This window comes from Propionispira raffinosivorans DSM 20765, assembly GCF_000381065.1.
GTDB classification, from domain to species: domain Bacteria; phylum Bacillota; class Negativicutes; order Selenomonadales; family Selenomonadaceae; genus Propionispira; species Propionispira raffinosivorans.
This window is the reverse complement of record NZ_KB905840.1, coordinates 1-57,671: the sequence shown is the minus strand read 5'-3', so window position 1 is coordinate 57,671 and position 57,671 is coordinate 1. Positions and strand designations below refer to the sequence as shown.

Here is a 57,671-nt window from a genome sequence, read left to right as displayed (position 1 = left end):
TGCCCTATTTCTCTCTACCATGATGATTCCCTGGGAATCTACCATTATACCGAACTATTTTACAATACGTTCCTTGGAATGGCTGGATACCTATCAAGGACTTTCCGTGCCGTTTTTTGCTTCAGCTTTTGGCACGTTTTTATTGCGGCAATATTTCCAAACTTTACCACGAGAAATTTTTGAAGCTGCCCGTATGGATGGCTGTGGGCATTTTCGTTTTTTTATCACGATGGTATTGCCATTATCGCGCCCGGCTCTGGCTACATTAACGGTATATGCTTTTTTAACTACATATAATCAATATCTGTGGCCTTTATTAATAACCAATACCGATAATATGCGAACGGTACAAATTGGTTTAGCCATGCTGCAATGGGATCAAGGAATCTCTTGGAATACGACAATGGCAGGTATCGTGCTTGTATCTTTACCTACCATCCTATTACTGGTCTTAGGGCAAAAACAATTAGTCCGAGGGCTGACTGCAGGGTCTACAAAGGGTTAAATATAAAATATGAGGATGTGACAAAATGACAAAAAGTTTCTTTAAAAAATTAATTACTTTCGCAACACTTATTATGACAGTATTTGCAATCAGTGGCTGCGGCACAAAAACTGAACCTGTCTCTGAAAACAAACCTGTAAAAATCGTTTTTTGGTATGCAGTCGGTGGCAAAGTAGGTGAAGCTACAAAAACACTCGTTGATGAATTCAATTCCTCCCATCCCGATATTCAGGTTGAAGCTGTATTTCAAGGTGATTATGATTCAGCCATTAACAAATTGAAACAATCCATCCCTTCGAAAGGGACACCAAATGTAATGCAGGTATATGATATTGGTACACGTTTTATGATTGACAGCAAAGCTGTCGTACCTGTTCAAAAATGGATTGACCAGGAAAAATTTGATATGTCCACTTATGAACCAAATATATTAGCCTATTATACCGTCGATAATAAATTATATTCAATGCCATTTAATACATCTACGCCAATTTTATATTATAACAAAACAATGTTTAAAGAAGCGGGATTAGATCCAGAAAACCCGCCAAAAACATTTGAAGACGTTACAGCTGCGGCTCAAAAATTGACTAGTAGAGATGCCAATGGTACTGTTACAAGACCAGGGCTTTCAGTAGCTATTTATGGTTGGTTTTTCGAACAATTTTTGGCTGAACAAAATGCTCCTTATACAAACAATGGGAATGGCCGTGACAGCCTGACAACTGCTGTTTCTTTTAATTCACCACAAGGCGAAAAAACACTAACTTGGTGGTCCGGTATGGTCAAAGATGGTACGGCTTCCAATATGGGTCGAAAGACAGCGGATACATTAAAAGCCTTCATTGCCGGTCAGACAGCCATGACGATTGATTCTACTGGCAATCTCGGCGATATCATGGATGGTGTTAATGGAAAATTTGATGTAGGTACAGGGTTTATGCCACATCCAGCTGATGCAAAAGATGGTGGCGTTATCATTGGCGGCGCTTCGCTTTGGATGCTTGCCGGTCATGCAGACCCTGAAGAAAAAGCCTCCTGGGAATTCATTAAATTCATGACAGCAGCCAAACAACAAGCTTTTTGGCATATAAAAACAGGCTACTTCCCAGTAACAAAAGCAGCATATGATGACCCTGACCTAAAAAAATATGAAGAAAAGTATCCACAATTTAAAGTTGCGATTGAACAACTTCACAATACGCCAATTAATCGTAATACGCAGGGTGGCTTGCTTGGTGTATTTACGCAGTCACGTCAAGAAATTGAAAGCGCGATCGAACAAGTATTAAACGGACAGAGTACACCACATGATGCACTTCAGAAAGCAACTGATACGGTAAACGGTGCAATCGAACGATATAATCAAACAACCAAGTAGAAAGGAATTGCCCATGGCTACAATAAAACTACAACAAATAAGCAAAGCATTTACAGACCATATTGCCGTAGCGCCATTTGACTTAACAATCGAAGATGGTGAATTTCTCGTACTGGTTGGTCCCTCCGGCTGTGGCAAAACAACTACGCTGCGAATATTAGCGGGCTTAGAGACACCAAGTGCCGGACAGCTATTCCTTGATGAAAAAGATATTACAAATTGCGAACCTAAAGATCGTGATATTGCGATGGTTTTTCAAAATTATGCTTTATATCCACATATGAATGTATATGATAATATGTCCTACGCCTTAAAACTGCGTAAATTATCAAAGTCACAAATTGCAGCTGCCGTTGAAAAAGCAGCTGCAATGTTAGGACTGAAAGATTTGCTTAAACGATATCCCCGTGAACTGTCTGGCGGTCAGCAGCAACGGGTAGCATTAGGTCGGGCTATTGTGCGGCAGCCTAAGGTATTCCTTATGGATGAACCACTCAGTAATCTCGATGCCAAGCTCCGTGTTCAAACACGTGCTGAACTGATTGCTTTACACAATAAACTCAAGACCACCATCGTCTACGTAACCCATGATCAAGTCGAAGCGATGACGATGGGGACTCGAATCGTCATTATGAAAGATGGTTTTGTTCAGCAAATAGGGAAACCGATCGACTTATATAATCGACCCGTCAATCGGTTTGTTGCCGAATTCATCGGTGCGCCACCCATGCAATTTTTAAGTGGCTCTATTGTTAAAAATGAAGAAAATCTTATTTTCCAAGGCGATGGTTTTGCACTAAACCTACAAGGTCGAGGTGAAGCAGCGTCAGAAATTTATCTTGGTATACGTCCTGAAAATCTGCACCTATGCACCGAAAAAACTCCCAATTCTTTTTCAGCCCAAGTATTGATTGTAGAAAATATCGGTTCCGAAGCCATTATTCATTGTGACGTGGGACATGAAAAAATAGCTATAAAAATCCCAGTACCACAAACTTTGCCGGAAATCGGCGAAATTCTGTTTGTGATACCGGGTAAAGGTGATTTGCATATTTTTGCCAAAGGCAGCGAAAAGTCTATGGCTATTGTACAACTATCGCTTTAACCAACAATCTGGATAATCGCTAAAAATCCCATGAATGTTTAGCTTCTTGACAAAGTTAAATTCTTCCAAAGTATTCACTGTATAACTATTAACGCCGATTCCAGCATCATGTGCTATCTTGATCCATTTTGCATCAAGATAATGCCAATGTGAATGCAGGTAATCGGCGTTTGTTTGTTTAATGAAACTAAGAACATCTACGGGGTAGCAGGAAAATAATACGCCTGTTTTAAAACGATTATCTAACTCTTTAATTTTACATAAAGAAGGATGATAAAACGAAGATATGTTGATTCTGCCATAAAGATCAAACTCCTTCGGTGCAATTGTTTTCATGATATGAATTAATTTTTCTTCAATGCCTTCATAAAAGACTGGACCATTTTTAATTTCAACATTTAAATACAAAGGCGTTTTTACATACCACGTAAAAAACTCAATGAATGTTACAATTTTGATTTCTAAAAAAGGCTCACCAAACCAAGAGCCAAAATCAAATTGCTTGAGCTCTTGCAATGTAAAGTCACGAATCCAACCGCTTCCATTACTGGTGCGATCAATCGTATGGTCATGACAAATAACAATTTCTCCGTCTTTGGTCATCTGTACATCAAGTTCTATACCATCAACCTTTAGCTCTAATGCTTTTTGAAACGCAGCCATCGTATTTTCTGGTGTATAACCGCGAGCACCGCGGTGGGCATAAATCATCATGATAGCTTCTCCCTTACTACTATTTTTTTACTACAACATTAATTCACAGGCTTAATCTCCGTGTCATAGTCACGACCCTGTATCATCCTTTTACGACCAGCATCAAACTTTGCGTTAATGATACTTTTCGTCGGATCAAATTCACTGGTCTTTATGTCAACAAGATCCAATACCGTATGAATCATATCATCCGTCATATAAGGTTTGTTAACAGCGGCTTGAATCTGTCGCCATTTTTCCGGGTATTTCGCTTTAAACAGATCCGATGCCCAAATAATCATCGGTACTTCCAGCATATAACGATTCGGGTTTTCTTCCACATGACCCGCAAAATTACTGTTATCATAAATCGTTTCACCATGATCCGGCAGATAAATAACCAGTGCCTCCTGCTCTCTAAACTTATCGATAATACCACTTACAATATAATCATTATAGTAAATTGCATTCGCATATTGCGCTAAAACAATTTTCTGTTCTTCGGTCGCTTCGCGCGTAATATCATCTTTCGTAAATTTAGCAAAGCTATAAGGGAAACGACTATAATACAAACTATGTCCCCCCATAAGATGAATCACATAAAAATTCTTGGCCGCTTGTTCTTGCATAGCACCGTCGATCATCGGAAATAATTCGCCATCTAAACTGCCAAAATCTTCATGAGAATCACGCAGGCGCGTAAATTCATGTTTCGTGCTCCGTTTAGCATAAAGCTGGGCTACATTCCCCCAAATACCTGCACTTTCCTGATTGGACAGCCAAAATGTCTTGTAACCAGCGTTATTCATGACGTCAATCAAATTGTTGTACTCATACCATTCCTTATCTGATTCATAGTCAGCAAAGGTAAATAAATCGCGAAGTACAGACACCGTTGTTGAATGTGGACTGATGCAATCGGTAAATACACTGATTTCATTTTTGCGTTTTAGTTCATCTAAATTGGGTGTGTTTGGCAAATTATAACCATATAAATGCATGTGCTGACGGTTTGTTGCCTCTCCTAAAATAAATACAACCTGCGGAATTTCACTTTTATTATCCGTAATGCTGCTCTTTACATTCAGTTTCGAAGACAGTTCCTGATAAGCTTCAATATTATTAATTGCCGTCTGCATGGATGTATAAGTACGCTGCACTGGCAAGTCCAAGGAACCATTTTCAAGCAAGCCTGCATAAGCTGTACAAATACGCAGCGTTGCAAGGCTGCTTACGATTAATAATAAAAACACCAGTCGATTTTGTTTGCGCCGACTTATTTTTATCCGAGCCAATATACGATATCGCTGCACAAAGACTAAAAATAAAATCATACCAACAACTGCTGCTACACCTTGAAAGCCAATATACATTTTCCAAAACTCAACTGCTTCATGCGAGTTCGTTTCTAAAACAGCATTGATAATTCCGGCACCAATTAATGCTTTATAATTATACATAGCAAACATTTCGATAAGAAACGGTAGACCACTGATGAAAAGCAAAATTCCCTTCAGCACATTTTTTATTTTAACGGTAGGAAAAATTTGCATCACCATAGTCACTGCCGTCACAGCCATAAAAAGGCTAAATCCATACCCAATCACAAGTTCTATTTCTTTCGCACGCCAAAGGGACCAAGCCATTGTCGTATAATTCAATAAAAACAACAAACCCATAAACCCAAAATTATTTTGAAAAAGTTTTTGCACCCAGCCAGCTACACGCAAAAGCTTCCATTTTTTTTGATTTGTCCTCACGAACTCAACCTCATTCTGCTCTTTTTATATGTTAAAAAGACTATTTTTTAAACAAGTTTAGCATTATCACTATAGCCCATTCTTTTAAACTTTTCAATATTTTTCAGAAAATTTCCGACAACTTTTTAGGGCGCACTAGAAAAAAGACTACCTTACGTTGTAAGGCAGTCCTAAGCATTTTTTTATTTTCGTTCGGTCAGAGCAAATAAAGATTCATCTGCCGATTCATCAATATTTTGTTTGTTAATACCAAAAGCATAATAGCAAATCGTGATGATAATACAAAAAGCCGCGCCCACCAACAAGGATAGCTGCGTTTCTTCATTAAAGCACATCCCAATAAGAACCAAACATAAAAAAACAATTACAACATAATTACTGATTGGGAAAAATAGGGATTTAAACGGATGATCTTTCATTTTCTCTGCCCATTTTTTCCGAAATTTAATTTGACTAATGCATAACACAACCCAGGGAATCATTCCCGGCAAAATACTGGCACTATAAATATAAACAAAAAGCTTCGAATGAGGATAGATATAATTTAACAAGACACCCACTAGCAAACAGGCAATCGTCACCTTAATTGCATTCGCCGGAACACCATTTTTTGAAATTTTCCCTAAAAATTTGGGAGCCTGTCCATTTTCCGCTAACGTATAAAGCATTCGACCTGCACTATAGATTCCACTGTTACAGCCCGACATGGCAGCTGTAAGCACCACAAAATTAATAATTCCAGCCGCTGCCGCAATACCTATTTTGGCAAAGGTCAAAACAAACGGACTACCTAATGTGCTAATTTGATCCCATGGATAAATTGTTGTAATAACAAAAATTGCTCCAATATAAAAAATCAAAATACGCCAAATAATATTTTTTGTTGCCTTTCTAAGGGTATTTTTCGGGTCTTGTGCTTCGCCAGCTGTAATACCAACCAATTCAACCCCTTGGTAAGAAGCAGTTACCAGACAAAGCGCAAAGACAAACCCTTGCCAGCCACCGGCAAAAAAGCCACCGTTATTATACAAATTACCTAGGCCAACGGCCTGTCCGCCATTGCCAAAACCAAAAAATATCATACCAAAGCCAATCAACAGCATCGCTAAAATAGTCACAACTTTAATCAATGCAAACCAAAATTCACATTCACCATAATATTTTACAGAAGCTAAGTTAGCGGCAGCGACAATGCCCACACCAATCAAGGCCGGTAGCCAAGCTGGCAGATCTGTAAACCAATAATTCATATAAATACCAATGGCCGTAACTTCTGACATCCCGACAGTTACCCATAAAAACCAATAACACCAAGCAGTTAGATAACCAGCCCACGGACTGATATACTTATTCGCATAGGTTGCAAAAGAACCCGTAACTGGTTCTAAAAAAAGCATTTCTCCCATAATACGCATGACAAAAAACATCACAGCTCCAGCTAAAGCATACGCAAGCAGCACGGATGGCCCCGCCCATTTAATCGTACTTGCTGATCCCATGAATAACCCTACGCCGATCGTACCGCCTAAAGCAATCAATTCAATATGGCGTGCTTTCAGCCCACGGCTTAATTCTTTCTCTTCCACCAAACGTTCCCCTCTCAAATCATAATTAAATAAACCATTAAAACAATATGTGTCTTGTTACCATAGACTATTCTACTCTTTTATACACATTCTTGCAAAAAAATTATTGAATTTATTGAAACATATAAAGAATTACAATAAAAAATTATTATCGTGTCTTTTCTCAATGGACCATCGCAAAGAACTACAAGCAAACAATAAATTCTAAATCATATAATTACCCTTGTAAAACAAGTAACTATATGTATCGACCTCATTTGTTTGAGAACAGTTCCCCATTACAAGCCATTACCTTCATCAAAATGTACTCTCATAAAAAACATTTGTTTGAAAATATTTTTGTTCTTTGTCTGAATACATTACAAGACGCAAATCAATGTTTTCAATACTTTTATTTCAATAAAATGAGGGGTATCACATAAACGATATATTGATCGCTTATGTGATACCCCTCATTTTTTGATACCTGCAAATTTAACTATTATTTTGCGTAGACATTAAGCGCCTGTAAAAAATCTTCTACTAAATCATCTGCATTTTCAATTCCCACTGAAATACGCAGCAAGCCAAAAGTAATGCCGATTTTCTTTCGATCTTCTTCCGGAACATCATAATGTGAAGACATCACAGGATGAGATAGTGTTGTACGATACCCGCCCAAAGTCATTGCATAATGTGCCAAATTTAAATTTTGCATAAATTGGTTCATTTTTTCTTTATCATCGGGCAATACAATACTGAGCATACCGCCGTAACCATTTTTAAACATTTTTTTCGCTAATTTATGTTGTGCGTGAGATGTTAATGCTGGATAATTCACCTTAAGAACATAAGGTGATGCCTCTAAGGCCACGGCGAGCTTTTCAGCATTCGCCATTTGCTTTTCTAAACGAAGCGACATCGTTCGCATACCGCGTTGAACCAACCACGAAGTAAATGCATCCGCTGTAGAACCAATTAAAACCTGTAACTCATACGCCTTGTCAATTAACTTCTTGGAACCAGTCACAGCACCACAGACTGCATCGCTATGCCCATTCGCAAACTTTGTCAAACTGTTCACTACAAGATCCGCGCCATAATCGAGTGGTTTTAAGCCAACGGAGGTCATAAAGGTATTATCTACCACAAAAATCGCATTATTTTCATGGGCCAGATTCGCGATTTTCTCAACATCAACAACTGAAATCATTGGATTTGAAATAGTTTCTGCATAGAAAATTTTTGTATTTGGCTGTATAGCCGCTTCCACAGCAGTAAGATTCGTAAAATCGACATAACTGACAGCAATATTATATTTATTTAAAACCTTACTGAAAATATCAATACTTTCCCCATATAATGTCTGATCGGAAAGAATATGATCCCCTGCTTGTACAATTGACAGCACAGCTGTCGAAATAGCCGCCATACCCGAACTGCATACAATTGAAGCCTCACCGCCCTCTAGATAGGTCATCAGCTCTACTAAAGCACTGCGATTTGGATTTCTGTTCCGATTATAGCAAAACCCTTTTTCATCATAACGATCTTGCAAATCGTCCAAATCATCGACATTAAACGCTGTTGTTAAATAAATCGGTGCCGTTTCCGGATTTGTCGCTTTTTCGCGAATATAGGCACCTTGTCGTAAAAGTTCCGTTTCATACGAAAATTCCTTATCTGCTTCTTTAAACATATGCGCTCCTCCTTTTTCACTGTTCTTACTAAGCTAGTTAAACGATTGCCAACGGTTGCCCCATCGATAACACCTTGCTAAGAAATGTTTTGGTACGCGTTTGACATGGATGATCAAATAATTCATTCGGTTGATTTTCTTCGACAATATAGCCGCCATCCATAAAAATCAAACGATCACCTACTTCACGTGCAAATCCCATTTCATGCGTAACAACAACCATCGTCATACCATCTTTGGCTAATTGTTTCATTACATCTAAAACTTCGCCCACCATTTCAGGATCAAGTGCCGAAGTTGGCTCATCAAAAAGCATAATATCCGGTTCCATTGCCAGTGCCCGGGCGATTGCGATGCGCTGTTTTTGTCCACCCGATAACGAATCAGGATAAACATCTGCTTTATTTTCTAGATCGACTTTCTTTAAAAGATCCATGGCTCGTTTATAAACAATATCCCGTGGCAGTTTACTCACCTTGAGCGGTGACAGCATGATGTTTTCTAAAACACTCATGTGCGGAAATAAATTAAAGTCTTGAAAAACCATACCTACTTTTTCACGTATTTTATTGATATCCGTTGCATTATCGGTAATATCGACATCTTCTATATAAATATGACCATCGGAGATAGATTCCAAACGATTAATACATCGCAAAAAAGTTGATTTCCCCGCACCGGAAGGACCAATAACAACAACGACTTCCTGCGGTTTAATTGTTAAATTAATATCTTTTAAGATTTCATTTTCACCAAAGACTTTTTTCAAATGCTTCACTTTAATCATTTTACGCTTAGTCTCCTCTCAAATCTGCTTAAAAAGTAACTTGTCGAAACCGTTAACAGTAAATAAATAACGGCTGTTGTAACATAAGATTCCCATACCCGATAATATTGTGCATTCATTGCCTGTGCCCAGTACATAAGTTCAGGGGTTGCAATCGTCGAAACGAGGGAAGAATCTTTGATCAAACTGATAAACTCATTGCCTAACGGCGGTAAAATACGGCGGATTGCCTGTGGCAAAATAATATAACGCATCGCCTGCACATGCGTCATGCCCAAAGACCTTGAAGCTTCCGTCTGCCCCTTATGAATCGACTGAATGCCAGCCCGAACCGTTTCTGCAATATAGGCTGAAGCATTCAATGACAAAGCCAAAATACCAGCCGCAATTCCATTCGACTGTCCCATAAAATAAGGTACAACCCCAAAATAAATAATCAAAATTTGTACAAGCAGCGGCGTTCCGCGAAAAAAGCCAATATAACACGTAAAGAAAAACGACACGAGTTTATTTTCTACTAACTTGCCTAACGCAATAAACAAACCTAATATTGTGCCAAAAAAGATGCCTGCCAAAGATAACCCTATTGTCAATAATGTTCCCATTAAAAAGAAATGCGAGTATTCAGCAATAATATCAAATCTAAAATCTACCATTGAACTCTCCCCTTTGCTTGGAAGCCTGTACCCGCATAGCTTCCTGAAAATTTATTTACGCTAAGATTATTTTTCCTGCGCTTTTAGTTCTTCCATGTTCGGTTCAACTTTAAACCATTTTTTGTAGAGTTCTGCATATTTCCCATTTTCATATAATGTATGCAGTGCTTTATCAAACGCTGCCTTTACCGCACTGTCTTTCTGATACATTATACCGAAGTATTCTGGTGAAAATGTTTTTTCATCTTGAATAATACGAACTTTTTCATTGCTATTACTGCTGACAAAAGCTTTATTACTCGTATCATCGCCGACTACAGCATCTGCATCACCGTGAATCATATCCATATACGTCAGTCCGCTTTTTTCTTTTTTAATCTTTTCATTATTTTTTCCCATCAATTTTTCAACAGCTTCCTGCCCAGTGGAACCACTTTGTACAGCAACAATTTTTTCTTTTAAATCTTCGCCGGTTTGAACGGAACTGTCTTGTTTTACTACAATTGACTGCCTTGATACAAAATAAGGATGCGAAAAATCGTAGGTCTGTTTACGTTCATCCGTAATTGTAATCCCAGATATCCCCACATCAGCTGTTTTATTTTTTAACTCAGCAAACATCGCATCCCAGCCAACATTTTTAATTTCATATTCATAGCCAGCTTCTTCTGCTAACGCTTTGGCTAAATCGACATCAAACCCAACCAATTCGCCCTTATCAAGATATTCAAAAGGGTTCCAATTTGCATACGTTATAATGGTAATTTTTTGTTTTTTCGCCTCACCGGAACTTTTTACTGAATCACTACCCCCGCAGCCCGTCAGCAGCAAAACCATCATCGATAACAAAGATATAACAATCACCAATTTTTTCATAAGTAAACACTCTCTTTCTCTTTCGATTTTCCAATATAAACACCGTCAATTTTCATTTGTATTTAGATATAAAAAAAAACAAAGGTCCTCTACTTGTTAGTAAAAACACCTTTGTTTTCATTGGAATCCTATATGTGATTTTTCTTCATTATAAACTCTATACCGAGCATAAAGTCAATACGCGCTTTACTCTAAACAGCATAATTTAATCAACAAAACTATCTGCTTGTTGCCGATAAGAATCCGCTAAACACCTAAATTTCTTTATATTTACCAAATCATCCCCAGGGAAACCTTTTTGATAAAACTCCGCCAATCTATTTAAGGCATCTTTAGACGGATTGACTTCTGCCACTCGCAACAAGCGACCAAGTTTAAAAGCATAGGCCTGCGTTAGTTCCCTTTTATAAGGAAAGTTTAAAAACTCTTCGGAAAATATTTCATACAAGTCAAAAATTGCCTGCTCACAATCAGCATCATAGGCCTGCCGAAAATATTTTTCAGCTTGCTCCAAGTCAACAACCACTCCATTTTTACCCAGCTTGTAAAACAGACCAAGTTCATACATGGCATGACCATCTGTTGCGCTGATCTTTTGAAAATAAGAAAATCCTTTCCCCATATCTATCGCCGTGCCAAAACCATAGGTATAACACATTCCTAAACGATATGCGGCTTTTTTCTCATCACTCATCAAGTCATTTTCAATAACCTCGCGAAACAATCTAGCTTCATCCACCGGATTTGCTGCACAGCCTTGCTGCATTTTCATACAATATGCCAAGGTATACATAGCTGATATATTCCCTAGCTTTGCTGCTTTTACATACTGCAAAACAGCGTTTCTATAATCTTTTAAGCCAAATAAGTACTCTCCATACTGAAAAATATCTGCTGATGTCTCCGGTTTTTTTGCCTGCCAATATAATGTCTGACGGAGGGCCGCCTCATGGGATCGATCTGTATATACACTCATCTTTATTTCACCTGCCATTTTACTAAAACCCTTTGCTTGCGCAGGGCCCCGAACTACACATACCACACCCTTGCTGTAATTCATGGATATTTTTCCCGTCTAAATAGGCATTACAGCGAAACCGGTCAAAGCTTTGTTCAAGTAGAGCACCACTCGGACACTTTTCCACACACACTTTGCATTGCCCCGTCTTATAATACAAACAATAAGATTGTGTCGGTCGCTCCGTTGGACGAATCGTCGCATCAATAATGATACTGCCGAATCTTCCAGCGGTGCCGCTGCGAGTTATCACCAGATGGTTCAACCCAAATGTTCCGATTCCGGCAATAACTGCAGATGCTTTATGTGACCAACTTGTTGTCAGTTCAATCGTATCATAGTTACCAATCGGTGGTTCGGTTGCCGACTCAACACCATATGTCTGTAAATCCAATTTCAATTGCTCACCAATTTCAGACAAAACTCGATTAGCTAAGGTATAATTTTCTGACCATTCTTTTACAATCTTTTGTCTTCCTTTGATTTTTCTTATCACAGCCAGCGAATGAGGAATAAAATAAACCACTACCGTTTGCGCATGAGGCAGTATTTCTCTTGGATGATAATGCTTTGCTTGTAAAATTTGGCTCAACTTATCATATAAAGGATCATTCGCCGCTGCATAACCTATAATCGGCTCACGAAAAAAATCTTGATGGGGCAAAAGAATTTCTTTAATAATACGTTCAATTCTAATCTCTATCGCTTCCATTGCCACTGCCCCCTCTATTCATACGACTTATTCAAATACGGCTAATGCTTGTTTGAAATCAGCAATCAAATCTTCACTGTCTTCAATTCCTACCGAAACTCGCATAAGTCCATAGGAAATACCCATTTTTTTCAGTTCTTCTTTTGGTACATGATGATGCGAAGAATGTAACGGATGCGAAAGTGTCGTGCGAATTCCCCCTAGAGTCGGTGCATAATGTGCCAAATGGAGCCGATTCATAAAAGCATTTATTTTTTCTTCATCATTTGGCATTTCAAAACTAAGCATCCCCGTCATGCTTTTTGCATTTTTAAAAAGTCGCGCCGCTAGCTCTGCTTGTGGATGAGAAATTAACGATGGATGATTCGTCGCAAGTACAGCGGGATGACTTTCTAAGAATTCCGCCAGCAAGGCAGCATTTTCCATTTGTTTACGCACCCGCAAATCCAACGTATGAATTCCTCGATAAACAAGCCAAGCACTGAAAGGACACCCCGATGTCCCTGTAAGCATGCGAATTGTATGGATTTTTTGAAAAACTGCCTCATCTTTCAGCGTAATAGATCCTGCCAAAGCATCACTATGCCCATTTATATACTTCGTTAAACTATGAATGACAATATCGGCACCGAGCACTAACGGCTTAACTGCAATCGGTGTTGTAAACGTATTATCAATCATCAGTAAGGCCCCAGCCTGATGGGCAAGTTTTGCTAAAGCTTCAATATCGGCTAAATGATCGGTTGGATTACTAACAACTTCCGTATAAATCATTTTTGTTTGTGGCCGAATCGCTGCGGCAACGGCAGCCAAATCACCAAAATCAACATAATCAACCGCAATTCCATAGTCTCTTAAAAGTAAATTAATGGCATCAAAGGTTTCACCATAAATATTCGTATTCGCTAAAAAATGATCACCAGGTTTTAAAAGTGAAAAAAATGTTGTTGTAATAGCGCCCATTCCTGAAGAAAAAATCAAAGTATATTTTCCTTTTTCCAGATAAGAAATTACTTCACCGAGTGCATTTCGATTCGGGTTGCGAGTTCTAATATACGTGTAACCTTTTTCATCATATGTGTTTTGTACATCCTCTAAATCCCCCATAGTGAATGCTGTCGTTAAAAAAATAGGGAAAGATTCTGCTTTAAGTTCATTTCCCTTTATCGTTTCGCCTTCATACAAAAGACCTGTTGCTTCACTGAATTGCATTTTTTTATCCATCAAGAATCCCTCCATATCAAATAACCAAAGACACATACTCTTGAGCCATTCAATGTAAAATGACTCAAACCTGAATATCCGCCTTTGGACGATGTCATTGTATAGTCTATATTTGATATAGAGTCAACCCTTCATTTGGCATTATTCCCTTAAATCATTGAGAAAAATCTGCACCTCATAAGGACAAGCATGATATTCGACTAGATTATCCTCATATTCATTGGCTATGATATAACTCGGCTTTGCATAATTCTTAAAATATTCAGCAACAAAATCAGGATTCCAATCATCCGTACGGATTTTCCCGCGAAAGCACATATATTCTCCCGCCGGCAATTCCATAAGCCATGGTGCATCTACCAATGGTTTTTCTTTTAAATAAATAAAATATTTATTTGGAACAAATTTTTTATTTATTAAATTATGAAAATCAGCTATATAGCCGTATTGTCGTCTATGTTTCAAATTTTCACGACTTTTCAATTTCGCCAGTCGTGTTTCAACACTTTCAACCGTATCATCCGGCAAATAATCTACATACATCAAATAACGAGTTGCAAAAGAAGACACATAGGGTATATTATCAAAATGATGCCGGTCCAAATACTTGAAATAATCGATATACCAACGAATATCATCATAGGTATCTTCGATCTCCGCTAATTCTCGGGCAAGTCTTTCTTTTTGAATTTCGAGGTAGGACAGTATTTTATCCGTTTTTCCATCTTTTAAAATCTCGTCAATTTCCGTTAAGGAAAGGCCTAATTTTCTTAAATATTTGATCCGATCAATATAATGAAATTGTTTGAAAGAATAGTATCGGTAACCCGTTTCATAATCGATATGCTGGGGTTCCAATAATTTTAAATTCGAATAATTACGCAGCGACTGCACTGAAATACCCATAATTCTTGCGGTATCTCCAATCGAATATAATTCTTTCATATCAAATACCCTCCCTAATTGACTTCACACTTTAAATTTACAAAAAAAACGATACTCTCAGACTCCCGTCCGAAAAGCATCGTTGCTACTTTCATTATACTATGATATTTCATATAGATATAGACAAAAACAGGCTTTTTTTATTTTTATACAAAACATATGCTTTTATTCCATCATATCTCACAAACAGTATGAACAAAATAGAAAAATTGGATTGTTTCTATGCCTCAACATAAACAATCCAATTATCTTTCTTATTTACAAAATTTTTTTAAGCAATTTGTTAACTAAAACCGACAAGACAAAATTCTTTATACAGAACAATCAATTGTATGTGTCGTTGTTGGTATAATAGAACTTTTTGCATCTGGCAAAGAATTCAGCATAGATGCCATACTATCTTGCTTTTGTTGATAATACTTGTCAATAATTGAATCAATCGTTGTACCATCATCCTTTACTTTTTCGCCAAACATTCTTGCCACAGTTTTATCTGCAAGTTGTTCAATTTCATCCACCGCTGAAGAATTAATCGTTTTCGCCGCTTCACCTAGAGCATCTTGTGAGTCTTTGATATCTTTCGTATAGGTATCCACTTGCTTACTCAAAGCATCTTCTTTTTTATCGCGAAGCGCCTGTGTTTCATCAGATACTGGACCATAAAGAGCAAATTCTGTATCTTGTTTTTTCATAGATTCTAAGTCTTTTTTTGCACTTACCAGATAGCGCTGTGAACTCTTTAGTTTTATATTTAAACCAAATACCTGTTTAAATGAATTTCCAAATTTCGTGTAGGCATCCTCATCTCTTGCCGCGGCACTTATCGTTGCCGTATCCCGTTCACTGGCAACCTGCGTTTGACCGGTTCCACTTTTTTGTAAATACGGCTGAAATACACTTGCCGTACTCGTTTTACTAATATTCATACCCGCTTCCTCCGCCATGATATTTATATCTCTTACATCCTACATAAATTATTCTCCACACACAAAAAAAATCCTGTGAAACCTCCTAAACTTAAAATCATACCGTACAATCTAAATTATGTGGCACAGAACTTCCGCCCCTGCCCGAATCATGAGCAGTTGCCGTACTCGGCAGTAAGCTGAGCATGGCGTTTTGACCTGCCTGATGTTTTTTATAATATTTAGCGATAATTGCATCAATCGTTACCCCATCATCTACGACTTTTTCCCCAAACATTCTCGCCACGTCTTTATCCGCCAACTCTGAAATCTCCGCGACGGCCCCAGCATCTATATTTTTCACAGCTGTCCTTAATGAATCTTCCGTGTCTTTGATATCTTTTGTATACGTATCAACTTGTTTTGTCAAGACATCTTCTCTTTTCGTTCGCAGAGCCTTTGTTTCATCCAATACAGGACCATATAAGGACATTTCATGATCCTGCTTCTTCATTGATTCCAGATCTTTTTGCGTACTTTTTAAGTAACGCTGCGAACTCTTTAATTTGATATCCAGTCCATACACTTGTTTATAAGGCATGCCAAAGTCATTCGAAGCTTCATTTTCGCTGTCATTCACTGCAACAACTGCGGCATCAGCCTTTTGCCGACTCGTTTGCAGCGTCTGTTGAAATATACGTGCCGTGCTTGTTTTGGTAATATACATAATATCGTCCTCCTCCATGATATTGACTAGAGATGTATATCAATCCATTGATACACAGATAATTCTAGTTTTTGTACCCTGCATAAATTATTCTTCACACACACAAAAAATCCTGCGAATGTTCCATAATTTTTCAGTCATTCAGGGACACTCGTAAAAAATGACAAGCAAGCCTGCAGTATTATGATGGCAATAAACATCACTTTTCACCTTCTTTTGAAAACATGTATGTTAAAACAAAAATAGGCCATCTTTTATATAGAATTCAATTCCAGATAAAAGATGGCCTACACTTCTTACTATTTATATTATTTTTCGTCTTTAATGGCCGATTCAAGCGTATGCCAGGATAAAACAGCACACTTCACCCTTGCCGGCATATTCGAAATGTTTTTTAAAGCAATAGCTTCATCTAAAATTTCCAAATCATCATCATCCGTAATTTCACGTTTAATCATGCCTAAAAATGTATCAATGAATTCTTGGGCTTTTTCAACATTCTGTCCACGAATCAGATCAATCATCATTGAAGTAGATGCCTGTGATATGGCACAACCAATTCCGGTAAAGGCTGCATCTTCAATCACACCATTACAAACTTTCAGTTCCAAAGAAATTTCATCGCCACAGCTTGGATTTCGTCCCTTTAGCACAATCGTCGGTTCCACTAAATGTTTTTTATTACGACCCGATTTATTATGCTCGGCAATCATTTCTGTATAGACACCACTAAGATCCATAACCTAATACTCCTCTCACGCGGCTTAGGCTGTCAATCAGCTTATCTACATCCTCACGTGTATTATAAAAATAAAGACTCGCCCTGCATGTTGCATTCACACCTAAATACTGCATCAATGGATGCGCACAATGATGACCGGCACGAATCGCAACACCATCCGCATCTAAGATCGTCGATACATCATGTGGATGTATATCGGCAACATTAAAAGCAATAACGCCTGTTTTAACCGATAAATCGTCACTGCCATAAAGTGTAATATAGGGAAGTGCCTTCAATTTTGGAATGGCATACTGAATCAAATCCGCTTCAATCGCTTCTATTTTGTCAAAGCCAATTTTCCCAATATATTCAATAGCTGCTGCGAGACCTGCCGCCCCCCCGACATTTTGCGTACCAGCTTCAAATTTAGCCGGAAGCGGTGCAAAGGTCGTCTCTTGCTCCCATACATAATCAATCATATCACCACCGCATAAAAATGGCGGCATTTTATCAAGAAGTGCTTCTTTTCCATAAAGTACGCCAATCCCCATTGGTGAAAGCATCTTATGACCGGAAAAAACAAGAAAATCAATATCTAACGCTTGTACATCAACTTTAAAATGTGGTACACTTTGTGCCCCATCCACAATCACTATAGCGCCTACACTGTGCGCTTTTTTCACAATATCAGCGATCGGATTTATAATCCCCAAAACATTTGAGACTTGCGTTACCGCAACAATTTTTGTTTTATCAGTAATTTTCGCATCAAGTTCTTGTTGCGTAATCCGTCCGACTGAATCCAGATATATATATTTTAAAGTAGCACCTTTGGCTTTCGCCACCTGCTGCCATGGCACAAGATTACTATGATGTTCGGCAATCGAAATTACAATCTCATCGCCAGATTCAATAAAATTCATTCCATAACTATAGGCTAATAAATTTAAAGATTCTGTCGCATTTTTCGTAAAAATAACTTCATACGAGTTTGCCGCACCAATAAATTTTTGTACCGTTTCACGAGCACCTTCATAGATTTCTGTAGCCTTAACGCTTAAATCATAAGCCCCACGATGCGGGTTGGCATTAAATGTCGTGTAATAGTCATCAACCGCTTGAATTACCGAAAGAGGTTTTTGCGTTGTTGCCCCATTATCTAAGTAAACCAGCGATTTGCCATTCATTGGTTTTTGTAAAATCGGAAAATCTTTTATATATTCATTCGGCATGGCTCAACCGCCTCCTAATATAAGTCGAAATTTGTGTTTTGATTTCAGACACGGGGATTTTATCAAGCGCTGGCTGAAAAGAAGCTTCTACAACTAATTTTTCTGCATCACTCAAACTAAGTCCCCGGCTCATGAGATAAAATAATTTATCTTCATCCATTTTCCCGATACTGACGGCATGATGACCTTCAACATCTGATTCACCCGAAAGCATAAGTGGCACGGAACGATTTCGCACGTTAGGACTGAGCAAAACAATTTCTTCCGCTTCATTGCCAATTGCACCACGAGAACCTTTGAGAAAATCTAATGTTCCTCTAAATGTTTTTTGACTTTTATCCATCAATGCACCATGAATTTCCATGTTCCCGATTGATTTTTTACCTTTATGTGAAACTACATAATTCATATCCAATTTGCGTTCTTTATCACCAAAGTAAATCGCCTGTACCTGCACCGTGCTGTTATCACCTGCTAAGTTCGTCCTACAGCTTGTAATTGCCTGTGCTGCACCAAGCTCAACCGTTGTAATATCCACCTGTGCATCCGATTCAACAAATACATTGATGGCATCTAGATGAATATCCTGCTCGGATAACATTTGTACTTTTATCAAATGAACGCTGGCACCTTGTTCGGCATAAACTTTGGTAATCCCATTATGAAATCCTCTGGATTCATCCGCTGCTTGATAGCCAATGACGATTGTGGCTTCACTGTTTTTGCGAGCAAGAATCATATGCTGATCAACAAGCGTCTTATCTTGATCATCAAGTTCATATTGAAGCAAAATCGGATCTTTCACCTGATCGTTTGCTGCTATTTCAATGTAAAAGCCGCTGTTTTGATTGACTTGCACAAATTCTTGCAATTCTTCATTTAGCCCTGCATTCAATTCGTCTAAAACCGGATATTCTTGATTGTTCTGATCCAGATTTATAATTGAAACAGCCGGATTGCTTGTTTTAAGCGGCTGCTTTTTATAGGTCCCGATTGCTGGGATTTCATTTTCCAGCTTGGTTCCATTAACCCCCAACCAGTTCCAAGTCCGTACTGGAATAGGATTTACAATTGTATTATATTTTTCCATACTATCATCCCCTATCCCATCGTACCTTCAAGTTCAAGATTAACTAAGTTATTCATTTCCACCGCATATTCGAGTGGCAGTTCTTTCGCAATCGGTTCCACAAAACCTCTGACAATCATTGCTTTTGCTTCTTCTTCGCTAATGCCACGACTCATCAAGTAAAAAATCGCCTCATCACTGATACGACCAATTTTCGCTTCATGACCGATATCTACATCATCATTTAAAATGTCCATAACTGGGAGTGTATCCGACCGGGAAAGATCATCCAGCATCAACGATTCACAATTAACCGAGGATTTCGAATGATGCGCATTCGGAGCAACTTTAATAGCACCACGATATACAACAACCCCACCATCTTTGGAAATAGAACGTGTACTAATATTAGAAGAGGTATACGGTGCCGCATGAATCACAGCCGCGCCTGTATCCAAGGTCTGCCCTTTCGCAGCAAACGTAACACCCGTAAATTCTGCCCGAGCATGCTCGCCACGCAAAATACTACGCGGATACAGCATTGAAATTTTCGATCCGAATGATCCCGAAACCCATTCAATTAAACCATCTTTATCCACTAAGGCACGTTTGGTATTGAGATTCAACATATTACGTGACCAGTTTTCAATTGTTGAATACCGGAGACGTGCCCCTTCTTTTACATATAATTCTACACAACCAGCATGTAGATTCGTTACATTATATTTCGGTGCCGAACAACCTTCAATAAAGTGAAGGCTCGCCTCTTTATCGACAATAATCAACGTATGTTCAAACTGCCCGGCTCCTGGTGAATTTAAACGAAAATACGATTGCAGCGGAATATCAACATGCACGCCAGGTGGTACATAAACAAAAGATCCTCCTGACCATACTGCACCATGCAATGCGACAAATTTATGATCTTTTGGTGTCACCAACTGCATAAAATATTCTTTGACCATGGATTCATAGTCGCGAAGCGCACTTTCCATATCTGTGTAAACTACACCCTGCTTCACCAAATCTTCTTTAATGCTATGGTAAACAACTTCTGAATCATATTGCGCACCGACTCCAGCGAGTGATTCTTTCTCTGCTTGTGGAATACCCAAACGATCAAACGTATTTTTAATATCTTCTGGAACTTCTTTCCAATCGCCCTTCATTGTCGTGTCAGGGCGAACGTAGGTAACAATATGATCCATATCTAGTTCATCAAGGGCTGGTCCCCAACTAGGAAGTGCTGTATTATTATAAACTTCAAGTGACCGAAGCCTGAAATCCAGCATCCAATCCGGATCATTTTTTTCTTTTGAAATTGCTCGGACGATGTCTTCCGTCAAGCCTTGGTTTGCTTTATAACTATAGCGATCTTCATTTTTTATATCATAAAGACTGCGTTCAATATCTTCGACAAATGTTTTTTTCTTCTCCATAAACTTGGATCACCTCACTTATATCAATTCTAAATCAAAAAATCCTGTTTATACCTTCATTATTTCAAATGAAGGAAACCATTTTCACTAATTTCATCAATAAGTGTCGCATCACCATGTTTAATAATCTTCCCATCCATTAAGATATGTACATGATCCACTTTTAGATGTTCTAATATCTTTGTGTTATGTGTAATAATCAAACAGGAATTTTCTTTGGTATGAAAATGTTTTACACCAGCCGATACGATCTGCACTGCATCGACATCGAGCCCGGAATCCGTTTCATCTAGCATTGCCAGTTTTGGATTAATCATCATCATTTGCAAAATTTCATTGCGTTTTTTTTCACCGCCGGAAAAGCCAACATTCATATAACGAGATGCATAAGACTCATCCATTTTTAGCGTTGCCATCGTTTTTTCTAATGATTTTTTAAAAGCCATTATTTTTATATTTTCGCCATCAATCGATTTTTTTGCTGTCCGAAGTAAGTTTTCCACCGTAATACCAGGAATTTCTTCTGGATTTTGAAACGATAAAAAAAGACCCCTTCTCGCACGTTCATACGTTTTAAGTGTTGTAAGGTCTTCTCCTTCAAAAGCAATTGATCCCGCGATTATTTCATATTTGGGATGTCCCATAATCAAATTCATTAATGTAGATTTTCCTGAACCATTCGGACCTAAGATGACATGAATTTCACCTTTATTTACTTGAAGATCTAACCCCTTCAAGATTTCTTTTCCGTCAATGGCTGCATGTAACCCACGTATTTCTAAAAATTTTTCTGCCATTTTTACACCTCTTATTCTAGCAATCATCTGCAATTTATATTAAAAGTAAACTATCCTTATCGAAATACTAGGAATTAAATTTATTGTATTGCTTTTTTTATCCGCTGTCAAGATATGCAATAAATCAAAATCACAGATTTATGAGTTTTATCATTAATATCATTTATACTTGTTTTTCTTATCAAATACGCTGTCATGATCTTGAGCAACGCTCAACCCTTATAATATAAGGGTTAGTCAAATTTCTATAGCAGACATTGATAAATCTGATATTAAAGTATCCTTTTTTCTCTTCTCATAATAATTTTATTTAGCGTTAATTATTATTAAATAAAAGTTAATATCCGTTCCGTATCTTCTTAAATCTAAGACAAGGCGAAATATTCGCTTAAGCATTCCATCCATTTTAACCTATAACTTTAAATGCAATGCAAATTTATTAGGCTCAGCATACGGAACGAACTACATCAAAATCACAAGCTCCCTCAAGACTTTAGTCAATCCACAAAATGTCACCCGTATCAGCCTTATTTTAAAGCCAGAGAACGTTTATCTATGGCACGGTCTGTCGCCAGAATACCATCTAAATGGTCATATTCATGCTGAATCAATTCAGCTAAATCACCTTCTAATAAAGTGCTTTGCTGTTTACCAAAAAAATCTGTATATTCAAGCTGGCAGCGTTTGAACCGCTGTACCTTGACCAATAAATTAGGAAAGCTCATGCAATCATCCCATAACTCTATCATCTCCGTATCGGGAAAGCACAGACTTGGATTCACTAAAAGTTTAGGTTCACCTATATTCAAATAAATAAGCCGCTTCATTATTCCAATTTGTGGCGCCGCGACAGCCCGCCCCGCTTTATATGTATGGCGAAAGTCCATTAAAGTATCATGAAGATCTTTCATAACCACTTCCAGCATAGACCATTCTTTGAGCAAAACAGGTTTTGATATATCGTAAAGACATGAATTACCTAATTTAAGTATTTCTTTCACTGCCATTAAAATTAACCTCCTATATATATTGTATAAAAAGCAGACAACTTTATTCAGTTATCTGCTTTTTATTTTCTATTTTATACGAATTAAGCCCGAGGCTTTAAGTATTTATAAATTGTATAACGAGAAATGTTTAATTTTTCAGCAATAATTGGAATGCCCTTCGTAAAGTCAAAAGCACCACGTTCCATAAGCAATTCAATCATTTTTAGACGATCGCCTCGATTAAACATAACCACTGGCTTTCCCACTATTTTCAAACATTCATCAAAAATATCCTGCAATAAATTACTCGATGAAGAAATGGCTTCTTCAATCGGCTGCCCGACCGCCGTAAATTCTTCCAAGGATGCTTTTGCCATAGCCAAATGCGTGTAATCATAATTGATGCCTAATGCATAATGATAATCGTCGCCGCGTAAATGAAACGTTGAACTTTTAAGCAAACGTCCATCTTTCGTTTTGCCTAAACAATTAACCAAATCTTTGCCCTCAAAAAAATCATCAACCTCTTTAACTCCCAAAATCGTCAGACTCTCACCCTGTTTACGCTGTGTTACTTGTCCATGATAGATGGAAACAATCGATGATTTTTTATTGTTCATATCATGAATGAGTGTCTCACAAGAATTTCCGAACATGTTTGCCAACCCAGCCGCAACTCGGTTCAAAAATTCTAAGGCTTCTTTTTTTTCCAAAACTGCCACCGCCTTCTCTATATAAAATACCATTTGCGGCAGTTTTTTTCAATTCAATTATTTACTCGAAGGCTTCCCACTGCCGGTTCAGATGTATACGTATTGGCAATACGATTTTTGAAAAAGCTTAAAATAAGCGATATTACAACAATCGACAATGCGGAAAACAAAGTATCCGTTAAACTCACAGCAAATGTTCCTAATCCGATAATAACACTGTCAAAAACCAAATTAAGCCGCCCTGGATTCCAGCCAAAACGCTTTTGCAGATAAACAGTTACGACACCCGTTCCAGCAATTGAGCTTCTGCCCGAAAACAAAATAGCAAGTCCGATTCCCATTAAACAGCCGCCAAATAAAGCACCACTCCACGGTGAAATCACCAGTTCCGGCAAAAAGCGTTCGATACCAGTAAAGCAAGAAACGATTCCAACTGAAAAAGCCGTTGCCACCGTGAAGTTCCATCCCATACCACGAATCGATAAAATATAAAATGGTAAATTCACCATAAAAAATACATAATCAAACGGAACCGATAATATGTAGGATAAATTCAATGCAAGCCCCGTTGTTCCACCCGTCGTAATATGCGCATGTTTAAAAATCAAAATGCTTAGACTTATCAATAAGCACCCTAAAATAAGTTTTATGCCTCGTTTCATTGTCTGCACTTCCTTTGTTTGTTAATGTATCTATCATAAGTCGAATCATTTTCATTGTCAACAAAGTTTGTTCTTTGTAAACAAAATGTTTATGTATAAAAAAGATATCTATTATAATTTGCATTAAATATTCTATATGGCAAAACTTTAAAAATATTAACACAACATTAATCATTTCTTAACGCAAACAAGCTATATAAACTCTATTCTAGAGTTGAGAAGATGTTCTCAGTGAAGAGGGGGATACTATGAAAAAGTACTATGTCATAGATACCAATGTTTTGCTGCATTCACCGAATGCTTTATATGCATTTAGTGAACACAATGTCGTCATTCCTGAAGTTGTTATCGAGGAATTAGATCGCTTTAAAAAAGAATCCACGGAACGTGGTGCAAACAGCCGTCATATTAGCCGCATCATTGATCGGCTGCGTCTGCAGGGAAATTTACTCGAAGGCGTCTCACTGAATGATAACGGTGGTATTTTGATTCTGGAAGCAAACCATACAGCTACACAAATGCCGTCACATTGGGACAAATCAAATGCCGACAATCGTATCCTGCAAGTCTGCAAAGGTTTAGCAGAAAGCGGCAATCAAACGATTTTAGTCAGCCGTGATACAAATATGCGAGTAAAAGCCTCCATTTTAAATATTCAAGCTGAAGACTTTCGTAACGACAAAGTTTCCAGTATTGATCAACAATATACTGGACGTGTCGTTGCCTATACTTCGAGTGATATCATCAATGACTTCCACAAAGACGATGCGCAAACAATTGATCCAGCAAATTTGTATATTTTTGATGAATCAGCCAGCGTCTTAACTTCAGCCACGTTCGTCACCAACCAATTTCTCTTGATAAAATCAACCGACAAAGAGCGGCATACCGCTCTAGGACGTTTTGATGGGAAAAAAATCGTTCATTTGCGCTATCAAAAAACCAATCCATTTGGCGTTACACCAAAAAATGTTGGGCAGATCTTTATGCAAGAATGTCTCATGATGAACTCTACCGAAGCTCCGCTTGTTATCTTAAAAGGAATCTCTGGAACTGCCAAAACGTTTTATTCCTTAGCCGTGGGGCTCCACAATTACATGGACTGCCAGCCAAAAGTATATCAGCATATCCTGATTTGCCGCCCCAATGCCATGCTTGATGAAGGGATTGGTTTCCTGCCTGGTACGGAAGCCGAAAAAATTGAACCTTATATGCGTGCCATTAAAGATAATTTATTTACCTTAATGTCAGGCAGCAACTCTACGGAAGAAAAAGATGTCCTGCAAACCGAAGATACAGTCAATATGTTATTTGAAAAACGAATCATCCAAACCGAAGCACTGGCTTACCAACGCGGTCGTTCCTTGCAAAAATACTGGGTAATTTTTGATGAAATGCAAAACTCTACCCCACGCCAGGCAAAAGCCGTTTTAACCAGACCGGGGCTTGGCACAAAAATAATTTTACTTGGGGATCCAGCACAAATCGATAATCCATTGTTGGACAGCCAATCAAATGGTCTCAGTTATGCGAGTGAAAAAATGATGGGTTCCAAACTCTGCTTTCAAGTGACGATGCTGCCAGAAGAATGTGAACGATCACCGCTTGCCGCCGAAGCTGCTATGCGGTTATAAAATAAAAGAGCACCGGGCGCAAAAATGCACGGTGCTCTTTTATTTTTCATTCATCGTCAATAACAAATCCGTTAATCTTCTTCATCATAGGCATGCAGCGCTATTGGTAAAGCCGCAACAACTTTATTGCCAACGGCTGGAAGTGGCAGCAAAACTGCACTTTTTATTTCGTCTCTTGTTGCGCCTAATTCTTTTGCATGTTTTACGTGAAATGGCAGACCCGTCAATAGTCCAACCGTACTAAGTACTGCAATATACGCAATTTCTTCTGTTTTTGCATCCAAGGTACTGGCATCATCTAATTTTTTGACCGCATCCAGCCAAACCTGAGCGTGCTTTGGGGCTTCTTTTAAAAAAGTTTCAAATGTCGTACTTACTTGCTTCATAACAATTCCTCCCCTATTTCCCTTGATACAATCAATCACTTTTTATGGCAATATGTAAAACATAAAAGACCAAAAATGAATATGCTATCATTTTATGGATCGTTCGCAACTTTTTATTTTGCGGCATGCATCGAATTTTATGTCCTATATACAATAAAAATAATAACAACAAAAGTGCCAAAATCCCAAAAGCAATACTAAGATTAAAATTATGTACCCCACGAAACCACACAAAATAAACGTGCAAGATTCCGGCATAAATTGCTACCGTACCGACCAAAGGATGCAACAAGCGAACATCTTTCATTAGATTCTTATATAGCCGGTTCATCGTTTGCGAAAGAGCAATTTTATTGCGTGTGATTTGAAGATAAATTTCCCGCAATACGTAATTCATAAAAGCAATTATGGCGATGATAATTGTTATAGTACCAAATTCTTTACCAATTCCTTTGATCGCACGAAAGGACAAATTCGTCCCTAAATACCCCATATGATCCATGCCAATGACCAAAAAAGCTAAAATCAATAAGCTTATATTTAACCCAATTAAATTTTCACTCAAATGAGCTACTCTATTTTCAATTGGTTTGTACATACGACCACACTCCTTTTTTCTAAAACCGACCCGTTATTTTTTTATATTGCCTAATTTATTTGTAGTCTTATCTATATATGGCATTAAACATTTTATATGGCAATCGGATGTAATTTCTTTAATGCGTTCTATATACATAAGTAATTTCTGTATTTTATCTTTAACTCCTTTGATTCATTAAGAATAATATTTTTCAGCCACCATTAAAGGGCAAAATATCATGCTGAAATATTGACCCTTAATGCATATCCGAGCGATAAACAGGTTCTGCTTTTCGAGTGCGTTTATGTCTTTGATGGGCTTTCCATGATACGAAAAAGACCAGCACAAAAATGAACAGACTCCAGAGTGTTGCTTTGCTTAGTAAGCCTGCGAAAGCGATCATTAAAATTGAAATCGCAAATTTCAATTTTACATTATCTAAAATACGAAACCCTGCCGCTAAACCAATCATGGCATTTGCCAAGAAAAAAACATTAGCACAGGCAACCAAACTATCCAATGTTAAAACATCCCCAGCAAGCAAACTCAGTGTAATCATATGAATTCCCGTAAGTGTAAAAATAGCATTGACCGGACTTCCATAGCGATTCGTTTGTGCCAAATAAGCTGGCAGCCTGCCATTTTCAGCTCGTTTTGCATTCATTCTGGTAACAGCACCAACAATCATAAGATATGTAGAAATACAAAGTCCTGCCGCTACAATACTTAAAAACGGCACAGCTAGACTACCAAATAAAGGCTGCATAATAGCGATTATTGTATGTTCACCTAAAAAACTCTGCAGTGATAAGGCCACCAGAAGGTAGACACCACTTATAATGATAACACTGATCGTCATGGCTTTACGTAATGTTCTTTCAGGATTCTTGATGTCCTCGATATAATTACCAATAACCTCCCAGCCAACAATAGCCCAAAACAAAAGTAACAAGCTATAACCAAAATCATGCAAGGAGACCATCGTCTGTGGTAATTGAATATCGGCTGCCGTCACTAAAGTATATAAACTACCGGCCGCTAATGAGACAACCGTACAAGCCGTAACGAGTAAATTAAACCGGGCAAAGGATTTAACGCCGCTTACAAGTAAGCCAATACAAATAAAAACTAAAATACATACAATAAATTCGCTATTTAGCATCTTAAGAAAGCTGAAGTTTTTTAAAAATCCAGCTGCCGTCAACAAAACCGCCATCGGACCGAAGAAAACAGCCGTCGTAAGAAAATTAGAGCAAAGTTCTTGCCAGAAAGGCCCCAGCATTTTCCCCACCGCCAAAGCAACCCCTTCATTCCCTGGACTTTTCAAACTTAAATAGATAAATACATAGGCAAATACACTGCCTAATACCATAATCACCAACCAAGCCACAATTGCCCAGTCACCAATCTTAGCATAAATAATCGGTGGCAATAATAAAATGGCTGACCCAATAATCGGACCAATAATAAGGCCGCAAAGTGAAAAAAGACCAATCCCCTTACTTTTATTCATTAAATTCTCCTTCTTAGCGAAATTTATTCCTATTAGAATACCACCCACCTGCTGATTTGTAAAACAATTCACATAAAAAAATTTTCTATTACAAAGCGGTTGTACAATAGTTTCTTTACCTTGGTACAAAATAGGTCAATATCATACAAGAAATCCCTATTGTTTTATAGTATGATTACGAAAGACGAACAAAGGAGCGATGTCGATGGTACCTGAAACAAGGACTGTTTGTTTTGATGCCGATTTAAATATTGAAGCCTATAGTTTTAAAGGAATCAGGCAAAAATTTCCTACACATTTCCATGAATATTATGTAATCGGTTTTATTGAAAATGGTCGCCGGGAATTATTTTGTAAAAACAAACATTATATAGTAGAACGCGACACTTTAATTATTTTTAATCCACAAGACAGCCATATGTGTCAGCAGCTGGATAATGAGCCATTAGATTATCGCTGTATTAACATTTCTGTAGACAATATGCAAAAAATCGTCCGGGAAATAACGCAGAAAACATATCTGCCCTACTTTACAGAACCAGTATTATGCGACAGCGAATTGGTCTCTGCCTTACATGATTTGCATGAAATGCTTATGCAACAGGAAAAAGACTTCAAAAAAGATGAATTGTTTTTGCTGATCATGGAAGAATTAATTTTTGAACACGCCGATACGATCTTTGATCAAAATTCAATAGAACCTTCCGCTGAAATAAAAATCATTTGTGATTTTTTACAAGCGAATTACAGTGAAAACATAAAATTAAATGATCTGAGTCAGTTAGCTAACATAAGCAAATACCACTTATTACGATCGTTCACAAAACAAAAAGGCATATCGCCTTACTGTTATTTAGAAGCGATTCGTATCAGCGCAGCAAAAAAGCTGCTAGAACAACAATGTTCACCACTAAACGTCGCCTTGCAAACAGGTTTCTCAGACCAAAGTCATTTTTCAAATTTCTTCAAAAGAATCATTGGGCTCACACCAAAACAATATATGAATATTTTTATAACGGAGACAAAACATAAAAAATGAGGAGAATTTTGTATGTCAATAGAAGAAAATAAATGTGTAATGATTATCGATTCAACCCTGCCGCTTGGCTTGATTGCCAACACTTCAGCAATTCTTGGTATTACTCTTGGCCATAAACTCAATAGCATTATCGGAGAAGATCTCATTGACGCTTCTCAGACAAAACATCTTGGTATAACCAATATTCCCATCCCAATTTTAAACGGGAGCATGACAACAATACATGAAGTACTAGAAAAAATCAAGAATAATAACTGGAATGATCTAGTCATCGTTGATTTTTCTAACACGGCCCAAACTTGCAAAGATTATCAAATTTATAAAGAAAAAGTTAAATCCATTCCCTCTGCCATGTTTCAGTACTTAGGTATCGGCCTCTATGGTTCGAGCCGCAAAATAAACAAATTGACTGGCAATATGCCCTTACTGCGATAAAAAAGCCCTCTACCTTTGACTTTGTTGTGATTTTATACTAAACTGTAATTGATAACAATACTCATCTATTTAACATTTGAATTTTCTTACAATTTGCTATATCCTATAAGTGGAAGTCTAAAATTAAAACAAAGTAGTTAAAGGAGTGATTTACATGGAATATCGTATTGAAAAGGACTCGCTCGGAGAAATTAAGGTTCCAGCAGATAAATTATGGGGTGCTCAAACACAGCGTTCTTTCGAAAACTTTCAAATTGGCACCGAAAAAATCCCCCAGGAAATGGTGAAAGTCTTCGCTTTATTAAAACGTGCCTCTGCGGCCGTAAACAAAAATTTAGAAACACTAGATTCTGGCAGAGCCGATGCAATTATTGAAGCCTGTGACGAAGTATTAGCTGGTAAACTTGACGGGAATTTTCCACTAGCTGTATGGCAGACAGGCAGCGGCACACAGTTTAATATGAATATGAATGAAGTTCTGGCTCATCGGGCTGCACAAATTTTAGCCGAACAAGGCAAAGAAATTGCCGTCCATCCAAATGATCATGTAAATTGCTCTCAAAGCTCAAATGATATATTTCCCACGGCCTTACACGTGGTTGGTCTCACCCTCATTAAAAAACAGCTTTTTCCCGCACTGGACGATCTAGCTGCAACGCTTGAAAAAAAGTCAAAAGATTTTATGGATGTTGTCAAAACCGGACGCACACATCTTATGGATGCTACCCCGCTCACATTAGGGCAGGAAATTAGCGGCTGGGCACGAATGATACGCCGCAATCAGGAAATGTTGACTGCTGGTATCAATTTTCTGCGTGATCTCGCTATGGGAGGCACTGCCGTCGGAACAGGAATCAATACCCATCCCTTGTTCGCCGTAAAAATTGCCGAAGAAATCAGTAAATTGACTAATGAACATTTCCAAACCGCACCCAATAAGTTCCAAGCATTATCGAGCCGAGATGAAATTGCTGCTGTCCATGGCTTGCTCAAAGCATTAGCCGCTGATCTTATGAAAATAGCCAATGATGTACGGTGGCTTGCCAGCGGACCTCGTTGCGGACTCGGTGAAATCACGATTCCTGCCAACGAACCAGGCAGTTCAATCATGCCATCAAAAGTAAATCCAACCCAGGCTGAAGCCTTAACCATGGTGGTCACACAAGTCTTTGGCAATGATACTACCGTTTCATTTGCGGCCAGTCAGGGAAATTTCCAGTTGAATGTATTTATGCCAGTTATGGCTTATAACTTAATTCAAAGCATCCGCTTACTGAGTGGCAGTATGAATTCTTTTAATCATAACTGTCTGGTTGGTATTGAACCAAACCGCGAAAAAATTGAATTCAACTTAAGTCAATCCCTTATTTTAGTTACTGGTTTGGTACCATTAATTGGCTACGATAAAGCCGCTGAAATTGCCCATCGAGCTGAAAAAGAGGGCATTACCCTAAAAGAAGCTGCTTTAGCAACTGGCTATGTAGATGCAGCCATCTATAATCATTACATGGACCCCGCCCGCCTCACAAAACCACAATCACAAGGTTAACCAAAAAGACATATCAAACAAAGGATTTTCCAACCTTTGATTGATATGTCTTTTTTTATAAAATACAGTGATGTTCCTCGACTTATCTAGAAAATATTTTGAGGATTTACGGCATTTTCTTTAGCAGTTACGATATCCGCCTGAATTCGATATATACCTACACCATTTCCATCGAGTGAAGATTTATATTTTTCCATTAGATTTCCCGTTAACGGCTGACTATAATAGTTTGGCATATATTTGTCTATCATTTTTTGCATAATAACTGCCGATTCTGCAAAATCAATTAATTTTTCTGCTTTGCCAAAAATCATGACACTCATATAAGCTGTATCAGCATGACACGGTACTGGATCGATTACAGTACCGTGTTCTGCATAAATCGTAAAACACACTGGCGGGTTCTGAGCAAGAAGGACATTTTTCTTGCCTGATCCCATCCCATGAAAATAGATGGCGTTTTTATGCCAGATATAATTAACCGGTACTGCATAAGGAAAAGATTCACCCGTTAAAGCAAGTATGCCAATGCGGGATGATAAAAGAAAATCTTCAATTTGTTGTTGATCACTGCAAATTCGCTGCGTATACCGAACCGCCTCCATCAAAGAACACCCTCTCTATCCATTTTTGCCAATTGCGTGAGAAAATCAAACATCCATTGATTATCCTGTTTAATATATTCTGCATGAGCTTCCAATTCTTCTTTCGACTGCACATAGGGGCCTGGTCTCATTTCATTTTTACAATGCGCCACCAGTGCCTGAATTATTTCAACTGTATTTTCCAGATGGAACTGAAACCCAAAAATTTTTTTCTTATAGATAAAAGCTTGGTTTTTACAAGCTTCATTTTCAGCAATACAGATTGCCTCCTCCGGCAAAAGACTGAAGGTATCTCCATGCCACTCAAAAACAATGGGCTCTGGTGGAAAAAAGGAAAACAAGGGAGATTTTCTTGCCGCTTCACTTAGCTGGACCGGAAACCAGCCAATTTCCAGCTGCGCATTTTTGGTAACTTTCCCGCCAATCACATCGGCAATGAGTTGTGCGCCCAGACATAAACCAATAATAACTTTATCTTGCTGAATGGATTTTTTAATAAACTCTTTTTCAGCTGCCAGCCAAGGATATTGTTCTTCCTCATAAATATTCATGGGCCCGCCCATAATAACCAGCCAGTCAAACTCGCTCTGTTTCGGTAAAATTTCATTTTTATATAAATGAGTACTCGTTACGGTATACTGATTTTTTTCAGCCCAGACCAAAATACTACCAGGATTTTCAAATGGAACATGCTGTAAATAATGGAGTCGCATCGTTTTCAATCCCTTCTTAACGGCTCATAAAGCTCAAATTTTACTTTTCAAGGCAGAAATTTTATGTTGATCAAATAAACCTTGTACTTTTTGGCATAAGCTAAGAACGCGCTTACCATCTTCTTCCTCTGGTGTCCCATGATGATAATTTTCCAGTGAACAAATTCCAAAAATTACATCCAAAGATCTTATTTCGGCACTTAATAAAGGAGGAATGATCATAAAAGTTTCAATGGAGTCCATAAGGCAGATATAATTATGATTTCGTGGCTCTACACCATGCAGATTCGATAAAGCAATTAAATAATTTTCCAAGGCAATAGCTGCCACATTGAACACCACACTATTCGCTTGACCTTCCTGTAAGAAATTCTCCGCTCGATGATGGAAACCCTGCGCCGTATGATAGGCTTCGACAAAACTATCGATAGCTGCTTCATTTTGTATGCTATTAATCATAATTTTCAGCCTCTTTTTTTAGGAATGCTGCCAGAACTGATCACCATCAGAAACTGGCAGCATTGTCTACTATTTATTCTATTTACAATGCCGCTGCACTGCTAAAATGTGATTCAGCTTACCATACATTGAGTAACCATTCTTTGTTTTTCTTATGTTCCATATCCTCAAATATCGTATTGGCCATGGTTTCAGCCAACCAAGTAGCACCAGCATAACCTACAACGGGGTGACGATATAGACCAGCACGATCATAAGTTGGGAAGCCGACACGTACCATCGGGATATTATAATCAATTGAAATAAACCGCCCTTTGGAGTGTCCTAAAATAAGATCTAGTTCAATTTCTTTATTTTTGATCCGACTTTCCAATTCCCATAAATCAGCATTGGTTATGACCTCCATCTCGAAATCGACTTTTTCTTCAAAAGCTTTAAGACGAGCATCTTTCTTATAAGTTGAATTGTCATCCCCTAAAAGCAGTAATACCGGTTTCATTTCTAGATCCAAACAAAATTCCGCCAAACCAATCACTAAATCTGGATGGCCATAAATAGCCACTTTTTTATCGGCAAAAAACATGTGTACCAAGTCCGTTAAGGCATCAATAGCAATACCGCGTTCCCGCACTAAAGAAAGCGGAATTTCTTTACCTGTCATTTTTTTTAGATTTTGTAAAAATGTGTCCGTATTACGGATACCAATCGGTGTTGGTCCAATCACCGCCGGAACGTTAAATTCACTTTCTAGGTATTCCGCTGCAGCGCCGCCCTCATACCGATTTAGCGCAATCGTCCCCATAGCATTCGCCGTTCCAATGATATCTTCAACCGGTGTGCTGCCATGTGAGACGGCATCACCATTTGGCATTAATGGTGAATCAAAACTCTCGATTTCAAACAGAACCGTAGCGGCAATATCCATTTCAGCCAAAAGATGCTTCAGTGCCGTTACATCTCCCGGATTAACCCAACCCGTAAACAAATTAATTTTCCCATTGGGTTGATCTTTTTTCGCCAAAGTTCTGACAAAAGCATCTAAAGCCACATCATAGCCAGTAACCTGACTTCCTTTAAAGCTTGGCGTATGAACACTAATCAAATGAACTTCACGACCAGCATATTTTTCTTTGAGTAGTCCAGCATTTAATTTACGAACAACCCCATCAACATCATCACCAATTACTTCCGTTGAACAAGTCGTGATGATTGGAATCACCTTCACATCCGGGTATCGCATCAAAAGAACATCTACGGCTTCTTCAACACGATGAACCGCCCCGAATACAGCACCATCTTCATGGACGGACGAAGAGGCTATATCAAAATTATCTTTAAAATGCTGAGCAAATAACAGCCGAACAAACATTACGCAGCCTTGACCACCATGAACAATCGCAATACAATCTTTGATTCCGATGCTGGCATATTGAGCACCGCAAGGCTGACAGGTAAAGATCGGGTTGATAATGCCGGCACGCTCTTTTTCTTTCACTTCACAAGACATCATAAAAATCGACTCCCTTTTTGATTTTCTTTGCCGCTGTAACAGCGCACCGTATTTATTTAACTAGTTTAATACCGTTGATCGGTAAGTTCTTTATTTAATGAACCCGTAATTGTCAAATAATCTATGCGATCTTTCAGGTCCTGCATAAGAAGTTTAATATCCTTTTTATCCATTGCACCAAGCCATGGATAGGTTTCTTTAAAATCTTTGGCTAAAACCATCGCATCGACCCAATAACATTTATCCGCAGGCGTTGCACAATCAACCGGTTCCTCACATAAAAGCTGCATTGTTTTCGTTAATACACCCTCATTTTGTTTTTCACGATCCCAGGCCCGTGAATGAAACTGCCATAAACACCATTTCATTATATAATCCACAAGCTGCTCAACCTTGTCTTTTCTTGAATCATCCATTCTCCAGCACCTCCTTATACTACCTTCACAAGTTTATGGCTTGGTTCGGGATATGTTTTATCACGTAATTTTGTCACGCAATCATAATCTCCAGTATAAGGTTGTTCTTCCGGTGGAGTGATTGCCGTTTTATCGATATTCACATCTGAAATCAGCTGTCTGGTTGAAAAACCGCTGCCATCTACTTCTGTCTGGCTGATATCAATGCTGGCCAGTTGATGAATCGGCGAATAAAGTGCATTGTAAATATCTCTGGCAAAGCGAACCCAGCCTTCAAACCCTTTGTAAGGTCCATTGTGATAAGCATGGGCATTTAGATATTGTATTCCTAATTTTTTAGCAACTTCACCTGGGCGAACACCCGTGAAAATAATATCTGGTTTTAGCGTCTTCATCGCTTCGATTCCTTCTAGTTCATTCGGATCATCAATCGCCAGTGCACCTTCACTGCAACGAGCAATACCTTTTTCAAAATCCCCCTGATGCCCGAATTTCGAATAAACCGAAACAACATCTAGCCCCATTTCTTCTTCAATTACGTGTGCCCAATGCCAAAGTTTTGATCCCCCCGGCCACAAGCATACTTTTTTACCTTTTAAGCGTTTCGCATACCAGTCCAGTTCCGGTTTCCAACGAGCTATTTCTTCATCGATGATGGCCTGCGCTTCTTTTTCAAGCCCAAAGAACATGGCCACCTTCATGAGCGACTCAGCGAGTGGTTTAAAGCCAAATCCATCAATATCAAGGCGTGGAATTCCATATCTGACTTTGAGTTCATTACAGATATATTCGGAAGATCGCGCACATTCCAATACATTAAGCTGCGCCCTGTGCATACCTCTTAGTTCATCATACGAACCATTACCCGTAAAAGTTGACAAAACCTGGATACCCATCCGCTTAAAATAATCCACCATCACTTCGCAATCACCTTGGATATTATAATCACCCACATAGTTAATCACATAGTCACTGGTTATTTTCGGTTCAACCGTACCAACTTTTTGGTTGATCCACGCAATATTGATTTTATGATGGCCGCCGGATTGACTCGGTCCGCCAAAACCCGGTGAATTACAAACGAAGATATCAACATCGCCCAATTCATCCGTCACTTCCTGGGCAACGGCTTCAATATCATCACCGATTAAAGCCGTTGCGCACGTTTGATAAATCGTCATGCGTTTGATATCAGGAAAGGCTTTAAAGGCTTCCAGCATATTTTGTTTTAACTGTTTTTCAGCCCCAAATATAATATGTTTTTCTTTTACATCCGTCGCATAGGTATATTTCAGTTGAAAATTATCATTATCACTGATATACCGTTTTGTCTGCCATGTATCATAAGTACACCCAACCGGACCATGGCTCATATGGATGACATCTTTCATCGGTGCACCGATAACGTGCTTGGCCCCACAATATGCACAGCCGCGTTCGGAAATCGTTCCCGGTATTGTATTTAAATAACCAAGCGGCAAACAAGATGTCAAATCTTCCCCCGGCCCCTTGACAACGGCATGTTTTGCTCTTTCAGGAATACATTCACTGCATTTAAATGTATGATATGGCATGATTTTTCCCCCTCACAAAGATTCATTCATTTACTGAGCAGTCCCTTAAATTGCTGCGTCACCATGTTCATTCGTTCTGACACGCACAGCATCCAATAATGGCAGAATAAATATTTTCCCATCGCCCACGTTATGCTGGGTTTTATTAACTTTAATAATGGCTTGAACGATTGTTTGAACCTGCTCATCATGAGCCAAAATCGTAAACATTCGGCAGGGAAATAATCCCCGGCCATCTAAAAACTCAGTTGCTACCTGTTCTGCCTTGGGATCTTCCGGATTCGTCTTCGCCAGCAATTGTTTTTTACGGTCAGCAATGATTTCTATATTTTCCACCACTTTACCGCGGCCTATCGCTTTTAAGGCAGTAAACCCCGCCACACCAGCCTCAACTAAAGCTTTTTTTGTAGGACCAACTTTATTCATTCGAATCACAGCTATGATTTCTTTCATAACGCCACTCCCTTATAACCCAGCCAAGCCGCTGGAAACCGTATAAACTTCATCGATTGCACTGATAAAGATTTTCCCATCACCAAATGATCCATTTTCACCGACTTTTGCATGACGTAAAATAACATCCAGTATTTTATCTTTTTCGGCCTCTTCAATAACTACCATAATAAGGCTTTTCGGAATCTCATCATAAACAATATCGCCAAATTTAATACCATTTTGTTTCCCGCGCCCCACAACATCAACAACAGTGGCGGCATTAAACCCCGCTCGTGAAAGTTCCTGAAGAACACTGTCTTTTTTATCTGGTCTGATAATTGCACGAACCATAATCATAAATAACTGCCCCCTTACGTTTTAGTATTTAATCAGCAAGACCATATTTCACAACCATCGCTTCTAGTTCATCCATACTTAATGGTTTCGGAATAACAAAATTGTCATTTTCAATAATTTTGCGGGCTAATTCACCATATTCATGAGCCTGATTACAATCAGCATCATACTCAACCACTGTTTTTTTATTAAATTCTGCTTTCTGTACAATATTATCGCGTGGTACAAAATGGAGCAGTTGAGTGCCAATAGCGGCAGTAAATTCTTCTAAAAATTCTCTTTCCCGATCTACTTTACGGCTATTGCAAATAATCCCGCCAAGCCTAACTCCGCTTTGTTTTGCATATTTCAAGAGCCCTTTACAAATATTATTTGCTGCATACACAGCCATCATTTCTCCTGAGGCAACAATATATACTTCCTGTGCCTTTCCTTCCCGAATCGGCATCGCAAAACCGCCGCAGACAACGTCACCCAGAACATCAAAAAACACAAAATCTAAATCCGATGTATATGCACCATTTTTTTCCATGAGATCAATAGAAGTGATAACACCGCGTCCTGCACAGCCAACACCAGGTTCCGGTCCACCAGATTCCACGCAGCGGATGCCGCCAAAGCCTGCTTTAACTACCCGGTCCACTGTAATTTTTTCTTCGCCTTCATCACGCAAAATATCCATCAGTGTTTTTTGATTCATGCCCCCAAGAATTAACCGCGTTGAATCCGCTTTAGGATCACAACCATGAATAAATACTTTTTTGTCATAAAAATGCATCATTGCTGCTGCCGTATTTTGTTGCGTAGTGGATTTACCAATACCGCCTTTACCATAAATCGCAATTTTTCTTGTCATTTTATACACTCCTCATATTTACATACTTTTTATCCATTGCTAAAAAAACAAACTCTTTGTATAAAAAGTGCTGCTCCCACGATTGCCAAAATCCGCCCGCCTCTTTTTACATTGTTCTTGAAAAAAGAAAATCAACCTGTTATAATCGAGAATGGGTAAATTAAATAGACCTAGTACCACTGGGAATAAAAGATTTGCCTGCGCTTCATGGATATTCGTGGTATCCATGAAGCTTTTTATTTTTTCGAATTTTATTCGTTTGACCACCTCCTTGCGATATACTCTTAAAATCAAATGAGTTTGCCTTTATCGAACAATAGCTAGCGTCTTGAATATAAAAATGGGTAAAGTTAATAGACCTAGCACCACTGGGATAGAAAAACGATAAAGCTGGCAAAGTTCCCTGGATATTCGTGGTATCCATGAAACAATTTTATTCAATTGTCAAAATAAAATAAAAAAAATCAACCAACCGAATTGAAAAACGGTCAATTGATACCTCTTTGTACCTATATTTAATTTTGGATTTACATATAACATATACCAAAAAAGATAGAGAGTCAACATATTTTTCACGAAATACGGACAATTGTGTAATTATAGTGAATTGTTAATACAATTCAAAAAAAACATTATTAAATTCGGAAAATCATTTTTCAACTTAATATAAGCAGATAAAATAAAAGAAAACCTGTTATTTCATTGAACATCTGTAAAATGAATGCCAAGTTTTCCCTATTTTTATCTGTTTTTTTACTTATTACGAGCCCATTTTGCAATCGCCCGAATATCATCCGGCGTTGTCCGGCAACAGCCGCCAATTGCCCGAGCCCCCGCCTTATACCATTGTTTTGTATAATCAGCAAAAGAAGTTTCCGCCGAAGCCCCATGCCAGTCTTTTGTTGTTGCATCATATTGTTCACCTGAATTTGGATAAACAAGAATCGGTTTATTGGTTTGTGAACGAATGATTTCTATAAGCGATTTTACATATTGCGGCGCCGTGCAATTGATGCCGATCGCCGCTACTTGATTCTGCTGATCAAGCCAGGCTGCACAATCCAGTATTTTTTCGCCACTACTAATATGTTCTTCATCTTTGGCACTAAAACTAATCCATGCCGACATATCTTTATACGCTTGCAGTACGGCAACAATCGCTTTTGCCTCCGCTAAACACGGCAAGGTTTCACAAGCTAAAATATCCGGCTGTGCCTCAATCAAAGCTTTTAAACGCGGTGCGTGAAAATCACATAATTCACATTCCCCAATCTTATAATGACCTCGATATTCAGACCCATCTGCTAAAAAAGCTCCATAAGGCCCTACAGATGCGGCAACCACAGGTTTGGGACGATTCGTCCTGTTTTCAGGGTGCGCCCAAAATTCATCACGCTCTTTTTTAGCAATCTCGACCGACAAACGGATTAATGACAAAGCTTCTTCTTTTTTCATTCCACGACGCATAAAACCTTCAATTGTGGCCTGATAACTTGCTGTAATCGCCACATCGGCACCCGCCGTAAAATAATCAGCATGGACTTTCCCAATCATCTCCGGCTGCTCCATTAAAATTTTAGCAGACCAAAGTTCATCATTAATATCGCAGCCCCGCCGCTCAAGTTCCGTTGAAAAAGCTCCATCTAAAATAACCAATGGAAACTCTTTTAATATAGATTGAATTGCATTATCCATTTTTCCTAACCTCCAGCTTGCATTTTCTCTGTTCTTCTATTATACGTAAAGAGGCGAACTTACTGCAACCTATTCAACTGGCGGTTTTTTACCAAACCATTTCACATAGATCTTTTCATATTCTCCGTTTTGTTTGATCTCTGCCAAACCCTTATCAATTTTAGCCAAGAGTTCCGTATTGTTTTTTGCCACAGCAATCCCTAGATCTTCACTATTAATTGGTGTATCAACCGTTTTGGTTTCTTTGCTTTTATCTTGTAATGTGTAATATTCATTTACCGGAATATCATTAATAACGGCATCTACACCACCCGCCTTTAATTCCAAAAAGGCATCTGCAATGGTATTGAATTCACGGATTTTTACATTTTCTATCTTACGTGCGGCTTCAGCTCCAGTCGAACCAATCGAGACCGCCACATTTTTCCCTGCTAAATCAGCTACCGACTTAATATCAGTATTATTCGCACGAACCACAATTCCCAGACCTGCTTTATAATAGGATTGTGAAAACCCCACTTTTTGCGATCGATCCGCATCGATTGTCATATCAGAAATGGCAATGTCCAAATTACCAGTCTGTAATGCCGGGATTAAACCATCAAAATTCAAATTATTAATTTCCACGTCAAACCCGGCTTGTTTGGCAACCGCTTTAATCAAATCAATATCAAAGCCAATATAATCCTTCGTCTTTTCATCTTGAAAACCAAATGGTGCATAAGAAGCATCCGTTCCGACTTTAAGGGTTTTACCTGCGGTAGGCTCTTGTTTGCCGCACCCCGCTAATCCTATAATGAAAAGGAATAATAACAAAATTACACTTACAACTTTTTTTGACACTAAAAAACCTCCCAGTCTCGTTTGCAATAAATATAGGCTAAAAAAGGTCAAAGTCCACCCTATCCAGAGTAACTTTGACCTTCAGATGTCTGATCAGCCTTTGCTGTGTAATATAATACCATTATATTTTTTATAATGCAATATTTTATTCCCATTTTACTTTGCTATAAATCCACAACCATTAGACAATCTGCTATGAAACTGAATATAGTTTTTCTTAAAAATACATCTATGCTGCTTTTTTAAGATACGACTGTGCATTCCATCAAACAATAAAAGCTAAAAGCTAAATTTTATCTTTGCAGACTTGTTTTCTTACTTTAGCATACCATAATTTATTTTGAAATTCACGGACTTGCTTGGACGAAATACAAAAAAGGGGGTATAATAGGAAATAAATACTACATGGTTTTTTCTTAATATTCTATACATAATTGATGACAAAGTGCACCAAAATAATAGATGTAGACTTAAGAAAAAGGGGCGTATGATGATGAATCCATTGAATGCTTTAAATGTAAAACAAAAATTACTTCTTTTGATTGCCGTATTCAGCATTGGTCTAATAGGAGTTGGGGTTGTAGGATTTTATTCGTTACAGCAAGTAAATCAAAATATGAATTCACTGTATACGAATGAATTAACTGGTATTGATTTAGCACATTCTAACAAATTTATCACCGGTCGAATCGAATCCAATATGGCAAGTTTAATGGCGACCACAAATATCACCGAAAAAAAGACATTTTATAATGATATCAACCAAAAAGTCAATGATTTTGATGAAAATCTTGACAAGTATGAAAAATTATCATTAAATTCAGAAGAAACAAATAATTTAGATGAACTTCGTAAAGCACTGCCAGCCTATCGCGCAGCGCGCAAAGAAACCATTGAATTATCCATGCAAAATAAAAATGCCGAAGCCAACCTCTTATATAAAACAAAAGTTGCTCCGCTATCAAGAGAATTTGTTCATAAAATGGAAGTCATGACCGATTTAGCAAAAAAAGCCGCTGATCAAATGAATCAGACTGCTCAAGCGAGCTTTACAACTACCATCTCTATATTTTCCGGTATTATTGTGATTTCAATTTTGGCCGGACTCACTTTGGGATTCATTATTGTTACACAAATTAGTACAAGACTGAATGATGCTGTCCATTTTTTAGCTAAAATTGCCGATGGTGATTTTTCTCAAGATGTCCCCCAGCACAGTCTGCTTGATCACAGTGAATTTGGCACCTTATCCAAAGCGGTCGACAAAATGAATAAAAGCAACCGCAATTTAATTCAACAACTTACAACTACCTCAGCGAACCTCGCCGATTCCTCACAAGGTTTATCAGCAAGTGCTGAACAATCAGCGCAAGCATCCAATCAAGTGGCCCAGTCCATAACCACCGTTGCCCTGGGAGCCAATAAACAACTGGAACTAGCCAATATAACGAGTACAGTCGTCAATGAAATGACAAAAGGTATTCAGCAGGTTACAAACAATACCATGATTGTCGCAGAATCTGCCCAAAAAACATCATTAACCGCAGATGAAGGCGGAAAAGCAATCCAGACTGCAGTACACCAAATGCAGGTCATTGAAGAAAAGACGCACCATACCGCTACTGTTGTCAGTGAATTAGAAGAAAAGTCCAAACAAATTGGTAAGATTGTGGAAGTCATCTCCAATATAGCCGGACAAACAAATCTGCTGGCTTTAAATGCAGCCATTGAAGCAGCCCGTGCTGGAGATGCCGGTCGCGGCTTTTCCGTTGTTGCTGAAGAGGTCCGAAAGCTTGCTGAGCAATCCAGTCAATCGACAAAAGAAATCATCGATTTAATCACAGAAATTCAAGCTAAAACAAATAATGCTGTAACGTTCATGACAGACAGCAAAAAGGAAGTAAATGCCGGAACTGCCGTTGTAAATATCGCCGGACAAAGTTTTACTGGCATCGTGCAAATGGTACAGCAGATCTCTGAACAGATCCATGAAATTTCCGCTGCCAGTGAGCAGTTAGCCAGTGGCAGCCAAAGTGTTATCGATTCAGCAGAGAAAATTGCACAGGAAAGCAAGCGTAGTGCCGAACAAACGCAGACCATCTCCGCTGCAACCGAAGAGCAATCTGCCTCGATGGAAGAAATCGCTGCCTCGAGTCAAAAGTTAAACAGTATGGCTCTCGACCTGCAGACAACGATTCACAATTTCAAAGTTTAGAAAATTTTTAAATCAGGCAATTTTTTTATTCATGTCCACAAATACAATATCATTTGAAAATAAAATACTATTTTTGTGGACATATGCGACACCGTATATTATTCTATAGATAGTACTTGTGTATGAGATTTCATAGGCGAAATCTCCGTTCGATTCGATAAAGCATCGTCTCTTGCGGGAATTTTTACTATGAAATTTTTTTGTCTAAATTCACTTGATGCAGGATAATATTTGGCTTTTACACAAATAAAAAATAGCGTATAATTTTATTTTCGTGTAAAATAAGAATATCGTGCCTATGTTTTACATCTTTTGTCGAAAAGAGACCTTTACACATCCCTTTTCCAGAAAAGATGTAATCTCAATATAGAAGCTACAGTTGCAGCAAAATGAAAATCAGGCAAAAGATAAACGGTAAAACTTTTAGTTTAAAGAGAATGGAGTGTATTCGGTGAGTATTAACGAAGAAGAACTTTCCCTCCCTATGGGAAAAGAAGCAGAGGCTGCGCAGCCACAACAACTTAAAAGAAGTCTTAAGACGCGTCATATGAATATGATTGCCATCGGCGGGGCCCTGGGAACAGGCTTATTTTTGGCAAGTGGTGCTTCCATCAGCACAGCAGGTCCAGGCGGTGCTTTAACTGCATACGCCGTAATCGGTATTATGGTATATTTTATTATGACAAGTTTAGGCGAAATGGCAACGTATTTGCCGGTATCAGGCTCATTCGGCACCTATGCTTCGCGGTTTGTCGACCCCGCTTTAGGCTTTGCAATTGGCTGGAATTATTGGCTTAACTGGGCCATTACATTAGCGGTAGAAATCGTTGCGGGTGCATTGGTCATGAAATTTTGGTTTCCCGATACGCCCGCAATTATCTGGAGTGCTGCTTTTTTAATTATTTTATTTGTATTGAATTATTTATCAACCCGCGCCTATGGCGAAAGTGAATATTGGTTTGCCAGTATTAAAGTTGCGATGGTTGTGGTTTTTCTAATTATCGGTACCTTGTTGATTTTTGGTGTAATCGGTGGACCATCGCCTGGTTTTTCCAACTGGACAAATGGTGATGCACCATTTGTTGGCGGTGCTGGTTCCATTGTCGGCATCTTCATGATTGCTGCCTTTTCTTTCCAAGGAACTGAATTAGTCGGCATTGCTGCCGGCGAGAGTGAAGACCCTGAAAAAAATGTTCCGAAAGCAATTAATAATGTTTTTTGGCGCATCTTGCTATTTTATATTGGTACCATGATTGTCATCGGTTTTCTATTACCGTATACGGATGCTAACCTTTTAAAAACAGATGTTGAAAGCGTTGCGGTAAGTCCATTTACCCTGGCACTTGATCGTGCCGGCTTCAATGCTGCTGCATCATTAATGAATTTTGTTATTTTAACCTCCGTATTATCCTGCGGAAATTCCGGACTTTATGCTTCAACACGCATGTTATATGCAATGGCAAAAGAAGGCAAAGCACCAGCTATGTTTACCAAAGTCAATCGTCGCGGAGTACCGACAAATGCGTTATTCCTTACAACGATCTTCGGTTTATTAGCATTTCTTACCTCTTTACTCGGGGAAGGAACAGCTTATACCTGGCTGCTCAATCTATCAGGCATGACTGGATTTGTCGTTTGGGTAGGCATCGCCATTTGCCATTATCGCTTCCGCCGTGCCTTTGTTGCACAGGGAAAAGATTTAAGTACTTTAAAATATCGTGCTACACTATTCCCTTTCGGTTCATTTTTCGCTTTAGCATTATGCCTGGTCGTAATGCTTGGACAAAATTATGGTGCCTTTATGGGAAGTTCCGTCGACTGGAACGGTGCCTTAGCAACTTATATTGGTATTCCTATTATATTGATTTTCTATTTCTGGTATAAAATTAAACATAAAACAAAATTAATTCCATTAAAAGAAATTGATCTTGACCCAACAAACTTAAGCGATCACTAATCCTATTGATAAAGATTATATAACATAACAAAAGCCGATGAAACTAGCAGTCCCCCTGCAGGTTTCATCGGCTTTTTTCATTTTCTACTATTTAGACTTTAAACTTAACAATGAGATCTTGCAGTTCTGTAGCCAAATGAGCTAAGCTCTGACTGGCTGCGGCAATTTCCTGCATTGATGCGGATTGTTCTTCGGTTGCCGCAGATACGGACTGTGCTTCCGCTGAACTGTTTTTACTGATTGCGTCGATTTCTTCTATTGAGTGCAGCATATCCTTACTACCATCCGCCATAGTATCAATCGACCCAGAAATAGCTGCTATCTCATCCGATAGATGATGGATAACTTGAACTATATTTTTAAATGTTTCATCGGCTGAATTCACAGCTTCGATACCACTAATAATACTTGCTTTTCCATCTTTACTAACCATAACGGCTTTTTCCATATCTATTTGATTGCGCTTCACCAGTTCAGCAATTTGTTGCGATGATTTATGCGATTCTTCCGCTAGTTTCCGTACTTCCTCAGCGACAACCGCAAAACCGCGACCTTGCTCGCCAGCTCTGGCTGCTTCAATCGCAGCATTAAGTGCCAGTAAATTGGTTTGTCCAGCAATATTGGCGATCACATCAACGATATTGCTGATTTCTTGTGATCCTTGGGCTAATTCTTCCACGGCTTGCTGGATTTGTTCTGACCCCGTGCTGATCTGCTGCATCTGTTCCACTGCATTCGCAATTGCACTGCGCCCTAAATCAACATCATCATTCGCTTTATGTGTAACTTCCCCCACACCTTTGGCCTTCAAGGCAATTTCCGCTGCCGTCTGGGCAACACCATTCGCTATTCCATTTACCGTTTTAGCTGCATTGGATTGTTTTTCTACGCCTTCGGCGATACCAGTAATAGAAACAGCCACCTGATTGGATGCTTCGGCTGACTGACCCGCACTTTCCTTGAGCATTTCACTGGATGAGGCAACTTGTTGTGATTCATTTTGGATCTTTTTAATCAGTGTGCGCAAGGTCGTCCTCATATCACGGAACCCTGTCGCCAGCTGCCCAAATTCATCTTCACCCTGAACACTAATTGGCTTATCTTGAAAATCTCCATCATTTAAGAGTTTGCATTCATCACGCATCAAGCGGATTGGTTCCGCAATTTTTTTTGCAAATAAATAAATAAATGCACTAGCAATGATAATAAAAAAGATTGATATACCAATCATATATGTGGATAATTTCTTAATCGGAGCAGCAACTTCAGCTTCTGGAGCCGTAATGACCATAACCCACCTTTGTCCATAAAGTTCAATCGGTGTCAATTCAGCTATATCTGCACGACCAAATAAATCCGTATAAGAAACAACTTCGGCGGTCCCTTTTTCCACGACCGTTTTAAATGCTGCCATCAAATTTTTATCCAATTCCATTTTATCAGCTTTGATAGCTGGATTAATCTGCTTTTCTGTCAAATTCAAAGTGTTAATCAGTTCAGGGTTTTTGTTATTTGCAATAACTACCCCTTCTGTTTCAGCGATATATCCATATCCTGAAGTCTGGAATTCGACTTGATCCAATACTTTTGACAATTTTTCCAGCGTAATGCTCCCCATCATCATACCAACAAATTTACCATTTTCAAAAGCTGGTGCTGTCAAAACCAAAATAAGTTTACCAGTATCTGCCGAAACTACCGGCGATGGTACATAGGCTTTTTTTGTTTCTTTTACTTTTTTGAAGTATTCCCGATCAGCCCGATTAAAATGCTTACCATCGGCACGAACACAGTTCCCATTCAAATCTGAATAATATAAGGAGTCAAAACCCAATCGTTTTTGTGATTCTGCCAAATATGCTATTTTAGCGTTATCATCTGCGCCCCGTAGGACTTTATCCGTTCCCAGCTCTTCCAACCGAATAACGCGTTCATCGATTCCCTGTTCCACTTCTGTTGCAGCTTTTTGTCCCATTGCCTTTACTGTTTCATTATTTGCCCTATTTAACGAAGTATTCGCCATATAATAGCTGATACCCGATAAAATAAGAAAGCTTAAAATAAAGATCGGCATTAGCATGACTAAAAATTTTGTCTGCACATTTTTAAAATTCAAATTTACCACAACCCTATTCTTTTTCTTTTTATAATAAAAACCACAAATTTGAAAATGCTTGCGGCAAGACAATCTGCCCTCTACTTTTAGCAAAATCAATTGCAGTTCTATTTTTTGCAATTATCGAAACGATAACTATAGATTATAATTATATCATATGAAAAATACACTGCACAGTAGCCAAAGTGCTTATTTTTACCAGTTTACAAAAATGTAAACTATTTCTATTTTATACTACACCTCCAAAACATATTTATTGTAGAGTCAAAAAAACAAGCTGAAAACACTCTCATAAGAGTTATTTCAGCTTGTTTTTTCTAAATACTATTATTATTTTGTGTTCGTAGTTTTGCCTTCATCTACTGATACAACATAATCTTTATTCAACCCAAAACCTTCTAATATTTTAGTCAATGTTCCATCCGCTTTCATATCATTGAGCGTTTTATTGACTTCCGCTAAGAAATCTTTGTCTTCAAAGCGTAAAGCCGCCCCTATTTTACCAGCTGCTTCTGCATCATATGGACTTAATACACGAAGATCCAAGCTGGAATTTTGCTTAAGTGTATAAGAAGCTACAATACCATCCGTTACACAGGCATCAATCTTACCAGTATTAACTGCCATCATAAGTTCAGCCTGGCTGTTAAATATTTTTAAATCTTTTGCTTTACCAGCATCCAGCCATTTTTGAGCAACTTCCAGGAATGCTGTTCCTTTTTGTCCACCAAGAACTTTATCTTTTAAATCATCTTTTGTTTGAATCGTGGAGTCTTTTTTCACAACAACGGCTTCGCCCTCTTTATACCAAACATCTGTAAACAAGGCTTTATCCAAGCGTTCTTTTTTGATATACATCGCATCGGTTACCATATCAATCGTTTTATTGTTTAACTCCAACAAGAGGTTTTCAAACGGAATCTGTTTCATTTCTACTTTTTCAATTCCCAGTCGTTTCGCAACTTCTTTAATAATCACCGCATCGACACCAGAAAATTGATTTGTACTTGCATCCATATAAGCAAACGGAGCATCATTGGATGATCCCACAACCAATACCCCTTTTTCTCTTAACGCCGTCAAGGTTTTACTGGTTCCGGAATCAGTTTTCGTCGCTGGAGCACTTGATTTTGCCGCCTCGTCAGAAGATCCACATCCGGATACAAGCATAGCGAATACAAACATACACACTGTCAAAAAGGTAAATTTTTTACACAAATTATTCATAGTTTATCAACCTCTCTTTAATAAAGATAAATTATAACGGAAACCTTGAAATATACCCTATTTTCGAGTTATTACAATAAAATTCAACGACGATTTGTTTTTAATTTATATTCAATGAATTTTACAAGATGTGACAATGGTATACTAATCACCAAATATGCCAAAGCCAAATACGTATAAGATTCTATTGTAAAAAATGTTTGTGAGGCAAAGCTCTGTGTCCTAAGCAGCAATTCATTCACTGCAACATATGCCAGCAGCGAAGTATCTTTTACCATCATAACCAAATAATTACCTAATGATGGAATAATGCTTCGCAAGGCCTGCGGAATCACAATACGAAACAATGCCTGATATTTTCCGAAGCCCAATACAAGGGCAGCTTCCGTTTGTCCACTATCCACGGCAATAATAGCCCCGCGAATGACTTCTGACATATAACAGCCATAGTTGACACCCAGTCCCAAGATCCCTGCAGTCAACGGTGCTATCTGCATATCTATTTTATAGCCAAATAAACTTGCCAGTAAATTAATTAATAATGGTACTACATAGTAGATATAAACCAACTGTACCAAAAGTGGCGTGCCACGAATTATTTCTAAAAAAACATATAAAATGCCTTTGATGATTTTCAGACTAGAAAGTCTGCCGATAGCAATAATCATCCCAATGATTGTTGCCAATAAAAAGCCTAAAACAGTTGCTTGAATAACAACGCCAAAACCATGCATAAGGGAAGGAACTAATAGTTCAGCGGCTTGGCCAAAATGAAGCTGCATTAAAGTGTTCATATAATCTGGACCTCCTTATAAAACTCTTGCCAAAAACGCCTGCGTACGCTCATGTTTAGGGTTATTAAATATTTTTTCTGGTGGACCTTCTTCGACAATATAACCTTTATCCATAAAAATAACACGGTCGGCCACATCTCTCGCAAATCCCATTTCATGTGTCACAACTACCATGGTCATTCCATCTGCAGCCAGTTGTTTCATAACTTCCAGAACATCACCCACCAGTTCAGGATCTAAAGCAGACGTTGGTTCATCAAACAAAAGCATATTCGGCTGCATCGCCAGGGCCCGAGCAATCGCTACCCGCTGCTGCTGTCCACCTGATAACGTGGCTGGATAAACATCGGCCTTATCAGCTAGTCCGACTTTTTCCAGCAAACTCATAGCCAGTTCCTTTGCCGCTTCTTTTTTCATATGATTGATATGAATCGGTGCATACGTAATATTTTTCAATACCGTAAACATAGGAAAGAGATTAAACCGCTGGAAAACCATGCCCACTTCCCGGCGAAGCTTCTTACTATCTAAATCCGCATCCAAAATGATTCCATTATAATAAACCTTCCCACTCGTTGGTACTTCTAATAAATTCAAGCACCGCAAAAACGTGCTTTTCCCTGAGCCCGACGGTCCAATAATGCAAACGACTTCACCTTTTTCAATATTCATGCTGATACTCTTTAATACGTCTAAATCACCAAATTTTTTCCCTAACTTATATATATTAAACATAATTACCTCCAGCATCTTTCCGTGTTATTTAACACCCTATTTCAACGGTTGGAATATGTACTGTAACGGAAATCACTACTAAAAAAGCACAAAAAGCAAAGATCTTTTATTAGCATCTTTGCTTTTTTGATCTGCTTTATTTACTTATTGATTCCAACCATCGATAATAAAAAAAACAGCGCTCACAAGTATTCTAAAATACTCGTGAGCGCCATTACTCAACAAATTTATTATTTCCTTCATTCTACCATTCAATAATCCTCTCGTCAATGTTAATAATGCACAAAGATCATTTATTTTTTTAGTAAATATTTTGATATTGAATTTAGGTTTTTTTGTTTTCAAAAATCAACACCTAAACATTGTTTCCAGTAAATGTTTGCCCGTTTTTGTTTTAAAAATTTTCTCTTCAATGCTTTGAATCGCCTGTTGCGAAATCCCGTCTTCATATATATTTACCAAAAAATCCGCTTCTACCAGAATTTGATAATCGAGCCCATCAATATCCTTATAGGTGTGATGATGCCCTATCAAATAGCAGACTCGCTCAATCACCGCTTCGGTATAACCTACAGAAAGTAACATAGGCTTAGCAATGGCCGGACCTTCTTTTTCCTGATAAGATCCCGCACTGCTCTGATATTTTTCTTCACTCACTTTAATGCCAATATCATGAACAATCGCTGTTATTTCTAAAAGAAACTGCACATTTTCCGGCAGGTTTTCTGATTTTCCAATAAGTTTTGCAAAGTCATAGACTTTCATAAAATGTTGAACCCGTCTTGCATCCCCAGCATAATAGTCAATCATTTTATGAATTAATTTAACCTGCATGACATCTGCTAAAGCTCTATCCATAAGGTTTCCTCCTTTTTTCCTACAGTCCAGCTATCGAATATAGTTTACCCTAGGCAGATGCTTCTAGCAATAAAAATTTCACTATTTATATTGTTCAATCTGTTTGCATACGCAGTTCGCGGCATTTTCCAACTCGCCCATATCAAACAATAACTGTAATATTCCATAACGATTACGCAATTCTTTGGCGTAAACAATACTATTTTTGAGCAATTCAGGCGTCACACCAATCTCTTTTGGCAGATACGGTGCCTGAATTTTTTTCATGGCGGCAATGATTTTTTCCGGTGTAGGCAAGGCATTCGCCAATTTTATAAAGTCTTCTCGATGCTGTTGCAATACGGCTAATCGTTTAGCTACTGCGGCATCACTATTTTTGTGCACATTTTCTTCTAACGACAAAACCCCAGGAGCAGATATTCCATAAGCTTTTTTGATGAATTTTATCCAAACCTTCTCATCAAATGAAGGCTGTGGAAAAACTTTGCCACTTGCCACTATTTTTTTTGCATATTGATAAAGTAATAATGCAATAACCGTACCGACACCGACTTTTGTTCCATGCAGCGGATCCTCTTGACCACTTTGTAAAAACATCATCTCCCAGTAATGCGCTAAATGATGTTCGCTGCCCGATGCCGGTCTTGAATTACCTACATAACTCATCCCTACTCCGGCGAGTACCAGCCCTTCCATAATAGCCCCCATCGCTTTTTTATTGCGTGAAGGGATCCCATCAATGGATGTTTCCAGGGTTTTTAAGGCATCCTGCATAATACCATCAACAAACTCACAATAATATTCTCCCGTAATCAAATGAGATAATTTCCATTCCGTAAGGCAGATATATTTGCCAAAAACATCACCAACACCAGCCGTAATCATCCGCATAGGTGCTTTTGACAAAACATCCACATCACCAAGAATTGCTTTAGCATGACCCATTTTTTCATAGGTTATTTTTAAATTATGAATTAACATTGGTGTAACATCCGAAGCATAACCGTCCATCGATGGTGCGGTACCAACAATAAAATAATCAATCTTCATTTTATGAGAAATAAACCGGCAGGAATCATTGATCGTTCCTGAACCCACGGCTATAATCAAATCGGTTTCCGCTGCTATATCAGCAATAAGATTTCCTAACGTAATTTCATCCGGTATAATTTCAGCGGCTTCTAATCTGATTTTGTCAAAAAAGATTCCGTCTTTTTCTAAAACGCCATACACCATTTCTCCGGCTGCTTTTTCGGTGTTTTTATCAACAACTACGGACACATGCTGATAACCGTTTTCTTTGATATACGCTGTTAAACCGTCAATGGCAGCAAGACCAATCGCAACATGCTTAATAGCGCAACGATGTGTCCTGCCGCAGGAACATTCTATTTCTTTATTCAAATAACGATTCCAATCCATTTTATATGCCTCCATCTATTTTTAGTTCTTCGAAAAAGACTATGATAAAAATCGGTAATTTGGGGTAATTCATTTTACAAAAACACTACCCGTAAAATCGGATTTTTCTATATAGCAATCATCCGTAATGGGCTATCGGGTTTAGTGATCTTACGGAGAAAGCAGTGCCACTAGATGTCTTTATTATAGCATATTGGGAAAAAATGCCGCGAGCTCTTATAAAAAACAACACATACAATTAGCATGTGTTGTTCAAAGAAATTTTTTATTTTTTATAATAGGTTTCTCTCAGCGGTAGAGACGTCCTGAATTTCCCATCGTAGCGATAATACGCATGAGAGCAGGCTGGCGAGGTCGGAATGAGACAAAGTTCGCCAACACCTTTGGCTCCAAATGCATAAGGAAGTTTTTCACCTGGCGCTTGTACCAGATGAACTTCAACCGGCGGTGCCTCCGTTGCCCGCATCAATCCGAGTGTCCCAAATTTCAACAGTGGATATCCACCTTGAACCGGAAAATCCTCGGTAAGAGCAAATCCCAGACCCATTATGATTCCGCCCTCAATCTGACCTTCAACCGATTGAATATTGACTGGTGTTCCGACATCATATGCTGCAACTACTTTTTCAACTTTTCCCTGTGAATCTAAAATGACCACCTGTGCCCCGTAGCTATAACTTACATGACTGACCGGAAAATCCTTTGGTGACCCCATCGGGTCGGTAATCGCAGAAAATTCATCATAAAATTCCTGTCCGTTTAAATCTGCTACACTCTTGCCACCAGCCAAAGCTGCTTTAAGCTTTTGCGCGGCACGGCGTGTAGCTTCACCCGTCACGACTGTCTGCCTGGAGGCTGTACTAGTTCCTGAATTGGGTGTTCTGTTGGTATCGGGACGTTCATGCACGATCAGAGCTGGATCTAAACCAGTTTCCTGGCATACCATATGCGTACACATTGTCGCAATCCCCTGCCCCATACAAGCTGCCGAAGTTCGAATGTGAACAAGTCCCTTTTCAATCGAGAGCAGGCAGCGTCCAATATCCTTAAGTCCCACACCAGTCCCACTGTTTTTAAAAGCGCAAGCAATTCCCGCATAAGGATTCGCTTCGTAAACAGCCTTAACTGCCTCTAAACATTCCACAATCGCACAATTTGGATCTGCGATCTGTCCATTTGGCAAAACCTGCCCCGGACGGATTGCATTTTTATAACGCATTTCCCAAGGAGAAAGTCCTGCCATTTCAGCTAAAAGGTTGATATTATTTTCCGTGGCAAAACAACTTTGGGTTACGCCAAAACCGCGATAAGCTCCACCAATTACATTATTCGTATAAACCGACATCCCTAAAATATCTATATTTTGATAATTATAAGGACCAGCCGCATGGGTACAGGCGCGTTGGAGTACTGGACCACCCAACGATGCATAGGCACCCGTATCCGCAATCAAAATCGCTTTCATTGCCGTAAGAATTCCCTGTTCATCACAGGCTGTCGTAAATTCCATTTCCATTGCATGACGTTTGGTATGATAATTTAAACTTTCCTGTCGCGAAAACTTCACTTTCACCGGTTTTTTCGTATACCAAGCCATCAATGCGGCATGATGCTGCACACTCATATCTTCTTTGCCGCAAAATCCGCCCCCAACGAGCATCGAATGGCAATGTATTTTTTCTTCTGGAATCGCTAACATATGCGAAATTTCATGGCGTTCATCATAAACGGATTGTGACCCTGTATAAAGTAAGAGTCCATCCTCCCCTTCTGGTAATGCAATTGCACACTCCGGCTCCATAAATGCATGATCATTAAACGGCGTACTGTATTTACGTGTCACAACATACTTTGAATTTTTAATCGCCGCATCAGCATTGCCGCGTTTGAGGACTTCTTTGCGCATAATATTGCCCTGCTCATGGATAAGCGGTGCCGATGCTTTCAGAGCATCTGTCGGACAGGTGATCGGTACTAACTCGGTATAATCAACTTCAATTAAGGCTAGGACTTCATCGAGCGTTTCTTTGTGCTGTGTAGCAACCAAGGCTAAGGCATCGCCAATATAGCGTGTCGTTCCCCCCTCTGCAATCATCACATCCCAATCCGTAACCAGATGACCAATTTTTTTATTCGGTACATCTTTTTCCGTTAAAATTCTTATACAATCTGGATGCGCCAAAGCTTTCGACAAATCAATCCGATTGACAACCGCCCGGGGATATTTTGAGCGTAATGCCTTCGCATAAATCATATCCGGCAAAATCAAATCATCAACAAACTGTCCCGTTCCCAATATTTTTTCTTCTGCATCCACTCTTTTAAAACGAGTATTAAGAAGTGCCTGCGTCTCACGCTGCGGAATTGGCAAATCCTCACGAAAAAAATCTGCTGCCTGCAAAATAGCTTCTTCGATTTTAACATAACCGGTACAGCGGCAAAGATTGCCACGAATTGCCTTTTTTACCTCTAGCCGAGTCGGATTTAGATTTACATCGAGCAGGCTCTTTGCCGAAATCACCATGCCTGGAATACAATACCCGCACTGTACCGCCCCTGCCTGAGCAAAACAATGCACGTAGACTTCTTTTTCCCTTAGGGAAAGACCTTCAACTGTAACAATCGATTTGCCAACAAGGGAAGAAAGTTTAGGGATACAGGCTTTAATTTTTTTGCCATCAATCAGAACCGTACAAGTTCCGCAGGCTCCTTCACTACACCCATCCTTTACCGATGTCACTCGTAACTCATCTCTCAGATAGGTCAATAAATTTTGCTCTTTATCGGCTGTAACTGACGTTCCATTCACTTTAAATTTAAACATACCATTCTCCTTCTCTATGCAGCGACTACAATGGCAGCTTAATTAATAAAAAAAGCATCCACAACTGTGAACGCTTTAGAAATGCAACTTGCAATTCCATAGTAGACCCGCGGAACAGCTTCATTGCTGATTTAAATCTTATTTTATAAAAATTTTATCAGCAATAAGACGTTTCGTCAAGGAAAAAATCTCAATATGAGACATGTTGTGAAGTTTCTATTTATTCCTTGTCTGCCGTCAAAACACCACGACCATTAAATACTGGTACAAAGTCGACGGACGACGTTTTACCTTCTTGAATAAAGCACTGCTTTATTCCTAAATTCAGTGTATGCTCGACAACTTGATCATATTCATAGGTTGTAAGCTTGCGATTAATTTCTTTATAAGCACCGACTTCATATAAAGGTGTAAATTGATTCATTAAACTTAAATAAATCCGATCGCCAAACGTATCCCACAGCCAATCCAGCAAAGCTTTACTATCTTTCATTTGCCCGGGAATGATAAGATGCCGAACCAATACGCCTCGTTTCATCATACCCTGCGCATCAAAAACAGGCGGTCCGACCAGCTCAACCATTTTTTGAATCGCCTTACTTGCCACGGAAAAATAATCCGCAGCCTGGGAATATTTCTGTGCAGCCGCGATGTTTTTATACTTTAAATCTGGCAGAAACACATCTACATACCCAGCTAAAGACTCCAGTGTTTGCACATTTTCATAGCCATTTGAATTATATACGACAGGTAGACAAAGACCACTAACTTTTGCAAGATCCAATGCTTCAATAATCTGCGGCACATACTGGGTAGGCGATACCAAATCTAAAGACTGAGCGCCTCTATTTTGCTGCTCTAAAAAAATTTCAGCCAATCTGGCAATCGATATTTCTTCTCCCACCCCAGCTTGACTAATCTCATGATTTTGACAAAAAACACAATGTAGATTACAATATGAAAAAAACACAGTTCCCGCTCCATGTTCGCCAACAAAACAAGGTTCTTCCCATTGATGAAGTGAAACCAATGCCACCTTTGGCAAAGCACCTGCGCCACAGGCACCGGTCTCACCAGCTAAGCGATTAACGCCGCATTGCCATGGACAAACTGTACAAATTCCTAAATCAAGCAAATATCTCGACCTTCTTTTCTAATAGCATCTACCTATAATTATAATAGAAGCACTTTAAAAATCAAACCATAGACAATAAAAAAGCAAGACTCGAAAAAAAACAGTTTATATGTTTTATCCAAGCCTTACCATAAACATTATTTTAATTTTTACGTAGGGTATAACCTTTCGGCAAATCTTTTGAAGCACAATTTATAACATCATCACGATCGCGTCCACATTCTTCTAAGAACGTTATTTTTGCAAACTCATCTACTAGCATTTTAGGATACGTTGGTCCTTGATCGCGGTATTTCTGCATGAGATCTAAATGTTCATTTTGATAACATACTGTTTTTTGTGGATCTTTGCCAACCCAAGCTGGAAAGAAAATCGTACCATGGATTTTACGTGTTGCCAAATTAAATGCCAAGCTCACACAAGTCCCCGTTGGTTCATCCCACGAAATCTTAAAAACATCCTCAGACATTTTTACAATATAGGCTTCTTGCCCAGTTACCCAGCGTCCACCAACAATACCACTATGAATCCGATAATCAAAAACCGTTTCACTTTTTATATAAACTTCATACTGCCAGCCATTATCATATGTATAAATAAAATGTTTACCAACTAAATTTTTCAATTCTTCTTTACGTGAAGATTCACTCATGTAAATTACCTCTTTCTATTAATTCTTTCATTTTAATAAATTACAACATGTCATTTTATACATGTTGTAATTTATATATTTATTATATATAATAGAAGAAACAAAGTCAAGTCAAATTGTTAGGAGAAATATGCCATGAATACATTAGCTTATGCCATTTTGGGATTAATTGATAAAGATAAAGTCACTGGCTATGATTTAACAAAAATTTTCAGTGATAGTGTTGCTGATTTTTGGAGTGCCAAACAAAGTCAAATTTATACAGAATTAAAAAAGCTCGTTGATGCTGCTTTGATTGAATATGAAGTTGTCATTCAAGGCGAAGTGCTTGAAAAAAAAGTTTATTCCATTACAACAAAAGGAAAAGAAGAACTCGCGGCCTGGATGCATGAAGATGAACCCCCACTTTCACAGAGCAAAGACATTTTCAAGCTTCGCCTATATTTTTCCGAACAACTCACCAGCCAAGAACTCTGCGGCAAATTTGAAAAGCAGCTTGATAAATGTCAACTTTTACTGACCCGCTATACAGTCAAATTCAATGAATATGATTCCTCAGATATTCCTACCGCAAAAATCGGTGATTATCTTTTACTAAAAGGAGCCATTGCTCATCTACGCACGCAAATCGAATGGCTCAACGAATCGCTTGCTTATATACAAAAATAACAATAGTCATGACCTCCGGTAAACCGGAGGCTTGCTCAAGCCCTGGAAGGGCATATTACTAACATAAGCCCCTCAAGGGGCGTCCGAATGGTCTAACCAACGTTTTACTTTTTCGGGCGACCCCTAAAGGGGCTTTTTATTTATGCCTTTTGCTTCTTGCTACCCGTAAACGGGTCCACAAACTCTTTTAAACTCATTTGTTCTGTTATTTGATCTTGTTCTAGCTGATTCCTAATGTAGTTCTCTATCTGCTTTTTATTTCTTCCTACCGTATCCACAAAATAG

55 protein-coding genes and 1 pseudogene (1 of these 56 running past the window's edge) are annotated in these 57,671 nt (G+C 38.6%); 10 read left to right on the top strand and 46 right to left on the bottom strand.

The window, feature by feature from the left end; translation table 11 throughout:
- The 3 genes in view from F606_RS0101870 to F606_RS0101860 are tightly spaced (at most 25 nt apart) and all read left to right on the top strand, a layout consistent with a single transcriptional unit that may run on beyond the window.
- Positions 1 to 505, top strand: the 3' portion of a protein-coding gene (locus F606_RS0101870) for a carbohydrate ABC transporter permease (protein ID WP_019552160.1). The gene continues 305 nt to the left of window position 1, outside the view; 505 of the gene's 810 nt are visible here — the last part of the coding sequence; its start codon lies beyond the left edge, outside the window; the stop codon is at positions 503 to 505.
- A 25-nt stretch (positions 506 to 530) separates the two neighbouring features.
- A complete protein-coding gene (locus F606_RS0101865; protein ID WP_019552159.1) occupies positions 531 to 1,886 on the top strand; it encodes an ABC transporter substrate-binding protein in 1,356 nt (451 codons plus the stop codon).
- Between the two features lie 13 nt (positions 1,887 to 1,899).
- The gene (locus F606_RS0101860; RefSeq protein ID WP_019552158.1) at positions 1,900 to 2,991 is read left to right on the top strand and encodes an ABC transporter ATP-binding protein; all 1,092 of its coding nucleotides are present in this window, start codon (positions 1,900 to 1,902) and stop codon (positions 2,989 to 2,991) included.
- Here F606_RS0101860 and F606_RS22565 read toward each other — a convergent pair.
- The 21 genes from F606_RS22565 to F606_RS0101755 form a co-directional block, all read right to left on the bottom strand.
- Positions 2,980 to 3,705: a glycerophosphodiester phosphodiesterase gene (locus tag F606_RS22565; protein ID WP_019552157.1), complete on the bottom strand. Its 726-nt coding sequence runs from the start codon at positions 3,703 to 3,705 to the stop codon at positions 2,980 to 2,982. The two genes, F606_RS0101860 and F606_RS22565, sit on opposite strands and share 12 nt — an antisense overlap.
- 38 nt (positions 3,706 to 3,743) lie before the next feature.
- The gene (locus F606_RS0101850) at positions 3,744 to 5,444 is read right to left on the bottom strand and encodes a phosphoethanolamine transferase family protein (RefSeq protein ID WP_019552156.1); all 1,701 of its coding nucleotides are present in this window, start codon (positions 5,442 to 5,444) and stop codon (positions 3,744 to 3,746) included.
- Between the two features lie 182 nt (positions 5,445 to 5,626).
- Positions 5,627 to 7,030 (bottom strand): amino acid permease, encoded by a 1,404-nt coding sequence (locus tag F606_RS0101845; protein WP_019552155.1) that lies wholly within the window; start codon positions 7,028 to 7,030, stop codon positions 5,627 to 5,629.
- A 481-nt stretch (positions 7,031 to 7,511) separates the two neighbouring features.
- Positions 7,512 to 8,708 (bottom strand): trans-sulfuration enzyme family protein, encoded by a 1,197-nt coding sequence (locus F606_RS0101840; RefSeq protein WP_019552154.1) that lies wholly within the window; start codon positions 8,706 to 8,708, stop codon positions 7,512 to 7,514.
- Positions 8,709 to 8,745: 37 nt separating this feature from the next.
- Positions 8,746 to 9,495: an amino acid ABC transporter ATP-binding protein gene (locus tag F606_RS0101835; protein WP_019552153.1), complete on the bottom strand. Its 750-nt coding sequence runs from the start codon at positions 9,493 to 9,495 to the stop codon at positions 8,746 to 8,748.
- Positions 9,492 to 10,151 carry an amino acid ABC transporter permease gene (locus tag F606_RS0101830; RefSeq protein ID WP_019552152.1) on the bottom strand — a complete coding sequence of 220 codons (660 nt, stop codon included), beginning with the start codon at positions 10,149 to 10,151 and terminating at the stop codon, positions 9,492 to 9,494. The genes F606_RS0101835 and F606_RS0101830 overlap by 4 nt, the downstream gene beginning before the upstream one ends.
- A gap of 66 nt (positions 10,152 to 10,217) precedes the next feature.
- The gene (locus F606_RS0101825; protein ID WP_019552151.1) at positions 10,218 to 11,027 is read right to left on the bottom strand and encodes a basic amino acid ABC transporter substrate-binding protein; all 810 of its coding nucleotides are present in this window, start codon (positions 11,025 to 11,027) and stop codon (positions 10,218 to 10,220) included.
- Positions 11,028 to 11,232: 205 nt separating this feature from the next.
- Positions 11,233 to 12,003: a tetratricopeptide repeat protein gene (locus F606_RS0101820; protein WP_019552150.1), complete on the bottom strand. Its 771-nt coding sequence runs from the start codon at positions 12,001 to 12,003 to the stop codon at positions 11,233 to 11,235.
- A 22-nt stretch (positions 12,004 to 12,025) separates the two neighbouring features.
- Positions 12,026 to 12,757 carry an epoxyqueuosine reductase gene (locus tag F606_RS0101815; protein WP_019552149.1) on the bottom strand — a complete coding sequence of 244 codons (732 nt, stop codon included), beginning with the start codon at positions 12,755 to 12,757 and terminating at the stop codon, positions 12,026 to 12,028.
- A 27-nt stretch (positions 12,758 to 12,784) separates the two neighbouring features.
- On the bottom strand, positions 12,785 to 13,981 hold the full coding sequence (locus tag F606_RS0101810) for a trans-sulfuration enzyme family protein (protein WP_019552148.1): 1,197 nt from the start codon (positions 13,979 to 13,981) through the stop codon (positions 12,785 to 12,787).
- Positions 13,982 to 14,122: 141 nt separating this feature from the next.
- Positions 14,123 to 14,926, bottom strand: coding sequence for a MerR family transcriptional regulator (locus F606_RS0101805; RefSeq protein ID WP_019552147.1), 804 nt, complete (start codon positions 14,924 to 14,926; stop codon positions 14,123 to 14,125).
- Positions 14,927 to 15,237: 311 nt separating this feature from the next.
- Positions 15,238 to 15,852 (bottom strand): hypothetical protein, encoded by a 615-nt coding sequence (locus F606_RS0101800; protein WP_154651074.1) that lies wholly within the window; start codon positions 15,850 to 15,852, stop codon positions 15,238 to 15,240.
- Positions 15,853 to 15,949: 97 nt separating this feature from the next.
- Positions 15,950 to 16,558, bottom strand: coding sequence for a hypothetical protein (locus F606_RS0101795; RefSeq protein ID WP_019552145.1), 609 nt, complete (start codon positions 16,556 to 16,558; stop codon positions 15,950 to 15,952).
- 308 nt (positions 16,559 to 16,866) lie between these two features.
- Complete coding sequence (gene sufU, locus F606_RS0101790; RefSeq protein ID WP_019552144.1) at positions 16,867 to 17,298, bottom strand: Fe-S cluster assembly sulfur transfer protein SufU; 432 nt, start codon at positions 17,296 to 17,298, stop codon at positions 16,867 to 16,869.
- On the bottom strand, positions 17,288 to 18,514 hold the full coding sequence (locus F606_RS0101785; RefSeq protein WP_019552143.1) for a cysteine desulfurase: 1,227 nt from the start codon (positions 18,512 to 18,514) through the stop codon (positions 17,288 to 17,290). Before F606_RS0101785 ends, sufU begins: the two co-directional genes overlap by 11 nt.
- Positions 18,504 to 19,604, bottom strand: coding sequence for a Fe-S cluster assembly protein SufD (gene sufD, locus F606_RS0101780; protein WP_019552142.1), 1,101 nt, complete (start codon positions 19,602 to 19,604; stop codon positions 18,504 to 18,506). Before sufD ends, F606_RS0101785 begins: the two co-directional genes overlap by 11 nt.
- Before the next feature lie 11 nt (positions 19,605 to 19,615).
- Positions 19,616 to 21,022, bottom strand: a complete 1,407-nt coding sequence (gene sufB / locus F606_RS0101775) for a Fe-S cluster assembly protein SufB (protein ID WP_019552141.1) — start codon at positions 21,020 to 21,022, stop codon at positions 19,616 to 19,618.
- 59 nt (positions 21,023 to 21,081) lie between these two features.
- Complete coding sequence (gene sufC, locus F606_RS0101770) at positions 21,082 to 21,819, bottom strand: Fe-S cluster assembly ATPase SufC (RefSeq protein WP_019552140.1); 738 nt, start codon at positions 21,817 to 21,819, stop codon at positions 21,082 to 21,084.
- 527 nt (positions 21,820 to 22,346) lie between these two features.
- Positions 22,347 to 22,826: a peptide deformylase gene (locus F606_RS0101765; RefSeq protein WP_019552139.1), complete on the bottom strand. Its 480-nt coding sequence runs from the start codon at positions 22,824 to 22,826 to the stop codon at positions 22,347 to 22,349.
- 83 nt (positions 22,827 to 22,909) lie between these two features.
- Positions 22,910 to 23,530 (bottom strand): helix-turn-helix transcriptional regulator, encoded by a 621-nt coding sequence (locus tag F606_RS0101760; RefSeq protein WP_154651073.1) that lies wholly within the window; start codon positions 23,528 to 23,530, stop codon positions 22,910 to 22,912.
- Between the two features lie 44 nt (positions 23,531 to 23,574).
- A complete protein-coding gene (locus tag F606_RS0101755) occupies positions 23,575 to 24,183 on the bottom strand; it encodes a YitT family protein (RefSeq protein ID WP_019552137.1) in 609 nt (202 codons plus the stop codon).
- Positions 24,184 to 24,431: 248 nt separating this feature from the next.
- Here F606_RS0101755 and F606_RS0101750 point away from each other — a divergent pair, with 248 nt between their 5' ends.
- Entirely contained in the window at positions 24,432 to 25,817 is a 1,386-nt protein-coding gene (locus F606_RS0101750; protein WP_019552136.1) for a PhoH family protein, read from the top strand.
- A 71-nt stretch (positions 25,818 to 25,888) separates the two neighbouring features.
- On the opposite strand, the gene F606_RS0101745 is transcribed toward F606_RS0101750, so the two are convergent.
- The 3 genes from F606_RS0101745 to F606_RS0101735 form a co-directional block, all read right to left on the bottom strand.
- Positions 25,889 to 26,203, bottom strand: a complete 315-nt coding sequence (locus F606_RS0101745; protein WP_019552135.1) for a carboxymuconolactone decarboxylase family protein — start codon at positions 26,201 to 26,203, stop codon at positions 25,889 to 25,891.
- A 31-nt stretch (positions 26,204 to 26,234) separates the two neighbouring features.
- Positions 26,235 to 26,801, bottom strand: coding sequence for a hypothetical protein (locus F606_RS0101740; RefSeq protein ID WP_019552134.1), 567 nt, complete (start codon positions 26,799 to 26,801; stop codon positions 26,235 to 26,237).
- Positions 26,802 to 27,039: 238 nt separating this feature from the next.
- Positions 27,040 to 28,296, bottom strand: coding sequence for an APC family permease (locus F606_RS0101735; protein ID WP_019552133.1), 1,257 nt, complete (start codon positions 28,294 to 28,296; stop codon positions 27,040 to 27,042).
- A gap of 205 nt (positions 28,297 to 28,501) precedes the next feature.
- Here F606_RS0101735 and F606_RS0101730 point away from each other — a divergent pair, with 205 nt between their 5' ends.
- The 3 genes from F606_RS0101730 to fumC all read left to right on the top strand — a co-directional run bounded on the left by F606_RS0101730 (position 28,502) and on the right by fumC (position 31,319).
- Positions 28,502 to 29,335 (top strand): AraC family transcriptional regulator, encoded by an 834-nt coding sequence (locus F606_RS0101730; protein ID WP_019552132.1) that lies wholly within the window; start codon positions 28,502 to 28,504, stop codon positions 29,333 to 29,335.
- A gap of 12 nt (positions 29,336 to 29,347) precedes the next feature.
- Positions 29,348 to 29,770 (top strand): PTH2-like family protein, encoded by a 423-nt coding sequence (locus F606_RS0101725; protein WP_019552131.1) that lies wholly within the window; start codon positions 29,348 to 29,350, stop codon positions 29,768 to 29,770.
- A gap of 154 nt (positions 29,771 to 29,924) precedes the next feature.
- Positions 29,925 to 31,319 carry a class II fumarate hydratase gene (gene fumC, locus F606_RS0101720; RefSeq protein WP_019552130.1) on the top strand — a complete coding sequence of 465 codons (1,395 nt, stop codon included), beginning with the start codon at positions 29,925 to 29,927 and terminating at the stop codon, positions 31,317 to 31,319.
- Between the two features lie 86 nt (positions 31,320 to 31,405).
- Here fumC and F606_RS0101715 read toward each other — a convergent pair whose 3' ends face one another.
- From F606_RS0101715 to F606_RS0101665, 11 genes are all read right to left on the bottom strand, one after another.
- Complete coding sequence (locus F606_RS0101715; RefSeq protein ID WP_019552129.1) at positions 31,406 to 31,924, bottom strand: pyridoxamine 5'-phosphate oxidase family protein; 519 nt, start codon at positions 31,922 to 31,924, stop codon at positions 31,406 to 31,408.
- Positions 31,924 to 32,637, bottom strand: a complete 714-nt coding sequence (locus F606_RS0101710; protein WP_019552128.1) for a type 1 glutamine amidotransferase — start codon at positions 32,635 to 32,637, stop codon at positions 31,924 to 31,926. The genes F606_RS0101715 and F606_RS0101710 overlap by 1 nt, the downstream gene beginning before the upstream one ends.
- A gap of 33 nt (positions 32,638 to 32,670) precedes the next feature.
- The gene (locus F606_RS0101705) at positions 32,671 to 33,096 is read right to left on the bottom strand and encodes a hypothetical protein (protein WP_019552127.1); all 426 of its coding nucleotides are present in this window, start codon (positions 33,094 to 33,096) and stop codon (positions 32,671 to 32,673) included.
- A gap of 118 nt (positions 33,097 to 33,214) precedes the next feature.
- The gene (anfK, locus tag F606_RS0101700) at positions 33,215 to 34,606 is read right to left on the bottom strand and encodes a Fe-only nitrogenase subunit beta (RefSeq protein WP_019552126.1); all 1,392 of its coding nucleotides are present in this window, start codon (positions 34,604 to 34,606) and stop codon (positions 33,215 to 33,217) included.
- 65 nt (positions 34,607 to 34,671) lie between these two features.
- A complete protein-coding gene (gene anfG / locus F606_RS0101695; protein WP_019552125.1) occupies positions 34,672 to 35,022 on the bottom strand; it encodes a Fe-only nitrogenase subunit delta in 351 nt (116 codons plus the stop codon).
- A 14-nt stretch (positions 35,023 to 35,036) separates the two neighbouring features.
- Entirely contained in the window at positions 35,037 to 36,596 is a 1,560-nt protein-coding gene (anfD, locus tag F606_RS0101690) for a nitrogenase iron-iron protein, alpha chain (protein ID WP_019552124.1), read from the bottom strand.
- Positions 36,597 to 36,641: 45 nt separating this feature from the next.
- Complete coding sequence (locus F606_RS0101685; protein ID WP_019552123.1) at positions 36,642 to 37,049, bottom strand: P-II family nitrogen regulator; 408 nt, start codon at positions 37,047 to 37,049, stop codon at positions 36,642 to 36,644.
- A gap of 12 nt (positions 37,050 to 37,061) precedes the next feature.
- Complete coding sequence (locus tag F606_RS0101680; RefSeq protein WP_019552122.1) at positions 37,062 to 37,388, bottom strand: P-II family nitrogen regulator; 327 nt, start codon at positions 37,386 to 37,388, stop codon at positions 37,062 to 37,064.
- Positions 37,389 to 37,416: 28 nt separating this feature from the next.
- Entirely contained in the window at positions 37,417 to 38,244 is an 828-nt protein-coding gene (gene nifH / locus F606_RS0101675; protein WP_019552121.1) for a nitrogenase iron protein, read from the bottom strand.
- Between the two features lie 753 nt (positions 38,245 to 38,997).
- Positions 38,998 to 39,939, bottom strand: coding sequence for a homocysteine S-methyltransferase (gene mmuM / locus F606_RS0101670; protein ID WP_019552120.1), 942 nt, complete (start codon positions 39,937 to 39,939; stop codon positions 38,998 to 39,000).
- Positions 39,940 to 40,008: 69 nt separating this feature from the next.
- Positions 40,009 to 40,782 (bottom strand): basic amino acid ABC transporter substrate-binding protein, encoded by a 774-nt coding sequence (locus tag F606_RS0101665; RefSeq protein ID WP_019552119.1) that lies wholly within the window; start codon positions 40,780 to 40,782, stop codon positions 40,009 to 40,011.
- Between the two features lie 487 nt (positions 40,783 to 41,269).
- Between F606_RS0101665 and F606_RS0101660 the strand changes: the two genes are divergently transcribed.
- A complete protein-coding gene (locus F606_RS0101660; RefSeq protein ID WP_322786205.1) occupies positions 41,270 to 42,997 on the top strand; it encodes a methyl-accepting chemotaxis protein in 1,728 nt (575 codons plus the stop codon).
- 451 nt (positions 42,998 to 43,448) lie between these two features.
- A complete protein-coding gene (locus F606_RS0101655) occupies positions 43,449 to 44,954 on the top strand; it encodes an amino acid permease (RefSeq protein ID WP_019552117.1) in 1,506 nt (501 codons plus the stop codon).
- A gap of 91 nt (positions 44,955 to 45,045) precedes the next feature.
- On the opposite strand, the gene F606_RS0101650 is transcribed toward F606_RS0101655, so the two are convergent.
- The 10 genes from F606_RS0101650 to F606_RS0101605 form a co-directional block, all read right to left on the bottom strand.
- Entirely contained in the window at positions 45,046 to 47,070 is a 2,025-nt protein-coding gene (locus F606_RS0101650) for a methyl-accepting chemotaxis protein (RefSeq protein ID WP_026329188.1), read from the bottom strand.
- A 330-nt stretch (positions 47,071 to 47,400) separates the two neighbouring features.
- On the bottom strand, positions 47,401 to 48,297 hold the full coding sequence (locus F606_RS0101645; protein ID WP_019552115.1) for an ABC transporter substrate-binding protein: 897 nt from the start codon (positions 48,295 to 48,297) through the stop codon (positions 47,401 to 47,403).
- Between the two features lie 83 nt (positions 48,298 to 48,380).
- Entirely contained in the window at positions 48,381 to 49,091 is a 711-nt protein-coding gene (locus F606_RS0101640) for an amino acid ABC transporter permease (RefSeq protein WP_019552114.1), read from the bottom strand.
- Between the two features lie 15 nt (positions 49,092 to 49,106).
- Positions 49,107 to 49,826: an amino acid ABC transporter ATP-binding protein gene (locus F606_RS0101635; protein WP_019552113.1), complete on the bottom strand. Its 720-nt coding sequence runs from the start codon at positions 49,824 to 49,826 to the stop codon at positions 49,107 to 49,109.
- Between the two features lie 144 nt (positions 49,827 to 49,970).
- Positions 49,971 to 50,171, bottom strand: coding sequence for a hypothetical protein (locus F606_RS0101630; RefSeq protein ID WP_019552112.1), 201 nt, complete (start codon positions 50,169 to 50,171; stop codon positions 49,971 to 49,973).
- Positions 50,172 to 50,174: 3 nt separating this feature from the next.
- The gene (locus tag F606_RS0101625; protein WP_019552111.1) at positions 50,175 to 50,684 is read right to left on the bottom strand and encodes an HD domain-containing protein; all 510 of its coding nucleotides are present in this window, start codon (positions 50,682 to 50,684) and stop codon (positions 50,175 to 50,177) included.
- Between the two features lie 81 nt (positions 50,685 to 50,765).
- The gene (locus F606_RS0101620; protein WP_019552110.1) at positions 50,766 to 52,106 is read right to left on the bottom strand and encodes a sn-glycerol-1-phosphate dehydrogenase; all 1,341 of its coding nucleotides are present in this window, start codon (positions 52,104 to 52,106) and stop codon (positions 50,766 to 50,768) included.
- A 265-nt stretch (positions 52,107 to 52,371) separates the two neighbouring features.
- Complete coding sequence (gene xdh / locus F606_RS0101615; protein ID WP_019552109.1) at positions 52,372 to 54,930, bottom strand: selenium-dependent xanthine dehydrogenase; 2,559 nt, start codon at positions 54,928 to 54,930, stop codon at positions 52,372 to 52,374.
- A gap of 220 nt (positions 54,931 to 55,150) precedes the next feature.
- A complete protein-coding gene (locus tag F606_RS0101610; RefSeq protein ID WP_019552108.1) occupies positions 55,151 to 56,065 on the bottom strand; it encodes a radical SAM protein in 915 nt (304 codons plus the stop codon).
- Between the two features lie 142 nt (positions 56,066 to 56,207).
- Positions 56,208 to 56,717 (bottom strand): phenolic acid decarboxylase, encoded by a 510-nt coding sequence (locus F606_RS0101605; RefSeq protein WP_019552107.1) that lies wholly within the window; start codon positions 56,715 to 56,717, stop codon positions 56,208 to 56,210.
- Positions 56,718 to 56,852: 135 nt separating this feature from the next.
- Between F606_RS0101605 and F606_RS0101600 the strand changes: the two genes are divergently transcribed.
- A complete protein-coding gene (locus F606_RS0101600; RefSeq protein ID WP_019552106.1) occupies positions 56,853 to 57,386 on the top strand; it encodes a PadR family transcriptional regulator in 534 nt (177 codons plus the stop codon).
- 140 nt (positions 57,387 to 57,526) lie between these two features.
- Here F606_RS0101600 and F606_RS23605 read toward each other — a convergent pair.
- Positions 57,527 to 57,671: pseudogene (locus F606_RS23605) on the bottom strand (IS200/IS605 family transposase); the annotation flags it as partial.

What these genes read in the sequence shown, in the direction of transcription:
- F606_RS0101865 (WP_019552159.1), top strand. Translation starts at nt 531, where the DNA reads ATGACAAAAAGTTTCTTTAAAAAATTAATTACTTTCGCAACACTTATT.
- F606_RS0101860 (WP_019552158.1), top strand. Translation starts at nt 1,900, where the DNA reads ATGGCTACAATAAAACTACAACAAATAAGCAAAGCATTTACAGACCAT.
- F606_RS22565 (WP_019552157.1), bottom strand. Translation starts at nt 3,705, where the DNA reads ATGATGATTTATGCCCACCGCGGTGCTCGCGGTTATACACCAGAAAAT.
- F606_RS0101840 (WP_019552154.1), bottom strand. Translation starts at nt 8,708, where the DNA reads ATGTTTAAAGAAGCAGATAAGGAATTTTCGTATGAAACGGAACTTTTA.
- F606_RS0101835 (WP_019552153.1), bottom strand. Translation starts at nt 9,495, where the DNA reads ATGATTAAAGTGAAGCATTTGAAAAAAGTCTTTGGTGAAAATGAAATC.
- F606_RS0101830 (WP_019552152.1), bottom strand. Translation starts at nt 10,151, where the DNA reads ATGGTAGATTTTAGATTTGATATTATTGCTGAATACTCGCATTTCTTT.
- F606_RS0101825 (WP_019552151.1), bottom strand. Translation starts at nt 11,027, where the DNA reads ATGAAAAAATTGGTGATTGTTATATCTTTGTTATCGATGATGGTTTTG.
- F606_RS0101820 (WP_019552150.1), bottom strand. Translation starts at nt 12,003, where the DNA reads ATGAGTGTATATACAGATCGATCCCATGAGGCGGCCCTCCGTCAGACA.
- F606_RS0101815 (WP_019552149.1), bottom strand. Translation starts at nt 12,757, where the DNA reads ATGGAAGCGATAGAGATTAGAATTGAACGTATTATTAAAGAAATTCTT.
- F606_RS0101810 (WP_019552148.1), bottom strand. Translation starts at nt 13,981, where the DNA reads ATGGATAAAAAAATGCAATTCAGTGAAGCAACAGGTCTTTTGTATGAA.
- F606_RS0101805 (WP_019552147.1), bottom strand. Translation starts at nt 14,926, where the DNA reads ATGAAAGAATTATATTCGATTGGAGATACCGCAAGAATTATGGGTATT.
- F606_RS0101800 (WP_154651074.1), bottom strand. Translation starts at nt 15,852, where the DNA reads ATGAATATTAGTAAAACGAGTACGGCAAGTGTATTTCAGCCGTATTTA.
- F606_RS0101795 (WP_019552145.1), bottom strand. Translation starts at nt 16,558, where the DNA reads ATGTATATTACCAAAACAAGCACGGCACGTATATTTCAACAGACGCTG.
- sufU (WP_019552144.1), bottom strand. Translation starts at nt 17,298, where the DNA reads ATGGATCTTAGTGGTGTCTATACAGAAATGATTGCCGAGCATAATAAA.
- F606_RS0101785 (WP_019552143.1), bottom strand. Translation starts at nt 18,514, where the DNA reads ATGCCGAATGAATATATAAAAGATTTTCCGATTTTACAAAAACCAATG.
- sufD (WP_019552142.1), bottom strand. Translation starts at nt 19,604, where the DNA reads ATGGAAAAATATAATACAATTGTAAATCCTATTCCAGTACGGACTTGG.
- sufB (WP_019552141.1), bottom strand. Translation starts at nt 21,022, where the DNA reads ATGGAGAAGAAAAAAACATTTGTCGAAGATATTGAACGCAGTCTTTAT.
- sufC (WP_019552140.1), bottom strand. Translation starts at nt 21,819, where the DNA reads ATGGCAGAAAAATTTTTAGAAATACGTGGGTTACATGCAGCCATTGAC.
- F606_RS0101765 (WP_019552139.1), bottom strand. Translation starts at nt 22,826, where the DNA reads ATGGCAGTGAAAGAAATACTTAAATTAGGTAATTCATGTCTTTACGAT.
- F606_RS0101755 (WP_019552137.1), bottom strand. Translation starts at nt 24,183, where the DNA reads ATGAAACGAGGCATAAAACTTATTTTAGGGTGCTTATTGATAAGTCTA.
- F606_RS0101750 (WP_019552136.1), top strand. Translation starts at nt 24,432, where the DNA reads ATGAAAAAGTACTATGTCATAGATACCAATGTTTTGCTGCATTCACCG.
- F606_RS0101745 (WP_019552135.1), bottom strand. Translation starts at nt 26,203, where the DNA reads ATGAAGCAAGTAAGTACGACATTTGAAACTTTTTTAAAAGAAGCCCCA.
- F606_RS0101740 (WP_019552134.1), bottom strand. Translation starts at nt 26,801, where the DNA reads ATGTACAAACCAATTGAAAATAGAGTAGCTCATTTGAGTGAAAATTTA.
- F606_RS0101735 (WP_019552133.1), bottom strand. Translation starts at nt 28,296, where the DNA reads ATGAATAAAAGTAAGGGGATTGGTCTTTTTTCACTTTGCGGCCTTATT.
- F606_RS0101730 (WP_019552132.1), top strand. Translation starts at nt 28,502, where the DNA reads ATGGTACCTGAAACAAGGACTGTTTGTTTTGATGCCGATTTAAATATT.
- F606_RS0101725 (WP_019552131.1), top strand. Translation starts at nt 29,348, where the DNA reads ATGTCAATAGAAGAAAATAAATGTGTAATGATTATCGATTCAACCCTG.
- fumC (WP_019552130.1), top strand. Translation starts at nt 29,925, where the DNA reads ATGGAATATCGTATTGAAAAGGACTCGCTCGGAGAAATTAAGGTTCCA.
- F606_RS0101715 (WP_019552129.1), bottom strand. Translation starts at nt 31,924, where the DNA reads ATGGAGGCGGTTCGGTATACGCAGCGAATTTGCAGTGATCAACAACAA.
- F606_RS0101710 (WP_019552128.1), bottom strand. Translation starts at nt 32,637, where the DNA reads ATGCGACTCCATTATTTACAGCATGTTCCATTTGAAAATCCTGGTAGT.
- F606_RS0101705 (WP_019552127.1), bottom strand. Translation starts at nt 33,096, where the DNA reads ATGATTAATAGCATACAAAATGAAGCAGCTATCGATAGTTTTGTCGAA.
- anfK (WP_019552126.1), bottom strand. Translation starts at nt 34,606, where the DNA reads ATGATGTCTTGTGAAGTGAAAGAAAAAGAGCGTGCCGGCATTATCAAC.
- anfG (WP_019552125.1), bottom strand. Translation starts at nt 35,022, where the DNA reads ATGGATGATTCAAGAAAAGACAAGGTTGAGCAGCTTGTGGATTATATA.
- anfD (WP_019552124.1), bottom strand. Translation starts at nt 36,596, where the DNA reads ATGCCATATCATACATTTAAATGCAGTGAATGTATTCCTGAAAGAGCA.
- F606_RS0101685 (WP_019552123.1), bottom strand. Translation starts at nt 37,049, where the DNA reads ATGAAAGAAATCATAGCTGTGATTCGAATGAATAAAGTTGGTCCTACA.
- F606_RS0101680 (WP_019552122.1), bottom strand. Translation starts at nt 37,388, where the DNA reads ATGATTATGGTTCGTGCAATTATCAGACCAGATAAAAAAGACAGTGTT.
- nifH (WP_019552121.1), bottom strand. Translation starts at nt 38,244, where the DNA reads ATGACAAGAAAAATTGCGATTTATGGTAAAGGCGGTATTGGTAAATCC.
- mmuM (WP_019552120.1), bottom strand. Translation starts at nt 39,939, where the DNA reads ATGGATAATGCAATTCAATCTATATTAAAAGAGTTTCCATTGGTTATT.
- F606_RS0101660 (WP_322786205.1), top strand. Translation starts at nt 41,270, where the DNA reads ATGATGATGAATCCATTGAATGCTTTAAATGTAAAACAAAAATTACTT.
- F606_RS0101645 (WP_019552115.1), bottom strand. Translation starts at nt 48,297, where the DNA reads ATGAATAATTTGTGTAAAAAATTTACCTTTTTGACAGTGTGTATGTTT.
- F606_RS0101640 (WP_019552114.1), bottom strand. Translation starts at nt 49,091, where the DNA reads ATGAACACTTTAATGCAGCTTCATTTTGGCCAAGCCGCTGAACTATTA.
- F606_RS0101635 (WP_019552113.1), bottom strand. Translation starts at nt 49,826, where the DNA reads ATGTTTAATATATATAAGTTAGGGAAAAAATTTGGTGATTTAGACGTA.
- F606_RS0101625 (WP_019552111.1), bottom strand. Translation starts at nt 50,684, where the DNA reads ATGGATAGAGCTTTAGCAGATGTCATGCAGGTTAAATTAATTCATAAA.
- F606_RS0101620 (WP_019552110.1), bottom strand. Translation starts at nt 52,106, where the DNA reads ATGGATTGGAATCGTTATTTGAATAAAGAAATAGAATGTTCCTGCGGC.
- xdh (WP_019552109.1), bottom strand. Translation starts at nt 54,930, where the DNA reads ATGTTTAAATTTAAAGTGAATGGAACGTCAGTTACAGCCGATAAAGAG.
- F606_RS0101605 (WP_019552107.1), bottom strand. Translation starts at nt 56,717, where the DNA reads ATGAGTGAATCTTCACGTAAAGAAGAATTGAAAAATTTAGTTGGTAAA.
- F606_RS0101600 (WP_019552106.1), top strand. Translation starts at nt 56,853, where the DNA reads ATGAATACATTAGCTTATGCCATTTTGGGATTAATTGATAAAGATAAA.